The sequence below is a fragment of the Roseibium litorale genome, from assembly GCF_014842915.1.
GTDB lineage: Bacteria > Pseudomonadota > Alphaproteobacteria > Rhizobiales > Stappiaceae > Roseibium > Roseibium litorale.
The window spans coordinates 171811-229481 of the sequence record NZ_JACYXI010000008.1; the positions used below are offsets into that span (position 1 = coordinate 171811).

A 57671-nucleotide genomic window follows, 5' to 3' on the forward strand; every position below is an offset into this window, starting at 1 on the left:
GTGGGTCGCGGACATGGACTTCCGTCCTCCGGCGGTGGTGCAGCTCGCAGTGGAACGTATGGCTCGGCACGGAATCTACGGCTATTTCGGCGACGACCGTGCCTACAAGAATGCCATCTGCTGGTGGATGATGAACAGGCAAGGCTGGGAACTGGATCCGGCATCGATCTTCACCACGCACGGTCTCGTCAACGGAACGGCTCTTTGTATCGATACCTGGACGCAGCCGGGCGACGCCGTCGTGCTGATGACGCCGGTCTACCATGCCTTTGCCCGAGTGGTGCGTGCTGCCGGGCGGGAAATCCGCGAGCTTCCGCTGGCGCAGGAAGACGGCCGCTATCGGATGGATTTCGACAACTGGCATGATCGCATGACCGGCCGGGAGAAGTTGCTGCTTCTGTGCTCACCGCATAATCCGGGCGGGCGGGTGTGGACAGCCGAAGAACTGCGCGGCGTGGCCGATTTCGCCGAGCGTCACGGTCTGATTGTCGTGTCGGACGAAATCCACGCGGATCTGGTCTTTCCCGGCTACCGGCACATTCCCATGGCCATCGCTGCCCCCGATATCAGCACTCGTCTTGTCATGATGACCGCTGCAACCAAGACCTTCAACATTGCGGGTGCGCATGTCGGCAATGTCATCATTCCTGACCAAAAACTGCGGGAGGACTTCGCCAAGCGTCACGCCGCCATGGGCACGTCGCCCAATTCATTCGGGATCGAGATGGTGACCGCAGCCTATTCGCCAGAAGGCGCGGAATGGGTCGACGCGCTTATGCAATATCTCGATGGCAACCGGAAGGCATTCGACGCCGGTATTGCCCGCATTCCAGGGCTTCTCTCCATGCCGCTCGAAGCGACCTATCTGGCATGGGTGGATGGGTCGGATGCCTGCTCGAGCGGTGAGGAGTTTGTCCGCCGGGTACAACAGAATGCCCGCATCGCCGTAAACCACGGGCCGACGTTTGGAACGGGCGGCGAAAACTTCCTACGCTTCAATTTCGCCTGCCCCCGGCCGATGGTCGAGGAGGCGGTCAAACGCCTGCGCGCGGCATTTGCCGATCTTCAGTAACTGCCTAGAGCGTTTCATGTTTTGACGGCCACCACGCGGAAAGAGCTATCGCGGCAATTTACCGCCGCGATAGCGGTGTTCCAACTCTCACCAAGTTAGCATTGCCTCAGTTTACTGCCGTCGGGCTGATCTCGCCGGTGTTAATGAGAAGCTCCTGTGACATGGCGCTATCGAGGCCAGCCGCTTCCACCTCCATCGACACTCGCAGTCCAATTGTCTTCTCGATCAACAGCGTCACGAGCAAAGCGAAGATGCCGGTACCCGCCACAATAACGACCACGCCCAGAAGCTGTGTCGAAAGGGAAACTGACGCGTGCTGGAAAGCGTACGCACATTCCTTGATGCCGGAAAAACCATCTTGCGGCACGCCGCGCCCGACGATGCCGACTGCCATAACGCTGAAGATCGAAGAACTGAGTGCGAGAGGTGCGACCTTTGGCTCGTCGATTTTCAGCATATCCATCAGGGATTCACCGCCCTTGAGGGCAAATGGTCCAAACAGCGACAACAGGAAAGCCTGCCAAGGCATCACGACATTGAACAGTGCCGACCATGCACTAACATTCCAAACGGATCACCCCATGGGGGCAGGCCAGGGAAGCGCGTATCGTTGAACGCGCTTTGGTATCGGCCCGGGCGCGTTGACAGAAGCCATGGAACTGCCCGCCCGGAATCTACAAGGTCAGACCGCTTGACAGTAGAGAACGAGGGGCTTTCCTTGCCAGCTGGTTTTTTTTGCAAAAGAGCCTTTTCCGGGCCGCTAGAAGTGGATTTCGCGCATATGCTCGGGCATCCAGGTTGCTATATCCGGGAAGAAGATCAGCACGAAGACCATCAGCACCATGATAAGGAACATGGGAAACGCGGCGCGCGCGATGAAGCTCATCTGATGGCCCGTCATCCCCTGCATGACGAAGAGGTTGAAGCCCACCGGCGGCGTAATTTGTGCCATTTCAACAACCACCACAATGAAGATGCCAAACCAGAGCACGTCGATGCCGGCCTGCCGGATCATCGGCTCCACCACGCCCATGGTCAGAACAACAGAGGATATCCCATCGAGGAAACAGCCAAGAACCACGTAGAACACCAGCAAGGCCATCAGAAGTTCAAACCGGGTCAGACCGAAGGAATTGATCCATTCCGCCAAAATGCGGGGCAACCCGGTAAAGCCCATCGACAAGGACAGGAAGGCCGCGCCCGCAAGGATGAGGCCGATCATGGCTGAAGTGCGGGTGGCTCCCAGCAGACTTTCCCTAAACGAAACCCAGGTCAGCGAGCCCTGCAGGACGGCGAGCAGCAGAGATCCCACCACCCCGAAGGCCGCGGCCTCGGTGGCTGTTGCCAATCCCAGATACATCGAGCCGATCACAACCAGGATGAGACTGACCACCGGGATCAGAAATCGTGAATTCTTGAGCTTTTCGACGAAGGACATCTCGGGCTCTGCGTCAGGTGCGTAGGTCTTGGAGACCTTCGACATGACCGCGATGTAGATCATGAAAAAAGACGCGAGGATGATACCTGGCACAATGCCGGCCATGAAAAGCTTGGTGATGGATTCGTTGATCGTCACGCCATAGACGATCAACGTCAGCGACGGTGGGATCATCAAACCCAAGGTGGCCGCGCCCGCCAGGGTACCGATTACCAGTTCCTCCGGGTAATTGCGGCGGCGCAGTTCCGGCACAGACATCTTTCCGACTGTCATCAGGGTCGCGGCCGATGAACCGGAGACGGCAGCGAAGACGGTGCAGCCGACGACATTCGTGTGAAGAAGCCTGCCCGGCAGCTTTGCCATCCACGGAGAGAGGCCCTTGAACATGTCTTCGGAGAGACGCGTTCGAAACAGGATTTCACCCATCCAGATAAAAAGGGGCAGCGCTGTCAGCGTCCAGGACGAAGACGAACGCCATATGGTCGTCATCATCGCATCGCCAACGGGCCTGCTGGTAAAAAGTTCCATGCCCACCCAGGCGACGCCGAGCAGGGAAAGCCCGACCCAGACGCCGGAACCCAGGAGCAGAAACAGGATGAAAAGAAAAATTATGATGGGAGCGAGTTCAGCAGTCATTGTTCTATTCCGTGAGTCCCGCTTCGCCACCTTCATCGATATTGTCCCGTCCCGTGAACAGCATGGTCAGGAGGTTGTCGATAAAGCAAACGGCGAGGATGATGGCGCCTGCGGCGACCGGAATTTGCACATACCAAAGGGGTGTGGCGTCGAGACCCTGGCTGAGGTCATTGAATTTTCTGGACCAGTAAACCAGCTTGAAGGAGTACCAGGCGACGTATGAAGAGGCGATCGCACCAATCACAAGGCACCAGATTTCTCCAAGAAACCGTTGTTTACCCAATACTGCGAGAAAAATGCCGACGCGGATATGCGCCCCGCTGTTCAGCGTATAGGCAAAGGCCAGGAATGTTGATGCCGCCATGAGATAGCCGGCGTATTGCGTGCCGCCCGGAAACGTCAGCCCGGTCCAGCGCGCCACCATCTGCGCCACGATGACCAGCAGGAGACAAAACAGGCAGACAGCGGCCAGATATCCGGCAGAAAGATAAAGACGGTCCAGCGCATTGCCGACCGGATGCTTGCGAAATGATGCGCTCATAATGATCCTCAGACAAAATGAAAATCATCCCGGCACCCTTCAAGGCACCGGGATGCATCTATTGCGGGATCACTGGGCTTGCTTGTAAGCCTCGACGATCTTCTTACCCTGATCGCCAGCCTTTTCCAGCCAATCGGCGGTCATCTTTTCACCGAGACCTTCCAGATCCGACTTGAGCTGGTCAGACGGCGGCGCAACCTTCATGCCGTTGTCGGCCAGTGTCTTGAGATATTTGGCGGTCAGGTTCTTGGCCATGTTTTCGCCGTTCACCGATGCTTGCTCGCCGCAATCCATGATCGCCTTCTTCGTGTCATCGTTCAGGGCGTCATAGGCGTCCTTGTTGATGAAGACCACGTCACGCGGCAGCCATGCCTGCACGTCGTAAAAATTGGTCAGGCTTTCCCAGACCTTGGAGTCGACGCCCGTTGAGCCGGAAGAAATGAAACTCTCCACCACGCCCGTTGCCAATGCCTGGCTGAGGTCGGCCGCTTCAATCTGCACCGGCTGCATGCCAGCCAGCGATGCGATCCGCGCGGTTGCGGCATTGTAGGCGCGGAATTTCAGCCCCTTGAGGTCAGCAACGGAGTTCAGTTCCTTGTTGGCGTAAATTCCCTGGGGCGGCCAGGCGACTGAATAGACATAGACGAGGTTCTGATCTTCGAGGGCAGTCTTGATATCCGGAAGAGCCGTGCTCCAGAGTTTGTCGGATGCGTCGAAAGAGGTTGCCAGGAAAGGAATAGAGTCGACACCGAAGAGCGGGTTTTCATTCGCGTGAGCGGACATGAGGCGTTCTCCAATTGCCACAAGGCCCTTCTGAACCGCGCCCTTGATGTCGTTGCCTGCGAAGAGCGAGCCGCCCGGATGGGTCGTTATCGTCAGGCTGCCTTTGGTCGCTTCGCCAACGCACTTGGCGAAATTGGCGCCGTTCTCTGAATGATAGTTGCTGGCAGGATACGCCATCGGCATGTCCCAGCTTTCCGCATGCGCCTGAACAGCCGCCAGTGCGAAGAATGAAACTCCGAGAAGTCCTGTTTTCTTGATCATGTTACTGTTCCCACTAGCTTTGTTGGTATTGTTTTCGCAGGCTAGAGCTTAGCCATTTTTTTATAAACGGGTATCGGCGTTTTTGCCGGGATTCCGGCAAAAACCGTCAAAGTGACGGCGTCAGCCATCAAACTGAAATTTCTTCCTCAATTGGCCGTCAATTTCCAGCTGTTTGCGGCGCACCGATACTGCTACCCGTCAATATGTAACCAAGCACAGCAAATGCCAGCAAGAGACCTCGACCCCAATGATGACTGCGCGTTTGGAACCATTTATCGGAATTCTGGCACTGGATACGACGTTCCCCAGGATCAAGGGCGACGTGGGCTGTCCGGACAGCTACCCCTTTGCCTCAAAAGTCGTGATCATTGATGGCGCTGACAGCCCGGCAATCGTCCGCGACGGTGAGCCGGATGGCGCACTGCTCGAGCGCTTCATTGAGGCAGCGGTTGATCTAGAAAAGAGTGGTGCAAGCGCGATTGTCTCCACTTGCGGCTTTCTGGTGAGTTCACAAAAGAAAATTGCAGCCGCCGTGAAAATTCCGGTCATGCTTTCAAGCCTGACACTCTATCCAGTCATCGCCGCCACTTGTCCGGGAAAGATCGGCATTCTCACAGCCTCACGGCAGGCCCTCGGGCCGAATGCGCTTGCTGCTGCAGGAATCGCGCCGGAACGGGTGGCGATCGCCGGCATGGATGGCGAACCGGTCTTCACCCAGACATTCCTGGCGACCAAGGAAAAGCAGAACCGGACCTTTGAGCGCGAGGCCATGGAGGCGGCTGTCTGCAACACCGCCCGCGCACTGTGCAAAAGCGAGCCTAGTCTTTCCGCCATTCTTCTCGAATGCGGCAATCTGCCTCCCTACGCGGACGCAATCCGCAAGGCGACCGGGCTTCCCGTCTTTCATCTGCTGGATGCGGCAGCACTTATGCTGGCGGCAAACAACATAGATTGAGGATGAGGCCGGCCGCTCGCCTCCGGTTTGATAATGGATCCGGGCAGGTCAAAGCTCTTGTGCCGGCGGCGCGCGCCGCTGGATCCGGCCATTTTCACGATGCCGCGAAGGAAGTAAGCGCTCCAGCAAACCGGCACCCTCCAACGCCGTTTCAAGGCGTTGGAGGGTGTGATCCTTGGCCCCAGCGGGCCCGCTGCCTTCGCTCAGGCAGCTTCGTCGAGGCTTGCCAGATGTGCCTGCCCGAGCGCCGTCAGCGCCGCCACCAGGCTGCCGGTTTGTGTTTTCGAGTATAGGCCGGTTTCACTCGCGACCTTTGCACCAAGCGCCTCTTCAAAAGCCGTCTGGTTGGCTTTTCCCGAATAGTTGGACTGCGCGTCAGAACCGAGGTTCGACTGGAAGATGCCCGCGGCGGAAACCGGCAGGAAGTCTTCATAAACCTGCGGATCAGCGATGAGCGCACCTGACTTGATGAGCTCTTCCAGGTTCGCCGACGTCCCGTCAAAGGTTGCCCCCGGAGCTGCACGGTAGCGGAAGAACGCCAGTTTTTCGCGGCGAAGCGTATCGAAGCTGTCCGGGAATGCTTCGAACTGCTTTTTGAGTTCTTCCTCGTAGGAAGAAGCGCCATCCCCCTTGCTGCCGACAGCAACGGCCTGACGGGTTTTGCCAAGCAGTTCGTCGTAAAGAGCCCGGCCCTTTGGCGTCAAAGCGATCCCGCGTTGTTCGATTTCACCGAAACGCGCGGTATGCGTGCCTTCGCTGCTGCCAGCTTCTCCGGTAAAATTGATCTTTTCTTCCAGAGCCTTGAACGACGTCTGGCGCAGCAGGATCTCAGCCTGGCGGCAAGGAGGACCTTCAATCACCGCCTTGGGCGTAATGCCGCGCTCCGGCATGCCCTTTTGAACCGCGTCGATATCAAGCGTGCGCGGCGTCAGGTGGTTGATATGCGGGCCGCGGAAGCTCACGACATCGGCAATCAACCGGTGCGCGTCATGCAGCTTCTTGTAAGTTCCGGCTGAAACAGTTGCTTCTGAGTGCCAGCGGAATGTCTCCAGCGCCTCGGTAACGAACTCTTTTGCTTCGGCTTCGGTCAAGCCGCCGTTTTTCTCTGCGGTTGCGATCAACTCAAGCGCACGATCCGTCACGATCTTGCGCCGGGCAAGAATACGACCGGCTTCTTCGGCCAGCCCGCGGTCCTCCAGCAGCTCGAGACGGATCAGAGAGGTGAAGACCCGGAAGGGATTGCGCGACAGCGCCGCCTCGTCCACCGGGCGGAAGGCCGTCGAATGAACAGGCAGTCCGGCAACTGAAAGATCATAATAGCCAACCGGGAACATGCCCATCACGGCAAACATGCGGCGGATATCGAACAGTTCTTGTGCGGTGCCAAGCCGGATTGCGCCGTGGCGTTCAACGTCGAGGCGCTCGAGTTCGCCTGCAGCTTCCAGCCGGGCCTTCAACGCCGGGTCGGCTGCAAGAACCGCTTCGTTGACGTCGCGAACCAGATCGATAAGCGTTCCGTATTGCGGCACTTCCGTCCGGTACATTTCCGACATGGCGTTGGAAAAGAGCGTGCGGATACTGTCGGAGTGAATTACGTCTGACATGGTTTTCGTCTCGGTGATGTTTCTCAGAAGTCGAACTTCACGCCCTGAGCAAGCGGCAGCTCAGAAGAATAGTTGACGGTAGAGGTCTGGCGGCGCATGTAGCCCTTCCAGGCATCCGAGCCGCTTTCGCGTCCGCCGCCGGTTTCCTTTTCGCCGCCGAATGCGCCGCCGATTTCAGCACCGGACGGACCGATGTTGACGTTGGCGATGCCACAATCGGAGCCGGTGGCCGACAGGAAGGTTTCCGCCTCACGCACGTTCAGTGTGAAGATGCAGGAGGAGAGCCCCTGCGGAACGCCGTTCTGGACGCCGATGGCCTCTTCCAGCGTGTCATAGCCGAGCACATAGAGGATCGGCGCGAAGGTTTCCTCGCGAACAGTGTCAGTCTGCTCCGGCATTTCGACGAGTGCTGGCTCCACATAGGCGCCGCCCTGCGGGACGTTTGACGTGACAATGTGTCCGCCATGCACCTTACCGCCCTCGGCTTTGGCTTTTCCGATCTGCGCCAGCATGCGCTCACGTGAGCCTTGGTCGATCAGCGGACCGATCAGCGTCGTTGCCTGACGCGGATCACCGATCGGAAGCGAGGCGTAGGCTTTGGTCAGGCGGCTCACAAGCTCTTCGCGGATCGAGTTGTGGGCGATCAGGCGGCGAAGGGTGGTGCAGCGCTGGCCGGCTGTGCCGACAGCGGAGAAGACAATGGCACGGACGGCCATGTCGAGATCGGCAGACGGTGCCACGATCATCGCGTTGTTGCCGCCAAGCTCAAGGATCGGACGGCCCCAGCGGGCCTGAACCTTCGGACCGACAATCGAACCCATGCGGGTGGAACCGGTGGCCGAAATAATCGGAACATCCTTCGAAGCCACCAGCGCTTCGCCGAGGCCGGCGCCGCCGATGACCAGCTGGGCAAGACCCTCCGGAGCGTCAGAACCGAAACGCTCGATTGCCCGCGCCAGGATCTTCATGCTGGCGATTGCCGTCAGCGGCGTCTTTTCGGACGGCTTCCAGATCACGGGATCACCACAAACCAATGCAAGCGCTGTGTTCCAGCACCAGACAGCGACCGGGAAGTTGAACGCGGAGATGATCCCGCAAGGCCCCATGGGATGCCAGGTTTCGGTCATCTTGTGGCCGGGGCGCTCCGATGCGATCGTCAGGCCATAAAGCTGGCGCGACAGACCGACTGCGAAGTCGCAGATGTCGATCATTTCCTGCACTTCGCCGAGGCCTTCAGAGGTGATCTTACCCGCTTCCAGCGTCACGAGCGCGCCGAGTTCGGCCTTGGAAGTGCGCAGCTCCTCGCCAAGAAGACGCACCAGTTCGCCGCGGCGTGGAGCCGGAACCTTGCGCCATGCCTTGAACGCTTCCTGGGACTTGGCAATGATGGCCGGCATATCGGCCGCCGGAGTTTCCATGATCCTGGCAATTTCCGTCCCGTCGATCGGGCTGAAAACGGGAAGCGTGCCGCCACTCAGTTCCTGTCCGGTGAAACCGGCTGCGGTCAGAATGTCGTTATGGCTCATGGTTTGTCTCCTTCGAGATCAGCTGTTGATGCGAGCGGTCACAGCTGCGGACATGCGGGCAAGACCAGCGTCGAGTTCAGGGTCGGAATAGGCGAAGGACAGCCGGGCGTGACCCGGTAATCCAAAGGCGCGGCCTGGCACGATGGCGATACCCGCCTTGTCGAGAAGCCAGCCGCAGAAATCGGCGTCGGAGGCAAAGCCGCCAGCCTTCAGCACGCCTTCCACATTCGGGAAAGCGTAGAACGCGCCGTCGGGAACAGGGCAGTCAATGCCGGGAATGGCGTTGAGCGCGCGGACAACCTTATCCCGCCGGGCGCGCATGGCGCTGCGGCGCTCATCCAGCAGTGCCTGGCCGCCCGTCAGGGCCGCAAGAGTGGCAGCCTGGGCAATCGAGCATGCGCCGGAAGTGATCTGACCCTGGACGGTACCCATTGCCTTGATCAGCTCGGCAGGGCCAACCCCCCAGCCGATGCGCCAGCCCGTCATGGAATAGGCCTTGGAAACGCCGTTGACGATCAAGGTGCGCTCAGCGAGTTCCGGCGCACAGGCCTTGAAGGAATGAAAAGGCACGAAATTCAAATGCTCGTAGATCTCGTCCGCGAGGATCCAGATGTGGGGATGGCGAGCCAGAACGTCTGCCAGGGCGCGGATCTCCTCCGGGCTGTAAATCGCGCCGGAAGGATTGGAGGGGGAATTGAGCATCAGCCAGCGCGTGCGCGGCGTGATATTGGCCTCCAGTGCCGCCGGGGACAGCTTGAAGCCTTCCGCCATCGGACAGGCAACAACGACAGGGGAGCCTTCCGCCATCGAGACGATGTCCGAGTAGCTGGTCCAGTAAGGCGCCGGCATGATCACTTCGTCGCCCGGCTCCAGCGTGGCCAGCATGGCATTCGCCAAGACCTGCTTGGCACCAGTCGAGACAATCACCTCCTTGGCGGTGACATCGTTGATGGCAGCGATAGCAGCGCGGAGTTCGGCGGTTCCGAGCGTTGCCGGATACCGCGTTTTCCCGGCCAGCGCTGCCGCATGAGCAGCTTCAACGACATGGAGCGGCGTTGGGAAATCCGGCTCCCCGGTCGCGAATGAAATCACATCGCGGCCTTCCGCACGCAGCACCGCGGCCCGTTCTGCGAGCTGAACGATTTCCGATATTTCAAGCGATGCGATGCGGGACGCGCGCTTGAAACCGGCCGTTCCCGCCCCGGCTTCAGTTCGAAGCATAGCGCGCTCCGTTTTCCGTCTTGAGGAACGCATCCAGCGGAATGTCTTCCTGCTTCAGGAAGCCCTTGCCCGGCAGTGCTCCATCGCGAACCATTTCGATCACAGCAGCAACAGACGAAGCCGTCGTCCAGGCAATGGCCGTTCTGTGCTTGCCACCGATTACTATCGGCTTGAGGCCGCGCACGAATTCACGGCGTTGAAGACGTCCGTCTACACGCCCCTCCGCAGCCACGTGGATATAGACGATGTCATCGCTTACGGGCGGCTTGGCGTTGACCAGAATTTCACCCGCTTCCTTGCGGCGCTCGCGCATGAGCAGTTCATGGAAGAAGAAGTTCATCAGTTTGACGTGACCTGGATAGCGCATGGTCTTGTAGTCCATGTCCGGCACGCGGCCCTTGTAGGTTTCGCACATGGTGCCGAGGCCGCCAGAGGTGGTGAAGGCCTCCAGTTCAATGCCGCCAATGACGATCCTCTCGACCCACTCCATAGGCGAAACCCACTTGATTTCGCCGTTCTCGAGCACTTCGCAGTCGTTGAGATATTCATTCACCACGCCTTCCGGCGACCAGTTGAAGGAATAGCCCATCAGTCCGCTGGGATGCTGCGGCAGGGCACCGACCCGCATGCGGCAGGATCGGCAGTCATCGAATTGTTCAATCAGGTTCGCACCAACGATGCCGACGAAGCCGGGGGCCAGACCGCATTGCGGCGCCATCAGCCCTTTTGAGGTCTTGGCCATCTCCATGATCGCCTTGGTGGTGGGCACGTCCTCGGTCAGGTCGAAATAGTGAAGCCCGAGAGAGTGCGCGACTTTGGCGACATCGGTGTTCAGGAAATACGGCAGGCAGGACAGAACCGCATCAAAGCCGGTAAGCGCCTTTTCCAGCTCGACTTTGTCGCTGACATCAAGCTGGCCGGTGCCGAAGGGCAGACCGGCCTTGGCCGGTGCCGCATCAAAACCCATCACCTCAAATCCGCTTTCCATCAGAAGCTCGGCGGCAAGTGCGCCGACCTTTCCAAGACCAAGTACAGCAACCTTTTTCATAATCACCTCGAAACCTTGACTGAGCTTATGGTAGCCACTTCACACATGAATAAAATGCCATGTTTAGGCATTTTTGAATGATGAAAAGTAATGAATTAGACACCGGCTGGTGGCCCTTTCACAGCTTCCGCTGCTCCGCTGCTCCGCTGTTTCGAGGCCGCGGCCAAGTACGGGAGCTTTGCGGCTGCAGCCGATGAGCTTGGTCTTATTCAGGAGCGGTCAGCCGGCAGCCGAAGGAGCTGGAAGAGCAGATTGGCATCGCGCTCTTCCGCAGGGAGGGCCGGACCATCGTCCATGCGGTTGCGGCGGGCAGTTCCACGCAGTTGCTGTCAATCGCGGTCCTGCCGGCCTATCTGATCGAGCAAGAACTGCAGTCCGGCGCCCTGATCCAGGTGCCGGCGCTGGCAGAGCCTCTGGCAGTTCAGTTTTCCGCCTGGATCCGCAAACAGGTCAGCCGCCCGGCAAGGCACCAACCGCATCCGGTTTCACGAGACAAGTTGAAGCCTTGGCGCCATGCGCGTGGCTGAAATCATGGCATTTCTGGCGAACTTGCTGGCCAGTACAATCATTGTATCAACCGTCATGATGCCCGGAATCACAGCGACTTCCTCAACCAGCGCATCGAGATCTTCCGAGCACGGGGTGCGCACTGTGCACATCAGATTGTAATTGCCGCTGACGGTTACGCATTCTTGAATTTCGGGGTAAGATTCGAGCGCTGAAACGATCCGGCTGCAATGCGCGCGATTGCACGTGATAAACAGCAAGGTGCGCGTTTCCTGGATATCCAGCTCGGGCCTGACGATCGCCGAATACCCCATAATCACGCCTTCGCGCTCCAGCCGGGCGATCCGCTCATTCACGGTTGACCTCGCCACGCCCAGCTTGCGGGCAAGTTCGGAGGTCGAAATTCTGGCATCTTCCTCAAGAGCTGCGATCAGGTTGCGGTCTATCGCGTCCCGTTTACGAGTATACATGGTCTGAACCCCTCATGATTTTTATCGTTTACACTGCCAAGGAGTTATCCTGACAAAAACCATGGATTTTGCATTCTATCATGAATAATACTCATACTCATGAGACGCTTTCTTCCTTCTCTCACTGCCCTGACCGCGTTTGAGGCGGCTGCAACCTACCTGAATTTCACCCGCGCCGGTGAAGATATCGGACTGACGCAAAGCGGCGTCAGCCGTCAGGTCAGCAATCTGGAAAACATGCTTGGCGTGCGCCTTTTTGAACGTATTGGCCCACGTCTCCTGCTGACGGATGCCGGGCGTAACTATCTGGAGTCGATATCGAAACTTCTCGATGGCCTGGAGGAGGCCTCCATTGATACGGTACGCGGCTCCAAATTGCAGGACGCGACACGGATCGGCGTGCAGGACAGCTTTGCCAGCCAATGGCTGGTACCCCGCATGGCCGGGTTCATGAAGCGTTTTCCTGACACGCAGTTCAACATGGTGCCAACCACGGACAATCCGAATTTCTCAGAAAACCATATCGATGTTGCCGTATTGCGTGGCCGCGGTGCCTGGACGGACGCGCATGCCTACAAGCTTTTTGAAGAATTGATGGTGGTTGTCGCGGCCCCCTCGCTGATACCGGCGACAGAAAGGCTGGAACCGCAAGCCTACAACAGGTTCCAGAAAATTCAGAATGCCCGACGGCCGGACAGTTGGCTGCGCTGGCTGGAAGCGATGGAGTTGCCACATGAAGGACCGATATTCGGACCGCGCTTTGCCCAGACAACGATGGTCATCAAGGCTGCCGTTTCCGGTCTGGGTGTGGCAATCGTTCCCATGGTCATGGTGGAGGATCTGTTGCGGGACGGCCAATTGCATTGCCCGTTCGGCGACCCGGTCCCAAGCGGTTACAGCTATTTCGTCGTCTATCCGATGAACAAAGGCATTTCGAAACGCGTTATGGATTTCCGCGACTGGATGATCGCCGAAACCAAACGCTTGCGTCCGAAACCGGCATCCTAAGTCCGGATTAGCCCGCTATGCGGGAGATGAAACGTTCGGGTTTGAACGGAGCTGCATCGATAGGCGGCGTATTGCCTTCCATGAGGTCAGCGAGCACAAGCGCTGTACCGGGACCGGTCGCAAAACCGATATGCTGGTGGCCGAAGGCAAAATAGGTATTCCGGCTGGATGGGGCCAAGCCGATGACCGGGCGGCTGTCCGGAAAGGTCGGGCGGCGGCCTAACCACGCCTCATCCTCAACCTGTTCGCCAAGGTAAATGGCTTCACGCGCCGCCTTTTCCGCCTGCTTCAACTGCCTGTCGGACCTGGGGGCGTCGCAGTCTGCAAGCTCAACCCCTGTTGTCAGGCGCAGACCTTGCGTCATTGGCGCAAGAACGTACCCCCCGCCCGTGTCGTAGACCGGCCGCGTCAGGCGTTTCTCGTTGGAACGGGTATCGCCCGAAAAATGCATGTGATAGCCGCGCTCATAGGCCATCATGACATCGTAGCCTGATTTTTTCAGGAAATTGCGTGCCCACGGTCCCAGGCAAACCACCAGCTTGTCTGCCTGCAGTCTTTCGCCCGAATTCAAGAGGACTTCAGCGCCAGTGCCGTCTTCGAATAGTCTCTCGGCGGCCGACTGCAGGAACACACCCCCTAATTCAGCAAATCTGCGGGCATATCCGGTGACGATCGCGCCGGGATCATTTACCGAATAGCTGCCCTTGATCCAAAGCGCATGCTGGAAAATCGGCATCAGCGCGGGTTCCAGCTGGGAAAGCTCCGGCGCGCTTAATTCGCTAACAGACACTTCATGTGCGTCAAGCGTTTGCCGCAAAAGGGCTGTCCGGTCAAAACTCTTCTGGTCCCGGTAGAGAAAGAACCAGCCATGATCGGAAAGGCGCTCGCGCATACCCGTCTCATCGAGAAGCCGCAAATGCCTTTCGATGGAAAGCCTGATCAGGGAATCAAGCGCGCGGGTTGTCTTGCGGAATACGCTTTGTCTTGAGGAAAGAATGAAGCGCATGGCCCAATTCAGATTGGACGCCAGGAACCACGGATCATAACGCAAGCCCGTTCGCTGATTTCCAATCAGGCCGGGAAGTTGCGAAAGCAGCGCCGGGTTGTTGATCGGCATGAGTGACGAACGGGCCAGAACACCGGCATTGCCGTATGACGTCTCCCGGCCGGGCTCGTTTTTATCGAGCAGCGTCACCTTCGCCCCGCGCTTCAAGAGCTCAAGTGCGGTGCTGACACCCACCATGCCAGCGCCCACAACGATGATCGTTTTACCCGTGACGCCCATGGGCTTTCAGTCTTTCTGTTGCTTTCGCCGAGCTGTGTTAAGTCTTGGCGGCGCGTCTTGCGCCGCCAGCCGGATTTCAATTCAGAGATACGTGATCTCGGCCGCCTCGAGGCTCAGGGGATCGCGCCCGCGTTTCGTCAGCCACGAATAGACCGGCGGCACGCGATCGGCAATTGACTCGACATGAACGTCGATCAAGCAAGGGCCCTTTTCATGGGCGAAGGCTTCAGCAAGCGCATGATCGAACTCGTCCGCAGTCTTTGCAGTCCACGCCTTGAGATCGAAAGCCTCTGCGATGGCCTGACCGCGCGGCGGCATGAAATCGACACCGAAGCATTGGTTGTGCCCCTGGAGCCGGTGCAGTCCCTTGATCCAGCCGAAATGACCATTGTTGAAGAGAATCAGGATCGCCGGAATTTTGAGGCGCACCAATGTTTCCAGTTCGCCGACGGTCATTCCAAACGATCCATCGCCGAACATGCCGATTGGGCGCCGCGCCGGGTCAGCCCGCCACGCACCGACCGTTGCCGGAAGCGCTGATCCCAGTCCGCCAAAAGCCCGCGGGATGGTGAAGCGCGTGCGGGGATCGTTAATCTTCAGGAAACGCGTCATGTGTGGCGTAGGCGTACCGGCATCGGAATAGATCAGGGCCGGTTTTCCGGACGCTTCCAGTGCCCGGTTGAAGCAGCGCACCGCCCGCTCGGGGCGCAAAGGCACGGTATTATTGCTCAAGAGACTTTCCGCGTTCTCCCAGAAATTGGAGCGGATTTCGTTGAGATGGTTGATCCACGGCTGATAGCGCTCTCCGGTGAAGCCGGCAGGAACGGCGGCCAGCAGATCGTTCAGCACAAGCTTGGCGTCACCGGCGATCGAAATCACGTTCTCATAGTTGTTCGCCATGATTTCCGGATTTATGTCGATCTGGGCAACGCGCTTGTTCAGCGTGATCTTGGGGAATGTCCAGCCGATGGTGACGACCGATCCCATCTTCGAGCCAACGAAGAGCACGAAATCGCTTTCCTCCATCGCCCGGTTGGCGTGCGGATGATAGCCGTTATCACCAATCACACCGATGGACAGGACGTGGTCATCCGGCATCGTTCCCTGACCGGTCATCGTGGTGCAGACCGGGATGTTCAGCCGCTCGGCAACCGCCAGAATGTTGTCACCAGCGCAGGAGCGGATCACACCGCCGCCGGAAACGATCAACGGGCGTTCGGCCTTCGCCAGCTTCTCCAAAAGGTTTTCAACCAGCCCCGGTGCGGGCCGGGTCGGAAATGCCGGGAATGTCATACATTCTGTTTCGATATGCAGCGATACCCGTGCCGGATCGACTTCTGCTTTCAACATGTCTTCGGGAATTTGCAGATGGACAGCACCTGGCTTGCCCGAGCAGGCCGAACGGAAGGCGCGGCGGATGATTTCCGGCAATTTTTCCGCCGTTTTGACCTGGACCGACATTTTGGTCACCGGCTCGAAGAGTTTGGCGCAATCGAGCTCGGTCAAAACACCGCGCCCTTCACCCGGTAGCGGAATGTCGATCGTCAGCAGAATGACAGGCACGGAAGAGGCGTTCGATTCAGCAATCGGCGGCAGCGAATACATCGCCCCCGCGCCCGAAGGGCATTCCACGATCCCGGGCTTGTTGGTAAAACGCCCATAGGCATCCGCCATGAAACCGGCCGAGCGCTCGTCCCGCGCCATCACGTGGGTGATCTCGTCTTCCCGCATCTGCAGGGCTTCGTAAAGCGGCACATTCGTATCGCCGGGAACCCCGAATATCGTGTCGACGCCATAGCCGATCAGCATTTCAACAAGGATGTCTGCACCGTTCATCATCAATCACCAGTTCCGCATTCGATTGGTATTGCAATCTAAGGGGAGCGGCTGATGCCAACTACAGACAGAATGACGGATAAAGGCAGGTGATCCGGCGATTTGGCGGCATGCCCAATGCGGCTGTCAAAACTCTCTTAGTATAGACGGCGCCCCCACTCCCGCTGCGGCGGAAAGTTGCAAAAAACCTGAGGCAATTGTCTTGGCCCAACCCGTGTGCTCCGCCGCCTCTTCTCTCTTCAGTGTGAGCGATACCTGAGGTGCGGTTTAAACGCCCATGAGCGGACTTTGTCTCAAGTCGCCTTATGAGATTGAGATTCCCACTCAGGGCACTTTAATTCGTAGGAAAAGAACTGCTGATTGGGCTGCTTTAGCACCTTCGACAACAAGCTTCTCATTATGTAGCTCGGCTACTTGAATACCGAGTTTTTCGTGTAGGGCTTTGGCTGCTTGATCTCAGAGAGCATTGGGCATCGTTTGATTACCGCTCGATAACGTTACAACTCCCTCGGAACATCTCTTCCAAATCGCGGCAACTCAGCGGATAGCGCAAGTCCCAGGTAACGGCCTGAACAATGAGTCGTGCCTCAGAGTGCCCGCCCCTTGAAGCCGTCCTTCGATTGGAACTTCAGCTTTCCGGCAATGGCATTGACAATCATCGGCACGCTCCACAACCAGGGAGCGGGAATTTCTCCGCTGATGGTCAATGGGCCGCTAACTACGAAAATTTGCGGCAAGCCCCTCCCGGTTTTCCGCCAGTGAGGCCGCGCGGCGTGAGGCCAGGGGGGCGCTTCTGGGGCGATCTGCCTGGGGTGCGAGTGTGGCCCATAAACGGTAGATCTCAGGTTCCTGCCACCGCTCGCCTGTCTGCCGGATGAGTTTCAATGCCGATGCAAGTGCCTGCAACCCTCTGGAGGGATCTCCGCACAGTCCCGCGGCTTCCGCATAAAGCGTCAGTCCAAAGGGGCGGGTGAGGTTCACATCCATGGCCTCGTACGCATTCAAACCTGCCGTAAGCTGCTCTAACCCCGCCGGGGTGCCAAGAGCCACCTGAGCCCAACCGGCAAGCATGTCGCCAGAGGGCCGCCAGAACGGTATATCGGCAGCGTTGCAAATGCCGATGAGGGCCTGTGCCCGCTCAAGGACGCATTCCGGGTCACCGCGCTTACGGGCGATCAGCGCGCCCGCCCAGAGCATCTGTGCCTGGCCGAATGGCTGGTCCAAAGCCGTGGTGAGGTCCAGGCCCTCGGCGAAATGCCGCTCAGCAAGGCCGTCCTGACCAAGCAACTGATGCACACAGGCGGCGTATTGATGGCACACGACACCCGGATCTTCGCCGAAGAGAACCATTGCCTCGGCCCCAAGACCAGGATCGTAGGCGCCGCACACGGCCTCGATATGCGGCAAGCAAGCAGCAAGATCGCCTCGAAAGAACCGTGTTTGCCCAACGGCATTGTGCGCCACCATGGCATGAAGCGCGGGAGCCCCGTCGATCTGATCATCTAGCCCCTGTGCCAGTTCAGCCGCAACTTTAAGGTCTGCTCTGGTCAAGTGGTGATTCCAAAGGCCTGCGAGCGCTGGAACAATCGTCGCTGGATCATTCGTCTTCCCCGATAGCGCCGCCGCCCGCTCGTAAACATTGCGGAGTTCTGCTGTCGTGAAGTGATCGCTCAAAATCAGTGCGGCCCCCAGACCCAAAAGCGTGCGGCACTCCAACGTGCGCATTTCAGCATCAGTGTCAGACGCTTCAAAGGAAACCAGAGCCTTGCGCAACTGCTCCGCCGCGTCTGCAACCGCTCCGCGTTTCAAAGCCGTAAGGCCTGAAAGTCCACGATAGATGGCAGCCCGCTTCCAGTCGGCCGCGCGCTCGAAGTGATCGGCGAGGGTCGAGCTGATTTCATCGCTTCGTGACTTGTAAGCTGCTTCGAGGCGGCTGCCGATCCGCTCGTGCACCCCCTGCCGGTTTGCCGCAGGAATGCTCTCGTAAAGCGCTTCCTGGTAAAGGGCATGCCTGAAGACGTATCGGGTTGCCTCAGTTCCATCGGGCAAGGTCATGGCGCCGGCCCGTTCAATAAAACGCCTGACATCCGCCAAACGGTCGAGAGCCGCTTCGATTTCTTCGACCTCCCGGCGGTCTTCACTCAACATGGCTGCGGAGAAATGACTTCCGGCGACGCTGGCAATCTCGAGGACTTTTCGCTCTTTGCTGTCCAGCCTGCGGATTTCTCCAGAGATGAAGCTGCGCGTGCCGCGCGTGATGGCCGCGGCAAGCGTTTCAACATGCTCTTTGCCGGACAGTGCGCCAGCCTCGAATTCCATCGCCCCGTCCCGGCGCCAATGATCGACCACCGCATCCACGAGAATGGCATGGCCTTCCGTTCTCTGCCTCAGCTCTTCGCAAAGCACGGAGGGCAGCTTTTTGCCCGGAAAGCGCCGGGAGAGGAAATCGGCGACAGCGGCTTGATCGAGCCCTTCGAGGGTCATCAGTTCCAAGCGAGGCAGCCGCTGCAGGTAGTGCAGGGTTGTTTGAAAGTCTCCGGACTTATCCAGCTCATCAAACCGGTACGTGCCAAGTACAAGCACTTTCGCAGGGCCAGGGCGTTGTGCCCAGGAGAGAAGCCAGGCAAGAGTGCTCTGGTCGGCCCAGTGCAGATCCTCCAGAACCAGGAGGCAAGGCTGCCGCTGTGAAAGCCGTTCCAAAAATGCTGTGAACTCCCGCAGCATGGAGTCGGGCCGGGCATCGATCAGGCTCCCAGATTGGGCAGGCGGCTGGCCAGCTGCACGCAATGCCGGGATCATGTCCCGCCAGGAGGGAGCAACGTCCTCAAGCAACCTTAGAAACGGCCCTCGTGAGGAACCGTCCGCAAGCTGGGTCACGATTTCGATCAGGGGGCCATAGGGTTCCCTGGCTCCGGGATGAGGAATGCACTGTCCGCGCGCCATCTGGAAGGCGAGGGTTCGAGGCAACCTTGCACAAAAGGCTTCTATGAGCCGTGTCTTTCCGGATCCGGCTTCCCCAGCCACAATGGCTATCGTCCGTTTGCCGCGTCTTGCAGCCTCCGCGCAGGCGTCAAGCTTGTGAAGCTCCCTTTCCCGGCCCACGCATAATTGTGCATCGTCGCGGGCATTACCGCCGGCATTCAAAAGTGTGAGTTCACCGACGAGACGATATCCCTGCCGGCCCACCGTCTCGATGAACTTGGATCTTTCGGCTGTGTCATCAAGAAGACGTCTCAGTTCCCGGATGCACTGCTTCGGGCCGGTTTCACGCCCATGCTGTTGTTCCCATACGGCGTGCCTCAGGTCGTTCTGGCTGACGACATCACCCTGCCGCGCATGAAGCTCCAGCAGCACCGCGAGTGTCTTGGGACGCAACCGAACGGCCTTCCCGTCAAGTAACAGTTCGCCACGGGAAATATCGAGTTCGATCTTTGACACAGAAACGCAAATTCCAATGTTCAGGCAAGGCTGGATGTATGTGCCTTGAAGATAAATTTCACTGATTCAAAAGCAACATATACCAATTTTGCACCGTTGCCGACTGTGCTTGACCCTGTGTTTTTCCTACGCCTGTCCTCTCGAAACACGCAACTGCGGTGCTTTGCGGTCACACGCTTGCCCCCTTTGCTGCCAGGAAGAGGACTGTGCGGGTTGAAGACGATCGTCAAAACAAGCCCTCTGGCCGCCAGAACCATGCGATTGGCCGCATTCGTTCTGGTGTCAGCCTGCGGCATATCTACTGCCTTGTCCGCCGGGACATGTGTTGGGGACCTCGACAAGATCGTGATCGGGGCGGCACACAAACCGCTTCAGGACAAGCCGCTATCCGGCACGCTTGCCTCCAAACTGGACGAAGCCGTGAAGTCCGCACTTCCTCTTGCCGCGGCACCGGGTTTCATTGTCGGGGTCCAGACGCCCGGTGGAAGCTGGAAAAAGGGCTATGGCGTCTCCAATCCCGCAACGGGCGCCCCGATGGTGCCGGGCATGCACACCCGTATCGGGTCCGTCACCAAGACCTTCACGGGGACGATAATCCTGCAGCTAGCAGAAGCAGGCCGTCTTTCTCTGGACGACACGATCAGCATGTATGTTGAGGGAATTCCGGAGGGGGACAGGATCACCCTGCGCCAGCTTGCAAACATGACAAGCGGTGTGGCGAGCTACACGGCGTCCGGGCCGTTCGTCGAGATGTATCTTGGTCAGCCCGGCAAGGTTTTCACGCCGGAAGAGCTCCTGCCGTTCGCCATTGAGCTTTCGCCGCTTTTCGAGCCGGGAGCGCAATACGACTACTCCAACACGAACACGATCCTTCTCGGAATGGTCATCGAGAAAGTCACCAGTGAGCCGTTCGAGACGGTGTTGCGGTCCGGAATTCTTGAACCGCTTGGGCTGAAGGACACCGTCTGGCCGGGAAGCCAGACGGATTTTCCGGCCCCCTATGCAGAAGGCGTCACCTTTCAGGGGAACGATTCCGAGACGGATCCAGCCCGTGTCGCCACCCACTGGAACCCGGCCTCACTTTGGACCGCAGGGGAGCTGATCTCCAGCATTGATGACCTGCTTGTCTATGCCCGCGCACTTGCCACAGGGCGGGACCTCCTCGGGCCCAAGATGCAAGGTGAGAGGCTGCGTTCATTCGGCGGACCGGCAGGCTATGGGCTGGCGCTTCGCTGTACCGGGGCATGGATTGGCCATACTGGCGAAGTGCCCGGCTATACCACCGTCATCTATTACAATGGCCTGACTGATACGACCGTGGCCATTCAGGCAAACAGCGACATGCCCTCCGGCAATTGCGCCGATGCGGAAGAGGGTGGGGAGACGGCCGGCAACGGGTCTGTCAGCTGCTCTCTGCCTGCCATGCGGATCTTCAACGCTGTTGCTCCACTTCTGAGCGAAACGGCTTCCGGGAAAACTGAACAATGAAAATGGACCTGTCCGTGACAAAACATGTGATCGCGCCCGTGCTCGTTTCTCACCGGCTCTCCGCTAAAGACGCTTTTGGGGCTGCAGCACAGAGGCGCGCCATAGCCGCCATGTTGACTGCTGGCCTTGTTTGCGCGATTGCATCCCCTGCGGCCGCTCAGAGCGTTGAAAATGCCGTCGCCGGGCAAACAACCATCATAGACCGGTTTACCCCGCCCTCGCGGCCGGGCACGGTTGACATCACCGTTGAAGACCAGCGCAAGCGCGTGCCGGATAACAAAGCTGAAGCCATGCGTTTCAGGCTGCGCTCGATTTCGGTCGAAGGCGCGCAGGCCGTTCCCAACGGAACTCTGGAGGCCGTCTGGCAGGACAGGATCGGCGAGCAAATCAGCCTTGCCGAGCTCTACCGGATCGCCGAGGCCGTGGATGCGGCCTATCTGAGGGCAGGGTACCTTTCGATGACCGTGGTTCCGGTACAGAATTTCAAGTCGGGTGAGGTCACGCTTCGCGTCTACGAAGGCTATTTGGAAACGGTCGAAATAACCAGTTCGATCCCCAACATCCGCGAGCGGCTGGCGCCCTACATCAGGCGGCTGACATCCATGCGCCCAATCCGCATCAAGGAGGCAGAGCGCATTCTGCTCCTCATGAGCGATCTTGGGGGGCTGCAGATCGAAGGCACACTGGTGCGGCCACAGACACCTTCTGGCGGAGGCACACTCAAGCTTGCCGTGGACTTTAACCGGTACAGCGCGGGCATCGGTCTCGACAATCTGGGTACGGACGAAGTCGGTCCGGTTGAACTCTCCGGCAACATCTCGGTCAACGATATCTTCGGCCTCTTCGAGACCACCAGCCTGGTGGGTGTGACCATACCGGATTCTCCGGAGGAAATGATCCTTCTGCAGGCGTCTCAATCTGTCCCCATCGGCTTCAATGGCCTCAGCGCGGGTTACGACCTGACATATGTCACCCAGAAGCCCGGCGGGGATCTCAAGAACGACGATATTGATATCGAGACCGTAATCGGCACTGCCAATCTGCAATATCCGTTCCTGCGCACGATTGATCAAAGCCTTTATGGCAAGGTGGAGATCAACCTGCGGAACGACCGGATAGACGTGATGGGTATGCGCGCCGCACGGGAACGAACCCGCTGGGCGACGATGGGGCTTAGATACGATCTCAGCTTCGGTGAAACGTCTTTTTCCGCCGGCACCGAACTCGGGCAGAGCCTGAGCCATGACGTCGAAGATGCGAGCGTTCCGGACGATTACCGTTTCGGCAGGGCCGATTTCGACATCTCTCACAGTCTCGGATCTATCGCCCAGTTGCATTTGCGCACCACAGGCCAGTATTCGCCAACGCCGCTTCCGGGCTCTGTCCGGTTCTCGCTCGGCGGCGACCCCTATGGCTGGGCCTTCGACGGTGGCAGCCTGTCTGGGGACAGCGGTGTGGCCTCTGCCTTTGAAGTCAGCCACGACTTCGAAACCGGCTGGTCTACGCTGCCGGGCGTAACCCTCACAGCCTTCGCCGACTATGGCATTGTCTGGAGGGCGGATGCGGCCGCCGAGTATTCACGCGACTCGCTTGGCTCGGCCGGCATCGGTGTCAGCGGCATGGTGGCGGAGCGCGTTAATTTTCAGCTGCTTACAGCCACGCCTTGGCATAAGCCGGAAAACGCCGACGATCCGGGCACACGGGTTTTCTTCAGACTGGGCTTGGCCCTTTGACGGAGCCTTCAGCCGTTGCTTCGCAGATGCCGGCGGTCCTGGCCGGCAGAGTGTTGCAGATTTGAATTCAAAAAAAGATTGAGAGGTTTCGCATGTCGTTCTTCCAGTTCACACGGCGCCGTTTTCTGGCAGCCGCCTCCCTGTCGGTTCTGACGATCCCGGTCCTTGCTCAAGACTTGCCACCCTCCAGAACCCCAGGTACGGACGTTCCTCAAGGTCAGATCGGCAACGCGCTGCGCGCGCTCGATGGAATTGTCGAGGATATCAAATCGCGCAGTAAGGTTCCCGGTCTCGCGGTCGTCGTCGTTCATCAGGGTGAAACCGTCTACGCGAAAGGCTTCGGAAAGCGGGGCGGAGATGGCGAGCGAGTCATCAACGCCGATACTGTGTTCCAGTTGGCATCCGTTTCAAAATCCATCGGGGCAACGGTGGTTGCACGGCAGGTCGGCCGCGGTGTGGTGTCCTGGGACAGCCGCATGCGCGACCTGCTTCCCTGGTTCAATCTGGCTGATCCCGCAGTAACTGAACGGCTGACGATAGGTGACCTCTATAGCCACCGGTCCGGCCTTCCGGTTCATGCGGGAGATGACTTGGAAGATATCGGCTTTGGGCGGCAGACGATCCTGGAGCGTCTGCGGCTGCAGCCCCTGAGTGCCTTCCGCACAAGCTATGCCTACACGAATTTTGGCCTGACAGCCGCGGCAGAGGCGGTGGCCCAGGCCTCAGGTGCCGACTGGGCGGATCTTTCTGAGGAGGCGCTGTTTCAGCCGCTCGGCATGACCAGGACGAGCGCTCGTTTCAGTGACTTCATGGCGCGGGACAATCGCGCTGTGCCCCATGCCAAGCGGGGAGACAGTTTTGAGCAACTCTATCAGAGACAACCGGATGCCCAGTCTCCAGCTGGCGGGGTCAGTTCTTCCATCAATGACGTCGCCTCGTGGATGAAGATGGTTCTGGCCGGCGGCGGTGATCTGATCCCGCCCGAGGCCCTGCAGCCTGCAATCAGTCCGCAGAGTTTCTCTAGCCGGCCGCACAGTCCTGACGAGCGTGCAGGGTTCTATGGTTATGGCTTCAATGTTGGGACAGATCCTTCTGGCCGTGTGATCCTCAGCCATTCGGGAGCCTTTGAGCTCGGGACGGCGACCTATTTTTCTCTCATCCCGTCACTGGACATCGGAATTGCCGTTTTGTCCAACGCGTCTCCCGTCGGTGCCGTCGAAGCGATCGGCGTGTCCTTTAATGACATGGTTCAGTACGGGCGGATAACTCGTGATTGGTACACAGGATACGAAGGCCTGTTCGCTCATTACGCCGATCCGGTCGGCTTTACTGCGGGGGAGCAGGCTCCGTCCGCCGCCGCGCCCTCTCCCTCGGCCGGGTATTGCACCGGCCGGTACGCTCATCCCTATTTTGGCACTGTTGAAGTGCGTGAAGAGGAAGGCAAGCTGGTGCTGCTCGCCGGGCCAGAACCGTTGACGTTCCCGTTGCAGCCCTGGGACGGTTCGACGATGGTGTTCGGCATAACCAACGAGAATGCCCCTGCAGGGTCGCGCTCGGCCATAACGTTCTCCGGAGCTGGCAATAAAGCCGATGAGCTGGAAATAGAGCTTTTTGTGCTGAATGGCCCCGCCCGTTTCCAGAGGCTGACGCAATAGGTGGAATTTTCTGATCGATACGTGAACTGCGGCCTCTACTTGGATGAAGGTATGAGCGGGCTGATCACCTGACCATCATTTTCTCTCTGAAGACTTCGGCGGACATCTTCCAGCCCAGGCATTTTCTGGACGTGGCATTGAGCTTGCCGCTGATGCTCTTGAGGTCCAGTTTGCGGGGTAACCATCTTCGTGCACGCCGACTGGTGTTCTGAGCGGTCCCTTTCTGCCAAGGGGAAGACGGATCGCAGAACCATGCTGCGTGCCTGTTCCGGCCTGAATATGCGGCCAGGCGGCAAACTCGGCACCGCGATCAAATGTGATCGACTTGCGCACCTTGAGCGGCAAATGTGCGATTCCATCGATCACTTTAGACCTTCCAATCACAAGCACTTACGCTGCCTAAAACTTTCACAATACAGCATCAAACGTCCACTTTGCATTTTTTCTGAGCCTTCGATCAATCCGGTGCGGACAACTAACGCCCAAACAACGCTTCTAATGTACAGAAGGCTGTCGATTGCGGACGCTTGACGGCTTGTGAGACTGCGAGGGTCAAGCTAAAAAAGGGAAGCACCTGAAACTTATCAAAGAAAATACCGATTTTCTTTTAGAGAAACTGCCGTTAATCAATTTCAATAATTACAGCCCGAATAGAGTTTGTTTGAGAAGATAAGATTCTCACTCGGCTAACAAAGCTCGCGCGTCCTGAATAGGAAGAAAGAGACGATGCGAGAGGTCATCCAGATTTGTGAAACCGTATCCCCTGTACAAAGCCAACCGCCGTTTGGTTGCCTCCTCGTTTCCACAGTCCAGGACATCCATGAGCACCACAGCAATGCCAAGTGTCTCGGAGGCACGGGCGAATTTCTTCAAAGCATCAACGAGCAAAATGCCGCCTAGCCCGTTCCCTTGGAACTTCTGATCCACACCAATCATCGAAATAAAAGCAGCTGGGATTGAACCATGGCTAGGCCGCGTTCTAGCATACCTTTTTGGAAGCTCGGAATAATCGACTGAGTGGGCGTTGATAGCGTAGAAGCCCAGCAATTGTTCGTCCGCACCGAGCAAGACAGACACTCGAACATTTCCAGCCTTCTGGAGCTTGTTTGCTGTTCTCCTGAAATAATTGTCGACTTGGTCGACACCGCATGAAAAAGCCGCTCGATCGTGCTTATCCGGATCGAACGGCTCGAATTTGAGTGGCCGCGATATGTTACTCACTGTCGGCAACCATCTCCTTATGCAGCTTTGCAGCGGCCAACAGCTTTTCTGTCGGTGCAGCCGGACGTTCAAGAGCATCAAAGAACGCTGCATGATCGACCGGCGCCAGCACCGTCCGTTCATGGGCTGCAATAACATCCTGTGCACGCAGCAATGCCGCACTGGTTGTGAACGTACTAAGGTCCATACCAGAAAGTTCAGCGGCCTTTTCTATGGCCGCCTTTATTGAGGCTTTCGTGCGGATGTTTAGCCTGGCATCGCTCTTCTCTGGCAGAGAAGACGCGAGATCCGTTGCTCCCAATATAGTCGCCTCCTTTGTTTGAGTGGCTGGAAGGGTAAGTTCACGTACAATGTACGCCAAACAGACGTACAATTCAATAACAATAGGACTTGACCAATATCCCATCGCACGACCCACGCGCGAACAACGATTTGATAATTTCAAACTGAGACACTAACGGTCAAGGCACTCCGAGAAGTCGGCCGCATCGAGCGGACCTTCATCATGACCGAATGGTATTCGAGCCAATCGCTATGCCGGCGGTGCCAGGCCGGTCTCAACAAGGGCGAGGCGGTCCACAAACTCAAACGGGCCGTATTTTTCCACGAACGCGGCGAGATCCGAGATCGTTCGTATGACAGCCAGGCCTTCCGGGCCTCCGGGCTCAATCTGGTCGTCAGCGCAATCGTCCACTGAAACACCGTCTATCATAGCCGGGCTGTCGCTCATTTGCGCCAGCAGGGCCGAAACATACCCAACGATGTGCTGAAACACATCTCGCCGCTCTGTTGGGAGCACATCAATCTGACCGGCATCTATTCCTGGGACACAGAGAAACAGATACCGGAGGGGTTCAGATCCTTACGGCTACCCGGAAATACCCTCCGGGCCGCTTGATGTTCACATTCCGTTCGAGCTTAGCGCAGGATTTTATGCAGATCTTGTTCTGACCCCTGCTCAACGCAAACCGATGATAGGCCCAAGCCGCATAGGAAATGATCGACCTGAGAAAACGGAAGCCCTTGAGGCGCGGAAAATCGAGACAATCAAACATCACTGCGATCTACCAACCAGAAACGTGACCAACAAGTTGGCAATGCCAAAGAGACCTCAGGTCGATCACAAAATCCCCCAAGCCCTATACCGCCCCCTGCCCGTCACTTCCCGAACACCGAGTTGGCCAATCAGGTTCAAGGCCCCGCGCGGCGTGATGCTCGCTCTCTTTGCAAGCATCTGCGCAGAAACGACCGGCCGTGACAGCAGAAGATCGATGGCAGCCGGAAGGCTGCTCGTCGACCGCTTGCCGGCCGCGCGCCGTTCAAGCTGCTGCCTGGCGAGCGTTAGCCGGCCAATGTCCTTCATCCCCGCCGAGGCGGCCTCGCTCATCGCATCGAGATAAGCGGCAAGCCGCACGGTCCGATCGCGGTCCCGGCGCTGCTCGCGGGGGATCTTCCGCAGGCCGGCCGCATATGCCAGGAGGTGTGACCGGACCTTTCCGCGCGATCTGAGGTAATCGGAAACGAGCACCTGCCCGAGCCAGTGCTGCCGCTGCAGCGGTTCAAGACGCTCCCATGCGTCCCACAGAAGCGCAGCGGCCAAGGCCGCTGGCAGCGTTTCAACCTTTCTGACCAAATCGAGCCATTCAGAGATCCGTTCGGTTTCGTCCCAGCCAGGATCCCGGATGACCAGCCCGCCCACAATGAGCTCAGGTTGCCGGGGTCTGCTAGACCCGGGGCGATCGGCTGCCACCAGCCAGCTGGTTTCCGCAAGAACCTTATCGAACTCTGCCAATCCGGGAGGAAGCGCATCGTGCTCGTCTGTTTCGAGGCCCCTCCCCTCTCCACCCCCCTCGAGTGTTCCGGGAAGCTCATTCTCCTGCTCAGCAATCCCCGCAAAGGCCATGATCCCAGCCCGCGACACCGCCCAACCCGGATCGCTTCTCATGACCCGCCGTCTTGCCCGGACAATCCGGTGCGCAATGACGAGTTCATGGCTCGGTGCGCGAACATCCATCCTGGCATCGTGCAGAACCAGGTCTTCCAAATGGACGAGCTCACCGGCAACCCACATGCTGGAGACGGCCTCGAAGAAATCGGCCCGCTGCGCAAAGCCCTGCCCGGCCTCGGATCGGGCAACACGCTCATCGAGCCGCGCAAGCGCGTCCTCCGCCGCCGAAATTGGCCCCAACAGGGCCTCGAGGTTCAATTTCCAGATTTCATAAGGCATTGTTTTTTCGCAATTTCCGCTTCTATACGGAAATTATCACATAATTAATTTCCGTCATAGGTTACCTCTTCAACGTAAACTCACCCATATTCAGTCTGACGCCTTCTGAACTGAACAAAGGCCCGGCAATCCGGGCTCAGATCGGCGAAAGAGCCCGGTTTTCCTGGGGTTTTGACGGTTCGGGTTGTGTAAAAGGCACTTAGGAGACGTTTACAAACGATCGGTTATCTGCATCTTCTATATTTGAAAACCGCCCTTCTATCAGCTCTCCGGCGTTCCAAATGGCCAAATCAGCGCTCAATCACTCTTCCCGTCGGCCTGAGGGACGACTGATCGGCTATGCGCGTGTCTCCACAGATGAACAGGCGACTGAAGCGCAGGAGATGGAACTGCGGTCGGCCGGCTGTGAAACAATCGTAGAAGAATACGGATCCGGGGCTTCGCGCGCGCGGCCTGCCCTTGCAAGGCTCGTTCGGGAGATTGGAGCGGGTGAAACTTTGGTTGTCGTCCGGCTCGACCGTCTCGCCCGCTCAGTGAACCATCTTTTGGAAGTGATCGAGGATCTGAACGCCAAGGGCGCCCATTTCCGCTCGCTCAGCGATCCGATCGACACAACAACACCACAGGGCATGTTCTCCCTTCAGGTTCTGGGCGCTGTTGCGCAGCTCGAACGCGCCTTGATATCCGAGCGCACCAAGGCCGGCATCAAAGCGGCGAAGGCGAAGGGAAAGTTGCCTGGCAATCCAGGGATTCGTGAACGCAGACCTGAAGCCCTGGCCAAGATGACGGCTGCGCAGAAAGCGGCCTATGGCGCACGCATCCAGGCAAATGCCAGTCAATGGCTTCCAACTGTCCGGCGCATGCGCCCAGACCACACCTGGGACGATATCGCACGGTTTCTGAAAAGCCGCGGATTGGACTGGACGCCCGAACGGCTACGGCGAGCGGTGAAATGGCTGGTCGCTGAGGGAATGGCGGACAAGGACCTCCTCAGAAAGTCGCCGCCGCGTCTACCGGAAGACCGGCTGATGACGCTGGCCGCCGGTATCCATTCGTCCAATCCGGACCTGACATTGCGTGAAATCGCCAATCAGCTTGAACGGCTGCACGAACGAACGCCCCGCGGCGGAACAAAATGGTCGCCGTCCTCGGTAAAGAACCTCATCGACCGGGCAAAGCGGACTGGTCTTCTGACTGTCTTGGATGAGTAAGCTAATCGAGTCTCAGACCTTCAGCCTGGCGCGATGCCTTAATCACCGAATTAAAACTCCCAGGGAGAAATAAGTTCAAGGCCAGTCGTCTGAAAGTCGTTCAGATTTCGCGTGGCCAGGCGGCCACCGTTGATACGTGCGATTGCGGCAATCATTCCGTCCGGTGCTGACATGCCGCTGCCCTCACGGGAGGCCTCGCCCATGACGTCGCCATATGCTAGTGCCGCTGCTTCCGTCAGTCCAAAGATCCGATCGGCAAATCTGCGCCGCCAGTCCGAAAGCCCTTGTTCGAGACGATCAGCGCGCTCATCGGGACGGATTTTCTGTATGCCGAACGCTATCTCGGCGATGACAACCGTCGACAACACCAATTCAGCATCATGTCGTACGAGCCACGCGATCACTCCTGGTTCAGGAGCCTTTTTCAGCGTTTCCGAGATCACATTGGTGTCCAGGAAAATCAAAGCTCCGGCCCCAGATGGACCGTACGGTTCTCGCGGATCACCTCCTCAAGATCGATATCGGTGCCAAAGTTTTCTGAAACTCGGGCGTAAAAGTCCGCAGCGGGTTCCCTGCCGGCCTCCCTAACCTCGTATGCCTCAAGTGCCCGCTCGACGATATCAGCGATCGAACGGTGTTCCCGGCGAGCAAGGCGATGAGCCAAGTCCCGCGCCTTGGCACTGCGTACGGAAAGTTGAGGTTCTGCCACGAGGGATCTCCTTTGTTCCAAATATAGCGAGCTGCAGTTCTGCCATCAAGATGGCAGCTGACGGCAAGCCATCACTTTCGCCTGACTGAGCTTATTTCGCGGCCAGTCCGAACAGTGACTTCGCCAGCGCCAGCTTTCCTTCCGCAGCCCGATCACAGCACGCCCGGAAATATCCGCCCGGCGAACTGATTTTTTCTGGATCTCGCAGGGCCTTCTCGGCAACCACTGCCAGAATTGCCGCAGCAGCCTGCTTTCCTAGCCTGCTACAGGCGTTTGCGTAGGCGGATTCACTGAGGCCAATCCCCACCCTCATGACTTCAGCCGCCGACATTAATTCCGGCCAGCTGCTGAGTGACAACCCAAAATCGCTTTGAACGGCCGTACAGGCGCTTTCCAGTAAGGATATCGAAACCGCATCCAGGGATGCTGTTCTCTGGAAATCTGCTCCACTTGGGTGGTTCTGCGGGCTTTTGGCCGTAGTTTGGGCCCTACCCGGCTCCGCTTGCTCCTTTTCAGGAGCTATTTCGGAGCCGGAGGCGACGTCAGTTAATATTTGAATTTCATCCGCGTGAGCGGATGTCCGATTATTAAAATAAGAGTCTGGTGAGTTTGTATTAAATAATTGGGTGACGCCAATGTCATGCTCGCCTGTCATATCATTGTTTTCAGGTGCTTTTTCGTCTGTCTGAGCCTCCGCAACCGCTTCAATCAGAAGATCGTACAGATCCAACAAGGATGTGGCCTTTTCCTGAACATCCCGGTGACTTGCCAGGATTGCTTCCACCTGACCCGGAAACTCCGCCAGAGACGGATCTGAATTGATGTCAAGGATATCGACAATTGCCCGGGAAACCCGAGTAACCGTGCGTTTGGCTTCCCGTCTGGCATTGAGTTCGGCTTGCCATTCGTCCGCCAGCCGCTTGATTTCGTGATAGCGAATGCGCGCCGGCGTGAAATCCAGGCCATAGGCGAAGGTAATGTCTCCGCGGCCATTCCGGTGCACCCAGCGGCGCCCCGTCGAACTGTCCCTGTAGGCCAGGACCTGTGCTTCGACCAGTTGTTTGATGGCGCGGATAACCGTGCGCTCACTTCGTCCGACATAGGACGCCAGCTTTTCGTTGGAGATCGCGACAACCGGCCGGGCTGCACCTTTCCAGTCCTCCGGCTTCGACAGTCCGAGCAGAATGTCGAGCACATGATAGGCCGTGGACGTGAGCCCCAGCGGTTGAGCAGCTCTCTTAAGAGCGATTGCGACTTCCGGCTTTCCGATGTCCGGGATGTCGTTCGACATCGCCAAACGTTGAGACGCAAGAATACCTGGCGTCATCTTTCGGAAGGAAGAGACGTTCGAAACAGTAGGCATAACAACCTCCGTTCGCCGTGGCCATGCTTGGTACGGCGTCGATCAATTCGGGAGGTTCAACGATGGGAAATCGGCATAAACCCGCTGTTCACACAAGATGGATCTTGCGCGTGATTCGGAATTCACCTAAAACAGAGAAGTGTTGAGGTTCCTGTTTGGGCTTTCCCTGCTGAACCGTGATTAGAGAGATCGATCGGTTGCCGCCGTTCGGTCTCTTTTCTTTTTGATCCTATTTCTTCTGCAGTTCCTCCTTCTTCCTCTTTCGGCATTTCACCTAGCGGCTGTAGAGCAATTATGGCGCCAGCCTTGATCGCCTTCCCCAGTAAATTGCCGTTCCGGTAAGAGTGTCTTGGACACCGTAAGGCGTCGTTTAGTTGTCCGGACCCTCTCCACTGTTCCGCTGTTGCTGGAAGCTCTGGTAAAGCTCCGGCAGGTTTTCACCGAGCCAATGGCTGAAGTCCGACTCCGATCGCGGGATGAAAATCGTCGTCGAAGACGCCGATGATTTCATCTTGGCGAACACTGTTCCATTTGAAGCGATTTCAACGACAGAGGGTTCAGAGGCCGCCGCTTTCTTGTCCCGGCCCTTTGCTGCGCGCGCAGCCATTGAAACTCTCTCCTGAGCCGAAGCAACTTTGAAATCATCACCTTCCAGAAGCTTCCGGACGCGCTTCTCTGCCCCCGGATTTTCGAAGTGTTTCGCAAGGTCAAGCCAGGCGGGCCGGCCTACGTTTTTTGCACGGCCAATCGCACGGATAATGTCATGCGGGATGCTGTCGGCAATCTTCCGCATATTTGAAATAACGGTCTGAACCTGACCGAGTACCGGCTGCATTTCGCGTTGCTTGAGACCAGCCTGGCGGAGCTGTTCAGCCCACAGAACCATTTCGGCAAAGGTTAGGTTTTCGCGTACGCCGTTTTCTAGGGACTGCTCCTTGATCAACTCTGCATCGCTCAACTTGCGGACATAGGCTTTGACCTTGAATGTCTCGGGTCGAGCGGATTCGGCCATCAGTGCCTGAATGGCCAACAAACGCCGATGCCCGTAAGCCAGCTGGTAGCGGTCTCTTTCGCTTGGATGTGGTCGCACAAGGACAGGGATCTTCTGGCCTTCGTCCTGAAGCGAGAGCTTCAACTCCTCGAGAGCTTCGCCCGCTTCCTCATCGGTCTCGAACCGGTCCGAGAAAGGGCTCGGATCGATTTTGGAAGGATCGAGCGAGACGATGCTATCCTCACGCATATGCGACAGCGCGCGCCCCATTGAATTCACCACGGGAGCCGTCGTCGCCTTTTGGCTTGGCACCGGCGCCGGGGCACCGCTCTTTTCATCGGCTGCGGCAGCAGCGGCATCGGACATCATTTTGACGATTGATTTCTTCACCATCAAACCTCCCTGCCCCAGACCTTCTTGATCAGGTCGAGAATTTCCGCGTTCACTCGGTCTGCACTTTCAAGCGCCCGCTTCAGGGTTTCGCGGCCAACTTCACCAGGTTCGATTTCGTAGAGGCTCTTCTTGGCAACACCGGCCGATGCAATCGCAGTGGACTCAATCGCTTCGGCGACAAGGACATCGGTGCCAAACAGATCCCGCATCGTGCCAGACATGATTTTCTGCGGACCGTCGTTGGGGTTTACGCGAGTTAGCAGGAACTTTGTGAAGTCATGTTCGAAGACAGCACCGCCATCGGAAAGGGTATGCGTCACATCGGCAATCATTTTGAGGAATTGCGAACAGGATGAGACGTCGAGCATCGCCGGATGCACCGTAATGATAAGGCCAGTTGCTGCATAAAGCGCCGCCATCGTGGTGTAGCCAAGCGAAGGCGGCGTATCGAGAACCACGATGTCGTAATAATCTTCGACTGACCGGATGACTGCGTCGAGACGCTGGAAGAAGAGCCCCAGTTCATCGGTCCGCCGCTCAGCCAAAGCCGTCGGCGTATCATATTCGAAGTCCATGAGGCGCAGGTTGCCGCAGGCAAGATGTATCCCCGGGAAGTAGGTCTCGCGGATGACCTCGGCAAACGGGATGCGATAATTGTCATAGCGCAGGGCATCATAGGTGGTGTCCGTGCGCTCGTCTTCCCCCTCCCCCGACCTAAGGTCACGGTCCGGCTGGATGCCAAACGTTGTCGTCATAGAGGCCTGGGGATCCAGGTCGACGCAAAGCACCCTATAGCCTTGCAAGGCGAGATAATGAGCCAGATGGACGGAAGTTGTCGTCTTGGAGCTACCGCCCTTAAAATTCGCCGCGGCGATCACCTGGAGCTTCTCGCCCGGCCGCCGATGCGGAACCAGGCGCAAGGCATCGTCGGGGCGCAGGTCCGCAAGGAAACTCCGCAGCTCCCAGACCTGATCCACCGAATAGATCCTCCGGTTGTTGTCAGCACGATGCGGCTGCGGTCCCCTCCCCTCCAGTGTCAGGGTTCGAAGCGTACTTTCGGGCACACCAAGAAGACGCACGAGATCAGTCGTTGAAAACGTCCGGCCGAAAACCTTGCGCGCTTCCGGCGGATAGGTCATCTCGCGCATAGTCTGCAAACGGTCTGACAGCCTGTGCGTGAAATTCTCGATCTTTGCGGTCGTATTACGTCCGCCGGAAATTTGTTCGGTAACGGCCATTGATGCCCTCTGACGGTTTATGACCCGTTCCTACAGATCACTCCGTCATGGATGCCGGATTCCAACCAAACCTGCAAGGCATTTTAAGTTAACGAATTCCTAACGGTATATCTCAACGGTGGGGAATTGCCCGGCAGCACAAAAAAGTTTCTGCGAGCAAACACTATTGAAAGACCTACTGAATTTACTCACATTCTTTATAAAAGTGGAATCTTCAAGTTCTTTCATAGCATTAGGGAAAACTCGCACCAACATTAGAGAGTCGGCCAGGAAACTTTGGAAACGCGAACCAAAGTCATCCATATCTGTTGCCCAGCCTGTAAGTTCTTTCAAGGAAACCGGCGAACTCTCGGGGTTTCCCGAGCCATTGCCATCGCGCAGGTGAGAATCAGCACATCGGCCGTTATTCGTGTCTTTCGTGTCGTTCGAGCCAGAAGGGCACAACACAAACTCAGCTTGAGCTTTGGCGGGGGCGACAAATCCCTGCTATAAGCGAAGTCAATCTTCGTCAGACAGTCGGTCCAGCGTCGCCTTCATGACGCACATTCCGGCCTCCATCGCGGCATTTTGCTCCGCCGATGTGTCGTCGGGGAGAAAATCCGCGATCCAAACGACAACGGTTGCGGCCGATTGTTCGAAAATCTGAACCGCGGCGTTGTAATGACTGAACTGCAGTCCTTCGACCGACCATACGAGGCGTCTGGCTTCGTCGTCGAGCGTGATAATCGGTTCGCGGACGGTCACATCATTTGCAAATGTAACAATGCGTGCACCCGGCTCGAGATGGGTGTCAGTGACAAAGCCGGGCACGAGACGGGTGTGTAATGCGCCGATATCCCGGATCGCATCCCAGACTTTTTCGGGCGGAGCCGAGGTCTGAATTTCTTTCCGAATGGTGGCCATTTCTTGCTCCTGGTATCTGTCTTTACAAAGGCGGCTGCACGGTTACAGAGTGGATCCGCAATATGCCTCGATCCGATAGCCATCAGGATCGCGTACGAAGGCTGCATAATAGTTGGCGTCATAGTCTTTCCGAAGGCCTGGTACGCCATTGTCGCGTCCCCCATGCTCAAGCGCTGCGGCATGGAACGCGTCGACACTCTTTTGCGAAGGAGAAGCAAAGCAAATGTGAAGCCCTGAGGCATCATTTGCGGGAACCGGAACATCAGCCGCTAGCACCCAGAAGGAAACGGTCTCGGCTCCGTATCCGAGCGAAGCATCGTTCTGGGCAATGCAACGGTACCCAAGTGGTGTCAGGGCTGCGTCGTAAAATACCTTGGCCCGCACAAGATCGCGAACGCCGATTGAGATATGATCAATCATGGGAAACTCCTCAAAAACGGGGTATCCGGGCAATAGAAGCTATTCGCTCTGGCGACTTGGGAAAAATTGCTATTCTTCGCTCGAAAGGCGAGCCAATGACGATGAATTCGAAACTGCTGGCCGTTGGAGCGGGATGGAGCGTGCAAGATCTGATTTGCACAGCCGGACCCCAGGACACCCCTTTCGAAGAACAACATGGGACTGTGGCAATCGCTCCGGTGATGAGCGGCACCTTCGTTTATCGTTCGGCCCAGGGCTCAGCGCTGCTTGCGCCGGGAGCCTTTCTGCTCGGCAACCATGGGCGCTGTTTCGAATGTGGCCACGAGCATGGAACTGGGGATCGCTGCCTCTCCTTTCACTTCACACCGGACTACTGGGAAGACGTGGTGGCCTCTGTACCTGGTGTGAGAAAGGCCGTTTTCGACGTGCCTTCGCTACCACCGAATGCCTCCCTTCTCCCTCTCGCCACTGCTGTGGAGACAGCCTGCGAGGTGGGGAAGCCAGCACTTGAAGAGGTTGCAGTCGAGCTTGCAGGCTCGGTCTTGCGAACGGCTGCTGGGTTTGACGGTCCAAAAAGCTCGTTCAGTGCGCGCGATGAGCGCCGGATATCAGAAACCGTGCGCAGAATAGAGAAATCGGCCTACGAATTGGAGGGTGACGAATTGTCGTTGAGCACGCTTTCACAAGAGGCAGGGATGAGCCGCTATCATTTTGTGCGCACGTTCCGCAATCTCATGGGCATGCCACCATACCAGTATATCCTGAGGACCCGACTGAACCGCGCTGCGGTTCGCCTCCGTACTTCCAATGACTCCATTTCCTCGATCGCTCTGGAGGCCGGTTTCAATGACCTGTCGACCTTCAACCGCAGATTCCGGAAACTTATGGGTGTGGCACCAGGCATCTTTCGAGATGATATCCGTCGCTAACCCGCATTTCATTCTATCTCTTCTGAACCTCCGCGAGCGGTTCGGCTTACGTCCTTTAAGCAATTACCCCTCTTTGCCAACCCAGAGGTTATCCAGTCCCGATGACAAACGGAATTGATTGCCGCTTCCGGGTCTCACAACAGTCGCTCACGATACAATCAAGAAACGACGGCTCGGGGCCGAAAGCTATCGCAGATTCATATTAGACAAATGTCGGCTTGGGCGCTCTGAGGTCTGCGGGCCGACTACCTATTCCCGCCCCTTCCCGATCACCTCAATAACCCAGCCACTTGCTTTTTCCTGGCCAAAGGTTCTGGTTTTGCGCCGGGACTGGCGCTGGATCTCATTTCAACCCGACGCATTCTTCAATATAGCAATTGCTATATTGCCCGTTTTGGGCATGGTTGCCTGAACGCGCGTGAATATTCAAGAAGACATAGCAGTTGCTATATTCGCATCAGAAACGCTGGAGCCACCCAATCTTGGTATTCTAGCATGCGCTTCGAAGAACCGTGCTCAGGGGGAATACCACCTCTCCGTATCGGCGGCGCCCCACCTAGCGAAGTGCCGGGTGCGCGACCCAAGCTGCTTAACTATCACCTGCAACGCAGAACGGCCGCAAACGAACAGCAGCAAATTGATGTTCGGAAATACCTCCGCCTTGATGCGGCTGGCGGTACCGTTCCGATGTTGCATCCAACAAAGCCAAAGAGGGGAGGGGAGGGGTATCCGAACCGGAACAGCCAGAGCAGAGTTCGCCTTCGGCCGATCTGGAAAAGTGCCCGGTGCGCCACATCGCTGGTAACGAGGCTGTTGGCGATGTCACGTTATTCAGTGCCTTAGCAGCTTGGGTATGGCCGGTGCTGCATGAACAGGTCTGCCTGCGGCCACAAACATCACCGTTTCCACGCGAGGTCATCGCTCGTGCAGTGTGGCTCTAGTACCGGTTTCCACTGAACCTGCGACTTGTTGAGGAAATGTTGCAGGAGCGCGGGATTATCGTTTCCTACGAAACATCCGCCGGCGGGGACGAAAGTTCGGACCGGCATATTCCACGCGGCTCCGCGGCAAGAGGCCGGGCATCAAGCCGAAGCGCATGATCACGGGCAAACTGGGTTCCTATGGTGCGGCAAAACGGCAGGTCATGCCCGGAATTGAGCATCGTTCTCACAAAGGTCTCTACAGCCGGGCAAAAAACCGCGTATTCCCTTACGGAAGCGGGAACAGGGCATGCAAAGCTTCCGGTCATCCGGACAGGCGCAGCATTTCAATCCACCACGCCACAATAAATCAGCAATGCCCATTCTCATCCATCGCCTCAAAGCCATGGTAGAGTGGAAAGCTGTAACCCAAATGGAGGGATGAAATTATCCGGGACGCTCCCCTGTGCGCTTACGCAAAATTAGGTAGACATCGCTTCCCGTATGGTCCCGCCATGCGCCGCACAGGCCCATGGAGATGCTGTTCGAGCTTCAATCTCCCGCCCGGACGATGCCTGTCCTGAGGCATCTGCACCTTGATAAGGCCGATATATGCGCGGTTATTGAAGGAAACGGACATATTTTTGCGGAGTTGAACGCAAAGATACCGGCGTTGCTGAAGGCGCGCACACACGCGCAAACCTCGAGTTGACTGGCAAATCCACCTCGATCCAGAACCTGTCCAGACACTTTCGGGCGCTTGGCGGCAATCGCGCACGGGGCCATGTCAAGCCATATTGGGCGCCTGGGAAGGCGGGTTTGGATTAGGTTGCATGCCAATTCCGTTCAGAAAGACGTTCACCAAATGAACGATGCGGGGCCGCGGTGAGCTGTCCTGCTCCGTCGCGAGCGAGATTGCGGTGGCGACGCATATCAGGTCATCGAAGATGACATCAGGTCGAACAGCCCCGGCCTTCTGCGCAATATCCAGAAGGCGCGCACCTTCCCCGAGGGTCGCGCGGCATCCAGGCGTGCCAATCTGCAGAACCGTCCCGAGCGATGCTGCAAAGCCCCGGTAGAGATTCGAATATTGAATGAGTTCTTCGAGGTAGCAGCGCAAGGCGTCCGAGGGGTCGAGATGAGGCGACCTGGTACGGCTCGTCTCGGCAAAGGCTACGAACCTGGCGCTGTATGTCGCGGCCAAGAGGTCTTCGCGCGTCGGAAACCGTCGATAGAGCGTCCCGATCCCCACGCCGGCGCGCTTGGCGACTTCGTCCAACGAGACGCGCGCACCACGCTCGCGAAAGACATCCTCGGCTGCGGCGAGGATTTGAACCCGTTTACGCTGAGCGTCGGCTCGCAATGGGGTCTCACCGGTCAATGAAAATTCCTCTCCGTGACTTGCTAAGTGGAGAATACCTCCATATAGAAAATGGAGCAATCCTCCACTTTCTAAAAGCGAGCAACGGACATGACAAAACGATTTCAAAACAAGGTCGTGGTGATAACGGGCGGAACGGATGGAATTGGTTTAATGGCGGCCAAGTCATTCGCAGCAGAGGGTGCCCATGTTTATATCACGGGCCGCCGGCAAGAACGCCTCGAAGAGGCGGTCGAGGAAATCGGTAGCGGTGCCGTTGGAGTTCAAGGCGATGTCAGCGATCTGGCCGACCTCGACAGGCTATATGCGCAGATCAAGCGCGATCACGGTCGCGTGGACGTGGTGTTCGCCAATGCCGGGGTGTCCGAATCCGCCCCCATCGGCGGCATCGAAGAGGACCATTTTGACCGCGTCTTTAGCATCAACGTCAAGGGCATGGTCTTCACAGTCCAAAAGGCTCTGCCGCTGATGTCCTCGGGCGGCGCTATCGTACTGACCGGATCGGGGGCGGGCAGCAAGGGCTTTGCCAGCCTGTCCATCTATAGCGCGACAAAGGCCGCGATCCGCTCGTTTGCACGCACCTGGACGACCGATCTGAAAAGCCGGGGCATTCGTGTGAACGTCGTTTCACCCGGCATGGTGCTGACACCGGCAATGCAGACATATTTTGAGAACAACGCCGGCGCTGAGGAATGGATGCAGCAAGCCATTCCATTCGGCAGGCTCGCCCAAACCGAAGAGATTGCCAAGGCCGTGCTGTTTCTGGCGTCGGAAGAAAGCAGCTTCGTGGGTGGCGAGGAGTTACTGGTCGACGGCGGTTTCGTGGCCGTGTGACACCCTTGCGCTATCACGAGAGGCTCGCGAAACGCTGAAGCGCCCGCCAAGTCACCGGCCGGTGAAGCCCCAGGCTTGCCAGACTAGATGTTCGCCTGTGCAACCGAACGTGAATAGGTGCGCGGCGAGCATCCGACGGAGCGCTTGAAAGCCGCACCGAAAGCACTCTCGGATTCATATCCGAGAGTGCTCGATATCGTTGTGATCGATGCGCTCCGGCAGGCAAGATAATCCTTCGCAAGGCTCATCCGCCAGCGCAGAAGATAGTCGATGGCCGAGACACCGACTTTTTCCTTGAAGCGAACCGCAAACGATGTTCGCGACATGCCGACGGCTTTGGCGAGATCCTGCAGGGTCCATTTTCGCGCCGGTTCGGCATGCATCAGATTGATCGCCTTGCCGATCTTCCGGTCCGCCAGAGCCGGCAGCCAGCCTTCCGCGTGATGCGCATCACGGAAATAGAGCCTTAAGGCCTGTATCAGCATCATGTGGGCGAGATGCTCCGTTGCCAGGATGCTTCCCGGCTCCTCTTCCAGAAGCTCGTCCCTGATCGTCTGCAACAGAAAGACGAGTTTTGACCGATCGCGCTCGCCCGTCAGGAAAGCGATCGCCGGCAAGGCCGACAGCAGAACGTCCGCATTCGGCCCCTCGCAGACGAAGCGGCTGCCGAAAAGGCTGAATCCGGTTTCATCATTGATCCGTGCAATGCCTTCACCCGTCGCGGCGCCATACACCTTGGCGGCGTCCTGTGGTTCCGCATCGGGGCAGCTCCACATCCTGAACGGCGTGCCGCGCGACATCAGAAAGCAACTGCCAGGCCCGCATCGTATCGGCTCGTCCTGGCCGTCGAGCTGAACCCAGCACGCGCCCTCGACGACCGCATTGAACTTGAGGCCGGTATAGGCCGGAAAGTCCAGGCGCCATGCGCCACCGCCAACCAACTGGCGTGAAACCGGGTTTCCAACCCTGACCAGCGAGAGAATGTCAGAAAGAGCATCCATGACCATATTGAACGATCGCAATAGTTTTCGGAACCATATTCTCTGTTTTGTACGTCTGCTTCCCATTACGGTCAATCCAACACCACGATTTAAGAGGATGAACCATGATTGTCGTGACAGCACCAACCGGCGATATCGGAAGCCAGGTCTTGCATGGCCTGCTGGATGCCGGCGAAGCCATTCGCGTCATTGCCCGTGACCGTAGCCGCCTTCCGGCGGATGTTCAGGGCAGGATAGAGATTGTCGAAGGTTCTCACAGCGACGGCACTGTGTTGAACCGGGCCTTTGATGGCGCGGATCGCCTCTTCTGGCTCGTTCCGGCCGATCCGCGCGCCGCTTCGGCGGATGCCGCTTATGTCGATTTCGCACGCCCTGCCTGCGAAGCCTTGAAGCAAAGCCGCATCACCCATGTCGTCAGCATCTCCGCCCTGGGGCGCGGCTGGCTGAAAAATGCCGGGCACGTGACAGCGACGCTGAAGATGGACGACATGCTCGCGGCGACCGGCGTCAGCTATCGTGCGCTCGCGTGTGCCTCCCTGATGGAAAATGTCAAAAGACAGGCCGGTCTGATCAAAAGTCAGCAGGCATTCTACTGGCCGTTTCCGCAGGACCAGGCCGAACCGACCTGCGCGACCCGCGATGTCGCGGCGGTTGCGGTCGACTTGCTCAAGAATCCCACATGGGACGGGTTTGCGGAAATCCCGATGCTCGGGCCGGAAGACCTGTCTTTCCGGGAGATGATGGCAATTGCCTCGGAGGTGCTCGGCCAGCCGGTCACCTATCACGAGATGTCCGATGAAGACCTCAGGGGCATGATGCTGAAGCGGGGCGCTTCGGAAGGCATGGCCAGTGCCATGGTCAACATGATGGTGGCGAAGAAAGAGGGGATGGATCATCTGGTTCCGGCGGAGGATCGAAGCAACAATCCGACGACGTTCCGGACGTGGTGCGAAGAGGTCTTGCGACCGGCGGTGCTTGCCGCCTGAGGGTCGGTATTCCTGTCGGCGGTGACGCCAGAACCGCGAGCCGCCGTCCCGGCAAGACCGGCCGGGCCGTGCCAGAGCGGCAATTGCGCGATCGATCACATATGATCCCAAAACATCGGAGATGACATTGAACCAGATTTCGCGACAGCAGGCTGCGGCCCCTTCGAACGCGCCGTCGCAAGACGACATCCGCAACAGGTTGAAGACCATGGCGAAGGGGTTCGGTTATTCGTTCCGCGCCCCGCTTCTGAAAACGCCGGCGGACTACGGACTGGACTTCGAGGATGTGACGTTTGCCTCCGAGGACGGCGTGCCGCTGGAGGCATGGTACATTCCGTGTCCCGGTTCGGCGAAGCTGATCATCGCCAACCACCCCCGCTGGTTCAATCGCTACGGATGCCCGACGCATATCGAACCCTGGCGCTCGCTGGGGGCCTGGGCCGATCCCGGGAACACGATCGAGGTCAATTATGTGCCGGACTACAGGATCTTGCATGATGCCGGCTATAACGTGCTGACCTATGACGAGCGCAATTTCGGCCAGAGCGGCGACGCCAATGGCGGTGTCACAAGTGCGGGGCGATTTGAAGCGCGCGACGTGATCGGCTCGCTGCTCTATGCGCGCAAGCGGGCGAAGAATATGACCATCGGCCTGTTTTCCCGTTGCAACGGCGCCAATGCGACCTTCTACGCCATGCATACCCAACCGGAGCAGTTCGCGGACGTCCGGTGCCTGGTCGCCGCCCAGCCGCTTTCCGTCCGCTCGGTGGTGACGCGTTCGCTCACTCTGGCAGGGCTCATCGAGCGGATCGACGATTTCGAGCAGGAATGCAAGCTGATCACGACGGTCGGCTTTGACGACATGTCGCCGATCGGCTGGGTCGACAAAGTTCAGACGCCGACATTCATCTACCAGGTGCGCGACGATGCCATGACGACGCCCGACGATGTCCAGGCGATTTTCGATGGCATCGCGACGGCGGAAAAGAAACTTCACTGGATCGAGGGCACGTCTGCCCGGTGGGACGGATATCTGGAGTTTCAGCGTCGCCCGGAGCCGATGCTAGAGTGGTTCGCCAGATATATGACCTGACCCGCTGTTGTTGTTTGCCAAGGGCTTCTGGTTAAGTGCAACTGCTACGAGAACGAATGATGAGGGCTTCAGCACTATTGGTGGGCTTGCAGCGAGGGTTTCCAGTATTCAGAAATCATCTGGTCCCTTCGCACCAGAAGTGCTCCGCCCTCGCCACCCACCTTGATCCGATGGCCAGAGGAAGGTTGCGGGCGGCCCAGCAGCCTGAGCCAAATGAAAGCGCTTAGTCGGCCTCAGTGAAACACCGTGACAGCGCCTAAATGGCGTGTCATTACCAACGCACTCCTTCGACCAAAGCGGTCGTAAACGCCGTACAAAACTTGGAAATCAGCGAAGCGGCGTCCGTTGGCAACGGGGAATTGGATGGACTGGGCTACCGGCATTTTCTCGAAATAGACAACGCTTCATACCGTCTGGAGGGGAGGGGCGCGAAGCTGGTGATTGAGGCGTTGAGGCGTTGAGGCGTTGAGGCGTTGAGGCGTTGAGGCGTTGAGGCGTTGAGGCGAAGTACACCCTGCGTTTAAGCTCTGTTACCTTTTTGTAGTCCGAAGAGCCGCATGAGCAGATCATTCTGATCTTTGACGTTCCAATCGCTGGTGAAGCCGAAACCCTTCCGCAACCGCAACATCGCCTCGAAGCAGACAATCATTCGTCGCGCCGTTTTGAATGATTGAAAGCCACCGACACCGATCTCCGGCATGTTCTTCTTCACTCTAAAATAACCGCTCTCGATCCTTCGATGTAGATGCTTGGTGACATGGTGTACCGAGCCTTTCGCTTTTGGCCGATAGCAGATACTCAATCGCTGCTTTAGACCGCCTCCGGTTTGTTCCGGCTCTTGAGCCATGGTGACAGATAGGGCCAAACGATACTGATCAGCGCCACCAGAAGGAGCAAGGCCGAGATCGGACGGGTGAAGAACGGCAGGATGCCCTCGTCCGTATAGGTGATGCCGCGGCGAAGATTCAATTCCAGCATAGGACCGAGAATGAAGGCGAGAATGAATGGCCCGATCGGCAGTTTCACCCGGTCCATCACGATCCCCAGAACGGCGAAACCGAGGAGCAGTATGTAGTTGAATGCCGTCGACGAACCGACAAACACGCCAATAAAACCAAGAACCACAATGACCGGATAGAGATAGTGGTACGGGATCTTCAGAATTGCCGGAAACAGGCGCATGCCGAAATACTGAATGATAAGAACAAGCACGGCCGCCATCAAAGCGGTTAGGAACAGCGAATAGACAATATCGGGATTGTTGGCGAAGAGAAGCGGGCCAGCCTGAATGCCGTGGATCATCAATCCCCCGAGCAGAATGGCTGTTGTGCCATCCCCCGGTATGCCCAAAGCAACCATCGGGATCAGAGCACCGCCCACCGAAGCATTGTTTGAAGTTTCCGACGCGAATACCCCATCCACACAACCCTTGCCGAATTTTTCAGGATGCCTGGAGGCGGATTTGGCCTGGGCATAGGCGACCATATTGGACAGCGCCGCCCCCATGCCGGGCAGAAAGCCGATCCACAGTCCGATCATGAAGGACCGGGTGATGTTCCAGGCGTTGTCAGTAAATTCGCGCAAACTGACACCAAAGCCCCTGATATCCTTGACGTCGACTTCCGGTATCTGCTGTTCGCCACGGGCGTGATCCTGCACGATCTGTTTCAGGGCAAAAAGGCCGAGCATGAGCGCCACCAGATCGATGCCTCCGGAAAGATAAATCGAACCGAAGGTGAAACGGGCATTGCCGTCGATCGGGGCGAAGCCCACGCAGGATAGAAGCAGCCCCAGCGCAGCAGCAGCCATTCCTTGGTAAATCGAGCCCCGCGACAGCGCGGCCACCAGTGCGATCGCACAGAAACCCAAAGAGAAATACTCCCAGGGGCCAAGCCGCAGGGCGAGCCGCGCCATGACGGGTGATAGAGCCATGGCAATCAGGATCGAGAACGCGGTGCCGATGAAGCTCGCGATGATTGCCGCGCCGAGGGCTTTCACCGCCTGTCCATTGCGGGTCATCGGATAGCCGTCAAAAGTGGTCGCGATCGATGAGGGCGAACCAGGAATGCCCAGCAGAATCGACCCGATCATACCGCCCGACACACCGCCGACCCAGATCGATACCAGCATGGCCAAACCAACATGCGGGTCCAGGCCGAAAGTGACGGGCAAGAGCAGCGCCACTCCAAGCCCACCGGAGAGACCCGGAATGGCGCCAAGGATGATACCCAGCAGAGTCGACAGCAGGATCACCAGAAAGGTGATCGGCTCGAACAGGGCAATAAGCGAATCCATCATTGCGGAAACCTCAGAAGAGAATGCCACGAGGCAGGAAGGCACCCAAGGCGGTGGCAAAAAGAAGATGAACACCCAGCGTGACACCCGCCGCATAGATCACACCACACCACCAGACCCGGCGTTCAGGCCCCGCGATGATCCAGTAGAGCCCGAATGTCGCCAGCAAGCTGGCGAGGTGAAAGCCCACCAGCCACAGTGCCACCGCGAAGAAGCACAAAAGCGCCGCCATGCCGGTACCGCGCCAGAACTCCTCTCTGCGCAGGGGAGAATGATGATCGTCACGCGCGGGTTGCAGAAGCAGGCCCAGTCCGCAGATCACTAGAATTGCGCAGGCGAAGATCGGAAACAGTTTGGGGCCGGGGTCGTTATTGAACGTACGCACGCTCAGCTGCAATGCCAGCGCGATTCCGCCCGCACCCAGCGCCAGGAGTGTCGCTCCGAGAGGACGATCGGTATTCATGGCTTATCTCCCAAGGATGAATGGGTGCGCGTGCGCACCCGCAGGTCATTTGGCAAGACCGAGATGTTTAGCGAGAGATGCTATTTTCTCATCTTCGTTCTTCACGAGCTGATCGGCCTCTTGAAGCGAATAGGGCTTGAAACTGCTGTCGGCGGCTGTCAGAGCCTTCGTGACCTGCTCGTCCTCACCCATTCCTTGAACCGCCTCATTAATCTCCATCGAGATCTCGGGATCGATCCCCGTCGGCCCCAGCACCAAAAGTGGAGCGATCCACGAAATATTCACGCCCTGATCGATGCAGGTCTTGAAATCGGGATAGTCAGGATCTGGACTCGGATCGACCATGCACAGCACACGCATGTCGCCGGCCGTCTCAAATTGCCTGGCGGAGGCCGCGCCCAGATTGCCCAGAGTGATGTGCCCGCCTTGTATACCTGCTACCTTGTCAACCTCGGCCGAGGCCTCGACAAGCCGCAATTCCACGTTTTCATTCATCATTATGGTGCCGGCGATGAAATGCGTGGTCTGGCCCATCGAAACTCCGACGGTGTATTTGCCCGGATGGGCGCGCGCGTCTTCAATGAATTCCCGCATGTTCTTCCATGGCGCGTCCGGAGCTACGGCAAAGACCTGCGGCGGATAAGACTGCGCGATCCCGAGTACGCTGAATTCGTCGAGGGCGTGATTGTAACGGCCGGTCTGGATGCCGACCAGGATGCCGGTGTGCTGAAAAAGCAAGGTTTGGCCATTCGGCTCCGCCATGCGAACCGTTTCCTGCGCCACGACGCCGCCACCTTCGGGCTGGTTGATTACCGCAACGGCCGCACCGGTCTTGCGCTGAAGATAGTCGGCAAAGATGCGGCCCATGACATCGGTACCGCCACCCGGGCGGGACGGGATGATCAGTTGAATAGGGCCATTCGGCCAGTCGGCAGCCTGCGCACCGGAGACGGTGACGAGGGTCACCGCCAGGGCGGCGGCGAGGGTTTTTATAGCGGTCATTGGTTCTCCTCCTCCTTGCTGAACAATAACGGGTCAGCTGCCGTAGAGCGCGCTCAGCCAGCGGACAATCTCCGTGCGGGCTTCCGAAAAACGGGACTGGCAGGCGATGAGAAAGCCGTGATCGGCGTCGGCGTATTGTCGAACGGTCACGTCGTTGCCCTGTGCGATCAGGCGGGAGGCGTATTTTTGCGCCTCAAAGCGTAGAGGGTCGAGGCCCGCGGTAATGATCAGAGCGGGCGGCAAACCTCTCAGCGCTTCATCCGACGCCAGCAATGGCGACAGAAGCGGGTTCGACAGGTTTTCCTCGACCCCCGCGTAGCAGACGTTGAATGAGCGCAGCCGCGAAGCTGGGAAGATCGAGTGTGGCTCAAGTTTGTCTTCGGCTGGCGTGACGCCGTCGAGAAACGGATAGCTCATGAGTTGGCCCAGCGGGCGCAACTCGCTGCTTTCACGTGCCATAAGACAGATCGCTGCCGTCAAATTACCGCCCGCTGAATGTCCACCAACGACGAACCGAGCCGGATCGGCCCCCAGCGAGGCGGCATTCTCCACGGCCCAGCGGGCGATATCGTAGCTTTCGTGCAAGGCGGTAGGAAAGGGGTGCTCCGGCGCGAGCCGGTAGTCGAGATCGACGACGACCGCATTGAGACGGGTAGCGAGATAGGCGCAGAAAACCGTGTCGCGATGCTGATAGCCACGGACAAAACCTCCCCCATGGATGTTGAGAAATAGGGGGCGTGGACTGAAGGCCGGCGTCTTGGGTGTGACGATAACCACGCGCGTGTCACCGACACGGGTGGGGATAAAGCGTTCTTCCGCGACACAGAGATCGAGATCTGCTTCCAGCTCCGGCGTGAGGCGGGTCTCTACGAGATTCGTTCCGCGCAGCTGGGTGGCCAGCTCCAGCCGTTCCTCGGGTGAGAGCGTGAACTCGGGCAGGGCGGTGCTCATGCTGATTTGTCCAGTAGCTTTCGAATACCCGCGATGCGCTCATCCATGAGGCGGGGCCAGACAGCTGGATCAACGAATGGGTTGTGATCCTCCGTGATAGCATTGACACGGTCCATCATGCCGACTTGGGCGGGATGTGAACCGAGGGTGATGTCTACCTTCATGTGCCTCAGCCGCATGAGGGAATCGTGGAAGTCCTGTTGAAGCGAAAACGGCAGATTGTGCTCCGACAGCCACTCGTCGGTGACCGTTATGAGACCGATGCCGCCATGCATGCCCACTTGAAGGCTCGTCCCGTCTTGCTCGACCTCAAAGAAAAAGCTCGTGGTGCCCGGCGTGTGGCCCGGCGTCAGCACGGTACGGATCACCCGGTCGCCGAAGATGACGGGCTGGTTGTCGGAATAGAATGCGTCCGGTTCGAACGATCCCCATGGATAGCCGTCGTTCAAAAGCTGGTCGGGCCGGTCGCAAAGGAATTGCCAATCCTCACGGCTCATCATCACCTTCGCGCCTGAAGCCTCGACGAGCGGACGCACGCCGCCCAGATGATCATAGTGCATATGAGAAATCAGGATCAGCTTCAGATCGCTGATATCGAAGCCAAGTTTGCGGATCGACTCGAACACGAGATAGACTTGGGGCTGCATCGTGGTGTCGATCAGGATCAACCCCTCGGTCGATTGCAGCAGATAGGCTCCGACCCAGTTGTTGCCGACATACCACGTGCGTGGGGCAACCGGGAAAGGATCGACTGCAACTTCCCAGGGGCGCTCGCAGCCTTGCTTCAGGCAATCCTGTGGGTCCTTGGGAAGGGGTGGCAAGGGACGATGGGTCATTGGCATTATTCCGGGGCTTTGGCTACGGGCCGGCTGTCAGGCGGCATGCCACCCGACAGCGCGTTTTCGTGGAAGGCGGTGATCAGTTCGTCAGGCCGAGCAGTTTCGCGGTCGTGGCCACGCGTGTGTCAGCGGCCTCCAGTCTCGAGCGTGTTTGGTCGGCAGGCACGATGCTGAGCGGCATGTGCATGGTTTCAAGCTGTGTCTTTATATCCGGCTCGGCCATAATGGAGGCAAAGGCGTCGTAAATCGCCTGCGTCTTGTCCGCATCCATGCCGACCGGGCCCATGATCAGGAAATCGAGGCCGTACAACACATTCTCATAACCATGCTCGGCAATGGACGGGACATCCGGTGTTGATGGATCGCGCGCGGGCTCGCCGCCGATGGTGCCGAGAATACGCAGCGCACCTGATTGCACGTATTGCAGTGTGCCTGCGGTATTGATCAACGCCGCGTCGATCTGATGACCCTGCAGCTGAACCAATTTGTCAGCGTCTCCTCCAGCATCGACGACCCGAAACTCCGCCCCGGAATCCATCATCAGAAGCCCGGCCATGAAATGCGTGGTGCCGCCGGTCTGTATGCCCAGCGAGATCGAATTCGGCTTTTCCTTCGCCGCGGCGACGAGGTCGGCGACATTCTTCCACGGGGAGTCCGCTGCCACCGCCAGGGCATATGTGCTGCCGACGGCCAGGGCCGCGGCCGTCGTGAAGTCCTTGAGTGGATTAGCTTCAAGTGCGCCGGTATGGTGCATCGCGAGGATACCGGAATGGAAAAACAGCAGGGTTTGACCGTCGGGAGCGGCGGTGCGCACGGTTTCCGCAGCGACCACGCCGCCGCCGCCGGGGTTGTTGACCACGACGAAGGGCTGGCCCAGCTTTTTCTGCAGCGCCGCGGCGATGATCCGCGCCGCCGCATCCGTGCCGCCGCCGGACCGGGCCGGGACGACCAGCTGCACGGCTCCATCTGGCCAGCCATTCGCGAAAGCGGGCACCGCGGCCATCATCGCCGCGCCAGTGCCAAGCGCCAGAAGCGCGCGACGTGACAGAATAGGATAATTAGTCATTTTTGTTCCTCCCAGAACTCTCCTCTGCCGCCAAGAGTATTGACACATGCCGTTTTTCGGAAATTGGTAATCGATGGCAGATATAAGGGATACTTATAGTGGCTCCTAACGCGCAGACCCTTTTGACACGCCTGACCACACGGTCGCGGTTGCGCCATATGCAGGCGCTGGTGATGTTGGACGATCTCCGGTCGATGACCCGTGCTGCGCAGGCAATGGGCATGACACAGCCCGCCATGACGCAACTTGTGGCGGAACTCGAGCAACTCCTTGAAGTCACTTTGTTTCTGCGTCATTCGCGTGGCGTCGATCCCACGCCGGTGGCGCAAGAGTTGTTACCGGTGGCGCGGCGTGTTCTGGTGGCCATGGAAGAAGGAGCGGCGGCGGTAGCGACGCGCATGCGCCGCGACTCGGGCCCAGTCCGTATCGCGGCCACTATTGCGGGTGTAGGCGCCTTGTTGGACCGCGCGCTGCCAACCTTGTTGAGGATCCACCCGAACTTGCGATTGCAGGTCGAGAGCGTGGTCGGGCAAGCGCTTCATGCGTCCTTCAACGAAGACGAAAGCGATATCATCCTGTGCCGGAGGCAGCGCGTGGTGACGGAAGGATGGGTGTTCGTGGAATGCTGCCCCGATGCAGCTGTAATTGTCGCCGGTCCAGGTCATCCGCTGGCGGGCAAGAGCAGCATCAACGCCGAGGAGTTGCGGCGCTGCGTCTGGCTTCAGAACCATGTTGCCAGCATCGCCCGTCATGCTTTGGACGATTTGCGCGAACGCCTCGGTTGGGACGACATCCGCGAAACGCACGTGATTTCCAGAATTCCGGAGCTTATCTGGGCGATGCTGCGGGAGGGGACGATGGTAGCGCTCGTCCCGCGCAGCGCGGTGCTGCCGCGGCTGACCGATGGCAATCTGGTGGAGCTGCCCTTCGATGTGAACTGGCCGCTGGAACCTGTTGGATTCTATTGGCGGGCCGACACGGCGACATCGTCCGTGCGGCTTCTGGCGAAGGCGTTCGAAGCTTTGCGCCAGGATTGAAGGTAACGCGGATCCATGCTGTCCTGCCGGGTGGGGCGAAGGCCTCTTCGCGCAAATCGTAATTCTTGGGCCAGTCTTCGCCAAAGATGTCGAAGAGGTGGGCACCGCAGCTTGCAGGTCGATCCAGAGACCTCCCAAACGCCCCGCAAATTGCGCAGCCGGTCGCGGCGGCAGCGATAAGCAACCGCTATACCGTCGGTTAAGATGAGCTATTAATCGTGGGTCGCCAATGCAGCTTCCGCGACGGCGATGTCCTGGGTCGCGGAGCCGTCAAGAACCGTGGCGAGACTCGCGTCCGAGGCCCGCGCCATCGCCTCTGGCAGGACGAGGACCGGGTGACGGCTCACCGACCGGTTCTTTCGCGTCACGCTTTGTATTTGGTGACGTTCTCCTCTTTGGTAGCAGGGTAATGGCTGATCCCGTCCGCGCCGCTGGTCACATCCCCCAGCACGAAAGCCTCGAAGCTTTTCATGCCGGTGCCCAGACTTCGGCTAGTCCGCCGACCCAGGTATTGGAGGGGTCGCAGGCAGCCTTCGCCTCTGCGAGTTTCATCGGATTGGGTGTGGCCCACTTCACGCCCTTGACGCTGGGAAGGGCGCATAGGCTGGCGATGGCCTCCTTGCCTATGCTGTCATTGCGCAAGTATAGCATCGTTGGCAAACCGCCCGCAGCCAACACGCCGCGCTTAACGTCCTGCGGGCGTTCGCGGAAGTGCGCGTGGCAGGAGTTCAACTCGGACCAAGTATTCAGGATGCCGATCACGGGCTTGCGCCGGGAAGCGGCCTTGGAATAGCCCAATAGCATCATCCGCGAGCGATGTCCGAAGCTGCTCAGATCGTTGGGCGCAAACCATCGGGACGAGCGCAACTGCGAAGGCGGCTTGCAGGCTTTTGGTGTCATTTGGATACTCCTCGCTCGCAACTATGTATGCGCATACATAAAAACCTGTCAACTTGCCCTAGGCGCTGTTATCTTAGATTTTTAGCCAGAAAATCATAAATTTGAGGCGAATTCTCTTATTCCTTCACGCCGATTTTGGTGGGAAGAAGAAATTTATGGATGCGCATCCATAACGTCGGGGTTGCATTCCTCGGCGCTTAGGCTAACGAATGAATGCATGACCCAGAGCGACGATCCCAGCGGAGCCGGCCGTAAGCGCAACCAGCGCGGCGTAACCATGGAAGCGGTTGGCCGGATTGCCGGTGTCAGCCAGGTTACCGTCTCCCGCGCGCTATCCGACCCATCGAAGGTCTCGCCGCAAACCATGGCGCGTATCCGTGATGCCATCGCCGTCACGGGCTTCGTTCCGAACGCGCTGGCAGGCGCGCTCGTCTCACGCAAGAGCATGATGGTGTCGGCGCTCGTGCCGTCGATCACGAATATTATATATGCCAGCATGCTGGCGCCTTTCAGCAGCGAACTGAAGAGCCGCGGCTATCAGATCCTGCTTTCTGAAACCGGCCTCGACCCCGATGAAGAGGCGGCCGTCGTTGAGGCTCACCTTTCGCGCCGTCCCGATGCCATTTGGCTGACGGGCGTGCATCATGCTGCTCGCACACGGCGGATGCTCATCGGTGCATCGATACCCGTCGTCGAGACCTGGGACATGACCGAGACGCCGATCGACCTTTGCGTTGGCTTTTCTCATGCGGCGTCAGGCCGCGCCGTTGCGGAATTCGCGCGGGAGGCCGGCTACACGAAAGGAGCCGGGATAAGCGCGGGCGATGAACGCGCCCAGCGTCGCCTCGGCGCCTTTGCCAGCAGGTTTCGAGAGTTGAGCGGCTGCAACATTCCGGTCGTCACCGCCAGCTATGGGAGCATTGCGGCCGGCCGGGCCATGCTCGCTGAACTATTGGACCGGCGCGGGTTTTCGGGAGGGCTTGTGGCCTGCAGTTCGGATGTCCTTGCGCAGGGGGTGCTGATAGAGGCGGCGGCGCGAGGTATTGCCGTGCCAACCGATCTAGCGGTTGTCGGCTTCGGTGACCAGGAGCTGGCCGAAACGGTGGAGCCCGGTTTGACCACGATCCGCGTCAATCGCGATGCCATGGGGCGCATAGCGGCGCAAGCCCTCCTAGCCCGGATCGGCGGAGAGACGCCGCCCCGCGATGTAATCGATGTGGGTTTCACCCTGATCCGCCGAGCTTCGGCCTAAGGCGGACGCTGTTTGGGAACGAGAAAGTGCATAACCTGGACATCCTGAATGATTTCCCTGCCGGAACACTGGAAACGTCGCTGTTGTGGGAGGCTCTGGTCGACATTGGCGAGAGACGGGATCTGGGAACGGGCCCGTTCGGCGCCCGGGGCATTGTACCCATTTTGGGCGGGGCCTTTCGCGGCGGAGTGGGAATGGGCGCGGCTCGCGAGGATTTCCACGGTTCGATCGAGCCGGGCGGGGCGGACAGGCAGACACTGCGCGCGGACGGTGCCAAGGAGCTCGATGCACTTTACGAGATGCGTGTGGCCGACCAGACCGTCCTGACTATTCGGAACTGTGTTGTCGTTGACGAGCAGGTGGCGGGGCCACGCTACGCGATCTCCCGGATTCACGTGACCGCACCGGAAGGGCGATGGTCCTGGCTCAATCGCCGTCTGATAATCGGAACATTGCAAAGCACGCGCCCGACGCGCCCAGCCGTCATCATCCGGGGATGGCTCGCCTGTCAAACGCCGGTGGACACTTGAGCGGGGAGCCCCTGCTCTTGGGGCAATTTGACCCGTTTATTTGCCGCGAAACAGCACGTTGGACCACCGATGCGAATGACGAGCGCCTGTTGCGCTTCTATGACAGCACTAGCGGACAGCAAAATCCCGGCAAGCTTTTCTACCGTCTGGATGGCGATGCCCTGAAGCCTCTCGCCAGCTGATGCCGGGATGGTACCGATTTAATCTTTCGTCGAATGGGCCCCATCATGCAGCCACTGTTTAAAAAGTCGCATCGACTGGCTTGCGGGAATGTTGACCGTCTTGGTGAACCAGTATCCATGGTTACTCCGGTGGCCCGGTCCCCCCGGGGATTGACGAGCCCGTCGGCAGTAAGTTCATAGGCAATCAGGCCATATGGGATCAGCGCCATGCCTTGACCCGCCTAGGCCGCGCAAATGACCAATGAGCGATAGCTGAGGCGCGACTTCTGCGGTTTGCAAGGGCAGGGGGCGTCCTCTCATTTCGCTGGCATCTTCTGCCTGAACACTTCGGCCGGCGTCTTCCATACGAGGCATTTCCATTGCGCCGCATTGAACCGGGTCACAGATCCCTTTCAACTCAGGACCGGTGACCCGGCTCATATTGAGTTTCCGGGGAAGTCATCGCCGGGCGCGCCGGCTGGTGTTTTCGACGGTGCCTTTTTGGCCAGTTCGCAGAGGGATCACAGAACCAGGTCTGGTCCCAATCTCTGCCTGAGGATGCGGCCAAGCTGTAAACTCGGCTCCACGGTCGAACGGGATAGATTTTCGCGGCCGGATTGCCCGGTGGCGCATCGCTTCGATGACCCTGCCGGGCACCAAATGCGTTTTCCTGTTGCCGTTCTTCAAAAGCACGGTGAACCGGGTGACGGGTTCTACCTGGGACGTGACGTTGCCAGCACTAAAGTGCTGTTTGAACAACATTAAATCGCCTTGCCGTTGGTCCAAGCATGCTGATGTCACGATGGAATTTGGGGGGCAGGCGCTTTCTCGCCCGTCTGGGCTTGCGAGACTTTCGATAGGCCGGCTGATACCACCACAGCAAAATAACCAAGGACCCGGCAGCTGGTCATCTTGAAAATGGTTGCGTTTCAATTCCCGGAAAGTCTCCGAGCGGCGGCGTCCGAAGATCTTCGCCATTGTCGCGGGAGACACTTTTGCCTGGCGCCAGCGCTCGATCTTGCGTCGCTCTTCACGCGAGAAATGGCTGTAACTCAAGCCCATGATGACTTGCTCCTGTCTGATAACGTATTGAATTCAAACAGAAGCCGCATTTGGAAATAGCGCGCACCTCAGGTGTTTTTTGAGCTGAGTTTTAAAGACTCGCGCCTTGGGAAACGCTTAACTTTACAATGCCTAGGCCTAGAAGCTCGCTGAAATCACCGTGCGGTCGTCGCAAGTCTCGATCGATGTCGATCCCTTGACTGCCGGGAAAAGGCGCGTCTTGTGAAAGTCAACCTGCTCGACACGGGCAAACTCGGCTTCCCAGTCAGCGCAGGTCGCACCTGTGCTGGGAATGGAAACATATCCGTCGGAGAAGATCTCGATGGTTTCGATTTCATCAGCGGCAAGACGGATGTCCGTCACTCCCTCGCTCAGGACACAGCTTCCGTTCAAGGAGGCATAGCCCAGCTCGTGCCGTGCATTGGCATAGTGGAACTGGGTGCGGATGCCTCCCATCAGGAAGCCGGCAATAAGTCCAAGGTCCAGCCCCGAGGCGCGTGCCGCCGCTTCCATGGCTTCGGAGGCTTCCTCCTGGCTCAGCCGGCCCTCATCAATCGAAGCTGCAAGCCCCAGAAAGATCGTGCGCCGGGTCGCATATTCGGCTTCATCCGTAACACCCATCCGGGACGTCAGGGTTTTGAAAACGGCAACGCGCGCGGCAGTGCTTACCGTGTCGATGATCTTGTGATGCTGATAGACCGACTTGCCATTGATCCGCACACCCGTGTCACCGAGCGCCAGAATGCGGACACTGTCCTTGCCCTTCACGGCAATGGCGGCAGTCGTTGAGGGAGGATGCGCGATCCGGCAATCCTCCGCCGCAGCTTTAACGGCATCGCTGACGGCCTGGAAGATCGAACCCGCGCTTCCGGTGTCGAGGGCGTTCTTTGCCCGCAAGTCCGAAATGCAGCGGGCAGCGGCGCGAGCAGCAATCCGGCCGGAACTCTCCCCCTGATAATCCGCGCCAGTCGGATCCGTGGCGCCATCAAAGACGGCCAGCACCTGATCCGGCTCAATCAAGATCAAATCGTCGCCCGGCCGATTGCCGGTCTTGTATTTTGAACGCGAGATCGCCTCGATGTTCATGGGCATTCCTTCAAGACGCGTTGCCCCGCCCGGCGCGCTGCACCAGAGAACCAGACGGGGAGACTGAGAGGCCTTCGCGATCAGACGAAAGCAGATTCCTTGCTTTCCGACATACGGAAGACAGCGAAGACACAAAGGCCCGTGCTGAGCAACAGCACTGTCGAAAGCGCTGCGGCCGTTCCGAATTCGCCGTCGATCACCTGAATGTAGATCAGCACCGGCATGGTGATGGTCTTCGAGGTGTAGAGGATCAGGGTCGAGGACAGTTCATTGATCGCGGTGATGAAGCTCATCAACGAGCCGATGATCAGACCCGGCATCATCAGCGGAACCGTCACGGAGGTGAAGGTCTTCGCGGGAGAAGCCCCCAGATTAACGGCCGCTTCTTCGATCGAAGGCTTGATCTGGCGCAGGATCGATGTCGTCGAACGAACCCCATAGGGAAGACGCCGGATGAAGACGATCAGCACGATGATCAACGCCGTTCCCGTGATATCGAAGGGCGGATGGCGGAAAGTCGCAACATATCCGATCGCCATCACGATGCCCGGGATAAGGTAAGGAACCATAAGCAGGAGATCGAGCGAGCCGGCGACCAGATTGTCCCGCCGCACCACGATGAAAGACAGGAGACCCGAGACGATCGCAATCAGCACCACTGCCGCCAGGGCAAAGAGGAAGCTGTTGGTGATTGCAGCAGGGGAATCCCGCAGGATGCGTGCATAGCTGTCGAGACCAAAGCCGCCCGTGAAGACCGGACCATTGGTGGCCAGGAACGAGGTGTAGACCACGGTGAAGGACGGCAGCATGGCGATGAAAACCACGAAGTAGCAGAACCCGTGCACCAGCAGCGACTTCGAAGGCGGCATCGACTTCTTGACAGGCCGGTTGGTCATGGCGCCCGCATAGCGGCGCTTCGCCAGGATGCGGCGCTGAAGCAGCAGGGCTCCCATGGAAATCGCGATCATGACCATGGAAATGGTGACCGCCATCGTCGGGGTTCCGGCCATTTCGGAAGTGTATTGCGAATAGGCAATGGTCGAGAGTGTCCGCACGCCCTGTCCCAGGATGGCCGGCGTGCCGAAATCCGCGATCGACAGGACGAAGCAGATGATTGCACCGGTGCTGACCGCCGGGAAAACCAGCGGCAGGGTCACCTTCATGAACCGCTCGAAAGCGGTGCAGCCAAGGTTTTCCGCCGCATCCTCAAACGACTTGTTGATCGTGTTCAGCGCATTTTCAGTCATCAGATAGATGTAGGGGAAGAACTTCAGGCTGAAGACCAGAACGATGCCGGGAATGCCGTAGATCGTGGGAACGCTGATGCCGAACTGCTCCAGGAAATTGGTCACGGCACCGTTCGAGCCGAACAGCATGATCCAGGCATAGGCACCGATGAAGGGAGGGGCGCACAGCACAAGCACGGCAAAGGTCGCAATCACGGCCCGGCCGCGAATGCGATACCGCGAAGTGCAGAAGGCAAGCGGCACGCCGATCAGACAAGCTCCAAGCATGCCCAGAACACCGATCATCAGCGTGTTCCAGAGTGCCGTGGTGTAGTACCTGCGCGAGAAGACCTGAATGTAGTTGGATATGCCGAGTTCGCCGGATTTCGCATCGAAGAAGCTGATTGCGAAAACGTTGAGGATCGGCAGGATCAGGAAAACGGCAAGCAACAGCACGGCCAGAACGGTCACGACCGTCCAGAAACCCGGCATGCGCAGTTTTCCCGCCAGGGGGGACATGGCGAGGCTCGTCATGACAGCCGTGCTCCCGTGACACCATCTGCAAAGAGCTGAACCTTGCTGGCCGGGAAGGCGAGGGTGACCTCGTCATCCGTGTGAAGGGCCAGCACACCTTCGGACGGCGCGGTGATCGCTTCGATTTCTTCCCCGGAGGGCAGGACGGCAGCAACCGTGAGCTCGCGGCCCGTGAAGCTGACTTGCCGGATCCGTGCCTTCAAGGTCACCATGTCCGGTGCGATGCTGCCCGGATTGATGGAGATGAACTCCGGCCTGATGGCCGCGACAACGGTCCCGCCAGCAGTCAGCGCCGCCGCCTGCGGCAGGTTCACAGCCAGGCCAGCAATGCTGGCACCGGCACCAGACAGGGAAAGGCCGAGAAAGTTGTTCGCGCCGACAAAGGACGCCACGAAGCGGTTGGACGGATTGTTGTAGACCTCCCAGGGCGCGGCTGCCTGCTGGATGATACCGCCGAACATGACGCAGACAATGTCGGACATCGCCAGCGCCTCTTCCTGATCGTGTGTCACGTAGACCGTGGTCATATTCATCGACTGCTGGATGGAGCGGATTTCCCGGCGCAGGTCCACGCGCAGCTTCGCATCCAGGTTCGAGAGAGGCTCATCCATGAGGAGAACCTTGGGATTGATGACGAGCGCCCGGGCCAGACCCACGCGCTGCTGCTGGCCACCGGAGAGTTCGTGCGGCATGCGCGCTGCGTAGGGGGTGAGCTGAACCACATCCAGGATCTTGCCAACCCGAGCGGCGATCTCGCTCTTGGCGATCTTGCGCTGCTTCAGGCCGAAGGCAATGTTGTCATAGACGCTGATATGCGGGAAGACGGCATAGTCCTGAAACACCATGCCGACATCACGCTTGTGAGCGGGCATGTGCTCGATGGCCTGATCTTCAACGCTGATGCCGCCACTGTCCTGCTGATGAAAGCCCGCAATCGTGCGC

The 57671-nt window shown here is 58.3% G+C and carries 49 protein-coding genes and 8 pseudogenes (2 of these 57 only partly in view); 17 read left to right on the top strand and 40 right to left on the bottom strand.

Annotation, left to right across the window (positions count from 1 at the left end):
- A protein-coding gene (locus IG616_RS13790) for a MalY/PatB family protein (protein ID WP_192148745.1) crosses the window boundary here: on the top strand, positions 1-1072 show its 3' portion. It extends 101 nt beyond the left edge of the window; only the last 1072 of its 1173 coding nucleotides appear in the window; its start codon lies beyond the left edge, outside the window; the stop codon is at positions 1070-1072.
- Between the two features lie 106 nt (positions 1073-1178).
- Here IG616_RS13790 and IG616_RS13795 read toward each other — a convergent pair whose 3' ends face one another.
- From IG616_RS13795 to IG616_RS13810, 4 genes are all read right to left on the bottom strand, one after another.
- A complete protein-coding gene (locus IG616_RS13795; protein ID WP_281393098.1) occupies positions 1179-1616 on the bottom strand; it encodes an ammonium transporter family protein in 438 nt (145 codons plus the stop codon).
- A 216-nt stretch (positions 1617-1832) separates the two neighbouring features.
- Positions 1833-3146 (bottom strand): TRAP transporter large permease, encoded by a 1314-nt coding sequence (locus IG616_RS13800; protein WP_192148747.1) that lies wholly within the window; start codon positions 3144-3146, stop codon positions 1833-1835.
- Positions 3147-3150: 4 nt separating this feature from the next.
- A complete protein-coding gene (locus tag IG616_RS13805; RefSeq protein ID WP_192148748.1) occupies positions 3151-3687 on the bottom strand; it encodes a TRAP transporter small permease in 537 nt (178 codons plus the stop codon).
- A 69-nt stretch (positions 3688-3756) separates the two neighbouring features.
- Positions 3757-4731: a TRAP transporter substrate-binding protein gene (locus IG616_RS13810; protein ID WP_192148749.1), complete on the bottom strand. Its 975-nt coding sequence runs from the start codon at positions 4729-4731 to the stop codon at positions 3757-3759.
- A 247-nt stretch (positions 4732-4978) separates the two neighbouring features.
- Between IG616_RS13810 and IG616_RS13815 the strand changes: the two genes are divergently transcribed.
- Entirely contained in the window at positions 4979-5686 is a 708-nt protein-coding gene (locus tag IG616_RS13815) for an aspartate/glutamate racemase family protein (protein WP_192148750.1), read from the top strand.
- Positions 5687-5889: 203 nt separating this feature from the next.
- On the opposite strand, the gene hglS is transcribed toward IG616_RS13815, so the two are convergent.
- The 5 genes from hglS to IG616_RS13840 form a co-directional block, all read right to left on the bottom strand.
- Positions 5890-7290: a 2-oxoadipate dioxygenase/decarboxylase HglS gene (gene hglS / locus IG616_RS13820; protein WP_192148751.1), complete on the bottom strand. Its 1401-nt coding sequence runs from the start codon at positions 7288-7290 to the stop codon at positions 5890-5892.
- A 23-nt stretch (positions 7291-7313) separates the two neighbouring features.
- Complete coding sequence (gene amaB / locus IG616_RS13825) at positions 7314-8816, bottom strand: L-piperidine-6-carboxylate dehydrogenase (protein ID WP_192148752.1); 1503 nt, start codon at positions 8814-8816, stop codon at positions 7314-7316.
- Between the two features lie 18 nt (positions 8817-8834).
- Positions 8835-10037 (bottom strand): pyridoxal phosphate-dependent aminotransferase, encoded by a 1203-nt coding sequence (locus tag IG616_RS13830; protein WP_192148753.1) that lies wholly within the window; start codon positions 10035-10037, stop codon positions 8835-8837.
- Entirely contained in the window at positions 10024-11085 is a 1062-nt protein-coding gene (locus IG616_RS13835) for a saccharopine dehydrogenase family protein (RefSeq protein ID WP_209007501.1), read from the bottom strand. The genes IG616_RS13830 and IG616_RS13835 overlap by 14 nt, the downstream gene beginning before the upstream one ends.
- A gap of 485 nt (positions 11086-11570) precedes the next feature.
- Complete coding sequence (locus tag IG616_RS13840) at positions 11571-12062, bottom strand: Lrp/AsnC family transcriptional regulator (protein ID WP_192148755.1); 492 nt, start codon at positions 12060-12062, stop codon at positions 11571-11573.
- A gap of 99 nt (positions 12063-12161) precedes the next feature.
- Here IG616_RS13840 and IG616_RS13845 point away from each other — a divergent pair, with 99 nt between their 5' ends.
- Positions 12162-13070 carry a LysR substrate-binding domain-containing protein gene (locus IG616_RS13845; RefSeq protein ID WP_192148756.1) on the top strand — a complete coding sequence of 303 codons (909 nt, stop codon included), beginning with the start codon at positions 12162-12164 and terminating at the stop codon, positions 13068-13070.
- Between the two features lie 7 nt (positions 13071-13077).
- Here IG616_RS13845 and IG616_RS13850 read toward each other — a convergent pair whose 3' ends face one another.
- From IG616_RS13850 to IG616_RS13865, 4 genes and pseudogenes are all read right to left on the bottom strand, one after another.
- On the bottom strand, positions 13078-14355 hold the full coding sequence (locus IG616_RS13850; protein WP_192148757.1) for an NAD(P)/FAD-dependent oxidoreductase: 1278 nt from the start codon (positions 14353-14355) through the stop codon (positions 13078-13080).
- An 81-nt stretch (positions 14356-14436) separates the two neighbouring features.
- Positions 14437-16194 (bottom strand): thiamine pyrophosphate-binding protein, encoded by a 1758-nt coding sequence (locus IG616_RS13855; RefSeq protein WP_246476230.1) that lies wholly within the window; start codon positions 16192-16194, stop codon positions 14437-14439.
- Between the two features lie 505 nt (positions 16195-16699).
- Positions 16700-16850 (bottom strand): annotated as a pseudogene (locus IG616_RS13860) (IS6 family transposase); the annotation flags it as partial.
- 55 nt (positions 16851-16905) lie between these two features.
- Entirely contained in the window at positions 16906-19629 is a 2724-nt protein-coding gene (locus IG616_RS13865; RefSeq protein ID WP_192148758.1) for an AAA family ATPase, read from the bottom strand.
- A gap of 213 nt (positions 19630-19842) precedes the next feature.
- Between IG616_RS13865 and IG616_RS13870 the strand changes: the two genes are divergently transcribed.
- From IG616_RS13870 to IG616_RS13880, 3 genes are all read left to right on the top strand, one after another.
- Positions 19843-21117: a serine hydrolase domain-containing protein gene (locus tag IG616_RS13870; RefSeq protein ID WP_209007502.1), complete on the top strand. Its 1275-nt coding sequence runs from the start codon at positions 19843-19845 to the stop codon at positions 21115-21117.
- Positions 21114-22850 (top strand): ShlB/FhaC/HecB family hemolysin secretion/activation protein, encoded by a 1737-nt coding sequence (locus IG616_RS13875; protein ID WP_192148759.1) that lies wholly within the window; start codon positions 21114-21116, stop codon positions 22848-22850. Before IG616_RS13870 ends, IG616_RS13875 begins: the two co-directional genes overlap by 4 nt.
- 92 nt (positions 22851-22942) lie before the next feature.
- The gene (locus IG616_RS13880; RefSeq protein WP_192148760.1) at positions 22943-24505 is read left to right on the top strand and encodes a serine hydrolase; all 1563 of its coding nucleotides are present in this window, start codon (positions 22943-22945) and stop codon (positions 24503-24505) included.
- A gap of 64 nt (positions 24506-24569) precedes the next feature.
- Here IG616_RS13880 and IG616_RS23435 read toward each other — a convergent pair.
- The 3 genes and pseudogenes from IG616_RS23435 to IG616_RS13890 all read right to left on the bottom strand — a co-directional run.
- Positions 24570-24874, bottom strand: a pseudogene (locus tag IG616_RS23435) (transposase); the annotation flags it as partial.
- Positions 24875-25183: 309 nt separating this feature from the next.
- Positions 25184-25726 (bottom strand): GNAT family N-acetyltransferase, encoded by a 543-nt coding sequence (locus IG616_RS13885; protein WP_192148761.1) that lies wholly within the window; start codon positions 25724-25726, stop codon positions 25184-25186.
- Positions 25719-26027, bottom strand: coding sequence for a type II toxin-antitoxin system TacA family antitoxin (locus tag IG616_RS13890; protein ID WP_246476231.1), 309 nt, complete (start codon positions 26025-26027; stop codon positions 25719-25721). Before IG616_RS13890 ends, IG616_RS13885 begins: the two co-directional genes overlap by 8 nt.
- Positions 26028-26189: 162 nt before the next feature.
- On the opposite strand from IG616_RS13890, the pseudogene IG616_RS13895 reads away from it, so the two are divergent.
- Positions 26190-26624: pseudogene (locus IG616_RS13895) on the top strand (Tn3 family transposase); the annotation flags it as partial.
- A 58-nt stretch (positions 26625-26682) separates the two neighbouring features.
- On the opposite strand, the pseudogene IG616_RS22915 reads toward IG616_RS13895, so the two are convergent.
- Positions 26683-26781: pseudogene (locus tag IG616_RS22915) on the bottom strand (IS6 family transposase); the annotation flags it as partial.
- Positions 26782-26846: 65 nt separating this feature from the next.
- Positions 26847-27953 (bottom strand): RHE_PE00001 family protein, encoded by a 1107-nt coding sequence (locus IG616_RS13905; RefSeq protein ID WP_192148763.1) that lies wholly within the window; start codon positions 27951-27953, stop codon positions 26847-26849.
- Positions 27954-28234: 281 nt separating this feature from the next.
- On the opposite strand from IG616_RS13905, the gene IG616_RS13910 reads away from it, so the two are divergent.
- Entirely contained in the window at positions 28235-29164 is a 930-nt protein-coding gene (locus tag IG616_RS13910) for a recombinase family protein (RefSeq protein WP_192148764.1), read from the top strand.
- A gap of 50 nt (positions 29165-29214) precedes the next feature.
- On the opposite strand, the gene IG616_RS13915 is transcribed toward IG616_RS13910, so the two are convergent.
- From IG616_RS13915 to IG616_RS13945, 7 genes are all read right to left on the bottom strand, one after another.
- Complete coding sequence (locus IG616_RS13915) at positions 29215-29628, bottom strand: type II toxin-antitoxin system VapC family toxin (protein WP_192148765.1); 414 nt, start codon at positions 29626-29628, stop codon at positions 29215-29217.
- A complete protein-coding gene (locus IG616_RS13920) occupies positions 29625-29873 on the bottom strand; it encodes a type II toxin-antitoxin system VapB family antitoxin (protein ID WP_192148766.1) in 249 nt (82 codons plus the stop codon). The genes IG616_RS13915 and IG616_RS13920 overlap by 4 nt, the downstream gene beginning before the upstream one ends.
- A gap of 91 nt (positions 29874-29964) precedes the next feature.
- Entirely contained in the window at positions 29965-31236 is a 1272-nt protein-coding gene (gene repC, locus IG616_RS13925) for a plasmid replication protein RepC (protein ID WP_192148767.1), read from the bottom strand.
- Between the two features lie 370 nt (positions 31237-31606).
- Positions 31607-32620 (bottom strand): plasmid partitioning protein RepB, encoded by a 1014-nt coding sequence (repB, locus tag IG616_RS13930; protein WP_216863326.1) that lies wholly within the window; start codon positions 32618-32620, stop codon positions 31607-31609.
- On the bottom strand, positions 32620-33858 hold the full coding sequence (repA, locus tag IG616_RS13935; RefSeq protein ID WP_192148768.1) for a plasmid partitioning protein RepA: 1239 nt from the start codon (positions 33856-33858) through the stop codon (positions 32620-32622). The genes repB and repA overlap by 1 nt, the downstream gene beginning before the upstream one ends.
- 498 nt (positions 33859-34356) lie before the next feature.
- Positions 34357-34761, bottom strand: coding sequence for an SRPBCC family protein (locus IG616_RS13940; protein ID WP_192148769.1), 405 nt, complete (start codon positions 34759-34761; stop codon positions 34357-34359).
- 42 nt (positions 34762-34803) lie between these two features.
- Entirely contained in the window at positions 34804-35181 is a 378-nt protein-coding gene (locus IG616_RS13945; RefSeq protein WP_192148770.1) for a VOC family protein, read from the bottom strand.
- A gap of 95 nt (positions 35182-35276) precedes the next feature.
- On the opposite strand from IG616_RS13945, the gene IG616_RS13950 reads away from it, so the two are divergent.
- A complete protein-coding gene (locus IG616_RS13950) occupies positions 35277-36110 on the top strand; it encodes a helix-turn-helix transcriptional regulator (RefSeq protein WP_192148771.1) in 834 nt (277 codons plus the stop codon).
- Positions 36111-36973: 863 nt separating this feature from the next.
- Positions 36974-37188: pseudogene (locus tag IG616_RS23440) on the top strand (IS6 family transposase); the annotation flags it as partial.
- A gap of 629 nt (positions 37189-37817) precedes the next feature.
- Here IG616_RS23440 and IG616_RS13955 read toward each other — a convergent pair.
- Positions 37818-38411 carry a TetR/AcrR family transcriptional regulator gene (locus IG616_RS13955; protein ID WP_192148772.1) on the bottom strand — a complete coding sequence of 198 codons (594 nt, stop codon included), beginning with the start codon at positions 38409-38411 and terminating at the stop codon, positions 37818-37820.
- Between the two features lie 90 nt (positions 38412-38501).
- On the opposite strand from IG616_RS13955, the gene IG616_RS13960 reads away from it, so the two are divergent.
- Positions 38502-39245, top strand: a complete 744-nt coding sequence (locus tag IG616_RS13960; protein WP_192148773.1) for an SDR family NAD(P)-dependent oxidoreductase — start codon at positions 38502-38504, stop codon at positions 39243-39245.
- Positions 39246-39328: 83 nt separating this feature from the next.
- On the opposite strand, the gene IG616_RS13965 is transcribed toward IG616_RS13960, so the two are convergent.
- Positions 39329-40246 carry an AraC family transcriptional regulator gene (locus IG616_RS13965; RefSeq protein ID WP_192148774.1) on the bottom strand — a complete coding sequence of 306 codons (918 nt, stop codon included), beginning with the start codon at positions 40244-40246 and terminating at the stop codon, positions 39329-39331.
- Between the two features lie 104 nt (positions 40247-40350).
- Between IG616_RS13965 and IG616_RS13970 the strand changes: the two genes are divergently transcribed.
- Together IG616_RS13970 and IG616_RS23130 are read left to right on the top strand one after the other, a co-directional pair.
- Positions 40351-41232, top strand: coding sequence for an NAD(P)H-binding protein (locus tag IG616_RS13970; RefSeq protein WP_192148775.1), 882 nt, complete (start codon positions 40351-40353; stop codon positions 41230-41232).
- A 127-nt stretch (positions 41233-41359) separates the two neighbouring features.
- A complete protein-coding gene (locus IG616_RS23130; protein WP_246476232.1) occupies positions 41360-42325 on the top strand; it encodes an alpha/beta hydrolase family protein in 966 nt (321 codons plus the stop codon).
- Between the two features lie 520 nt (positions 42326-42845).
- Here the strand turns inward: IG616_RS23130 and IG616_RS13980 are convergent.
- From IG616_RS13980 to IG616_RS14010, 7 genes and pseudogenes are all read right to left on the bottom strand, one after another.
- Positions 42846-43091, bottom strand: a pseudogene (locus tag IG616_RS13980) (DDE-type integrase/transposase/recombinase); the annotation flags it as partial.
- A 44-nt stretch (positions 43092-43135) separates the two neighbouring features.
- Positions 43136-44623: a tripartite tricarboxylate transporter permease gene (locus tag IG616_RS13985; protein ID WP_192148776.1), complete on the bottom strand. Its 1488-nt coding sequence runs from the start codon at positions 44621-44623 to the stop codon at positions 43136-43138.
- 10 nt (positions 44624-44633) lie between these two features.
- A complete protein-coding gene (locus IG616_RS13990; protein ID WP_192148777.1) occupies positions 44634-45083 on the bottom strand; it encodes a tripartite tricarboxylate transporter TctB family protein in 450 nt (149 codons plus the stop codon).
- 45 nt (positions 45084-45128) lie between these two features.
- Positions 45129-46085 (bottom strand): Bug family tripartite tricarboxylate transporter substrate binding protein, encoded by a 957-nt coding sequence (locus tag IG616_RS13995; RefSeq protein WP_192148778.1) that lies wholly within the window; start codon positions 46083-46085, stop codon positions 45129-45131.
- 33 nt (positions 46086-46118) lie between these two features.
- On the bottom strand, positions 46119-47036 hold the full coding sequence (locus tag IG616_RS14000) for an alpha/beta hydrolase (protein ID WP_192148779.1): 918 nt from the start codon (positions 47034-47036) through the stop codon (positions 46119-46121).
- The gene (locus tag IG616_RS14005; protein WP_192148780.1) at positions 47033-47872 is read right to left on the bottom strand and encodes an MBL fold metallo-hydrolase; all 840 of its coding nucleotides are present in this window, start codon (positions 47870-47872) and stop codon (positions 47033-47035) included. Before IG616_RS14005 ends, IG616_RS14000 begins: the two co-directional genes overlap by 4 nt.
- Positions 47873-47954: 82 nt before the next feature.
- On the bottom strand, positions 47955-48941 hold the full coding sequence (locus IG616_RS14010; RefSeq protein WP_192148781.1) for a Bug family tripartite tricarboxylate transporter substrate binding protein: 987 nt from the start codon (positions 48939-48941) through the stop codon (positions 47955-47957).
- Between the two features lie 122 nt (positions 48942-49063).
- Between IG616_RS14010 and IG616_RS14015 the strand changes: the two genes are divergently transcribed.
- Complete coding sequence (locus IG616_RS14015) at positions 49064-49978, top strand: LysR family transcriptional regulator (protein WP_192148782.1); 915 nt, start codon at positions 49064-49066, stop codon at positions 49976-49978.
- Between the two features lie 212 nt (positions 49979-50190).
- Here the strand turns inward: IG616_RS14015 and IG616_RS23285 are convergent, their stop codons facing one another.
- Both IG616_RS23285 and IG616_RS23135 read right to left on the bottom strand, forming a co-directional pair.
- A complete protein-coding gene (locus tag IG616_RS23285) occupies positions 50191-50325 on the bottom strand; it encodes a hypothetical protein (RefSeq protein ID WP_281393090.1) in 135 nt (44 codons plus the stop codon).
- 307 nt (positions 50326-50632) lie between these two features.
- A pseudogene (locus IG616_RS23135) lies at positions 50633-50878 on the bottom strand (dihydroxy-acid dehydratase domain-containing protein); the annotation flags it as partial.
- Between the two features lie 217 nt (positions 50879-51095).
- Here IG616_RS23135 and IG616_RS14025 point away from each other — a divergent pair.
- From IG616_RS14025 to IG616_RS14035, 3 genes are read left to right on the top strand one after another with little or no spacing between them, the layout of a single operon-like run.
- Positions 51096-52130: a LacI family DNA-binding transcriptional regulator gene (locus IG616_RS14025; RefSeq protein ID WP_192148784.1), complete on the top strand. Its 1035-nt coding sequence runs from the start codon at positions 51096-51098 to the stop codon at positions 52128-52130.
- Between the two features lie 26 nt (positions 52131-52156).
- Entirely contained in the window at positions 52157-52660 is a 504-nt protein-coding gene (locus IG616_RS14030; RefSeq protein ID WP_192148785.1) for a DUF3237 family protein, read from the top strand.
- Positions 52661-52677: 17 nt separating this feature from the next.
- The gene (locus IG616_RS14035) at positions 52678-52842 is read left to right on the top strand and encodes a hypothetical protein (RefSeq protein WP_192148786.1); all 165 of its coding nucleotides are present in this window, start codon (positions 52678-52680) and stop codon (positions 52840-52842) included.
- 296 nt (positions 52843-53138) lie between these two features.
- Here the strand turns inward: IG616_RS14035 and IG616_RS14040 are convergent.
- From IG616_RS14040 to IG616_RS14055, 4 genes and pseudogenes are all read right to left on the bottom strand, one after another.
- Positions 53139-53883, bottom strand: a pseudogene (locus IG616_RS14040) (IS30 family transposase).
- Positions 53884-54021: 138 nt separating this feature from the next.
- Positions 54022-54969: a protein phosphatase 2C domain-containing protein gene (locus tag IG616_RS14045; RefSeq protein WP_192148788.1), complete on the bottom strand. Its 948-nt coding sequence runs from the start codon at positions 54967-54969 to the stop codon at positions 54022-54024.
- Positions 54970-55049: 80 nt separating this feature from the next.
- The gene (locus IG616_RS14050) at positions 55050-56729 is read right to left on the bottom strand and encodes an ABC transporter permease (protein ID WP_192148789.1); all 1680 of its coding nucleotides are present in this window, start codon (positions 56727-56729) and stop codon (positions 55050-55052) included.
- Positions 56726-57671, bottom strand: the 3' portion of a protein-coding gene (locus IG616_RS14055) for an ABC transporter ATP-binding protein (protein ID WP_192148790.1). The gene runs 137 nt beyond the window's last position; only the last 946 of its 1083 coding nucleotides appear in the window; the start codon falls outside the window, past its right edge; it ends in the stop codon at positions 56726-56728. Before IG616_RS14055 ends, IG616_RS14050 begins: the two co-directional genes overlap by 4 nt.

Bases quoted from the DNA above. Each gene is read 5' to 3' on its own strand.
- IG616_RS13855 (WP_246476230.1), bottom strand. From the start codon at position 16,194: ATGATGAACGGTGCAGACATCCTTGTTGAAATGCTGATCGGCTATGGC.
- IG616_RS13845 (WP_192148756.1), top strand. From the start codon at position 12,162: ATGAGACGCTTTCTTCCTTCTCTCACTGCCCTGACCGCGTTTGAGGCG.
- IG616_RS13910 (WP_192148764.1), top strand. From the start codon at position 28,235: ATGGCCAAATCAGCGCTCAATCACTCTTCCCGTCGGCCTGAGGGACGA.
- IG616_RS13905 (WP_192148763.1), bottom strand. From the start codon at position 27,953: ATGCCTTATGAAATCTGGAAATTGAACCTCGAGGCCCTGTTGGGGCCA.
- IG616_RS14005 (WP_192148780.1), bottom strand. From the start codon at position 47,872: ATGACCCATCGTCCCTTGCCACCCCTTCCCAAGGACCCACAGGATTGC.
- IG616_RS14045 (WP_192148788.1), bottom strand. From the start codon at position 54,969: ATGAACATCGAGGCGATCTCGCGTTCAAAATACAAGACCGGCAATCGG.
- IG616_RS13995 (WP_192148778.1), bottom strand. From the start codon at position 46,085: ATGACCGCTATAAAAACCCTCGCCGCCGCCCTGGCGGTGACCCTCGTC.
- IG616_RS14000 (WP_192148779.1), bottom strand. From the start codon at position 47,036: ATGAGCACCGCCCTGCCCGAGTTCACGCTCTCACCCGAGGAACGGCTG.
- IG616_RS13970 (WP_192148775.1), top strand. From the start codon at position 40,351: ATGATTGTCGTGACAGCACCAACCGGCGATATCGGAAGCCAGGTCTTG.
- hglS (WP_192148751.1), bottom strand. From the start codon at position 7,290: ATGTCAGACGTAATTCACTCCGACAGTATCCGCACGCTCTTTTCCAAC.
- IG616_RS13945 (WP_192148770.1), bottom strand. From the start codon at position 35,181: ATGATTGATCATATCTCAATCGGCGTTCGCGATCTTGTGCGGGCCAAG.
- IG616_RS13805 (WP_192148748.1), bottom strand. From the start codon at position 3,687: ATGAGCGCATCATTTCGCAAGCATCCGGTCGGCAATGCGCTGGACCGT.
- IG616_RS13950 (WP_192148771.1), top strand. From the start codon at position 35,277: ATGACGATGAATTCGAAACTGCTGGCCGTTGGAGCGGGATGGAGCGTG.
- IG616_RS13880 (WP_192148760.1), top strand. From the start codon at position 22,943: ATGTCGTTCTTCCAGTTCACACGGCGCCGTTTTCTGGCAGCCGCCTCC.
- IG616_RS14050 (WP_192148789.1), bottom strand. From the start codon at position 56,729: ATGACGAGCCTCGCCATGTCCCCCCTGGCGGGAAAACTGCGCATGCCG.
- IG616_RS13875 (WP_192148759.1), top strand. From the start codon at position 21,114: ATGAAAATGGACCTGTCCGTGACAAAACATGTGATCGCGCCCGTGCTC.
- IG616_RS13815 (WP_192148750.1), top strand. From the start codon at position 4,979: ATGATGACTGCGCGTTTGGAACCATTTATCGGAATTCTGGCACTGGAT.
- IG616_RS13840 (WP_192148755.1), bottom strand. From the start codon at position 12,062: ATGTATACTCGTAAACGGGACGCGATAGACCGCAACCTGATCGCAGCT.
- IG616_RS14025 (WP_192148784.1), top strand. From the start codon at position 51,096: ATGACCCAGAGCGACGATCCCAGCGGAGCCGGCCGTAAGCGCAACCAG.
- IG616_RS13850 (WP_192148757.1), bottom strand. From the start codon at position 14,355: ATGGGCGTCACGGGTAAAACGATCATCGTTGTGGGCGCTGGCATGGTG.
- repC (WP_192148767.1), bottom strand. From the start codon at position 31,236: ATGCCTACTGTTTCGAACGTCTCTTCCTTCCGAAAGATGACGCCAGGT.
- IG616_RS13800 (WP_192148747.1), bottom strand. From the start codon at position 3,146: ATGACTGCTGAACTCGCTCCCATCATAATTTTTCTTTTCATCCTGTTT.
- IG616_RS13965 (WP_192148774.1), bottom strand. From the start codon at position 40,246: ATGGATGCTCTTTCTGACATTCTCTCGCTGGTCAGGGTTGGAAACCCG.
- repB (WP_216863326.1), bottom strand. From the start codon at position 32,620: ATGGTGAAGAAATCAATCGTCAAAATGATGTCCGATGCCGCTGCTGCC.
- amaB (WP_192148752.1), bottom strand. From the start codon at position 8,816: ATGAGCCATAACGACATTCTGACCGCAGCCGGTTTCACCGGACAGGAA.
- IG616_RS13830 (WP_192148753.1), bottom strand. From the start codon at position 10,037: ATGCTTCGAACTGAAGCCGGGGCGGGAACGGCCGGTTTCAAGCGCGCG.
- IG616_RS13835 (WP_209007501.1), bottom strand. From the start codon at position 11,085: ATGAAAAAGGTTGCTGTACTTGGTCTTGGAAAGGTCGGCGCACTTGCC.
- IG616_RS13985 (WP_192148776.1), bottom strand. From the start codon at position 44,623: ATGATGGATTCGCTTATTGCCCTGTTCGAGCCGATCACCTTTCTGGTG.
- IG616_RS13940 (WP_192148769.1), bottom strand. From the start codon at position 34,761: ATGGCCACCATTCGGAAAGAAATTCAGACCTCGGCTCCGCCCGAAAAA.
- repA (WP_192148768.1), bottom strand. From the start codon at position 33,858: ATGGCCGTTACCGAACAAATTTCCGGCGGACGTAATACGACCGCAAAG.
- IG616_RS13990 (WP_192148777.1), bottom strand. From the start codon at position 45,083: ATGAATACCGATCGTCCTCTCGGAGCGACACTCCTGGCGCTGGGTGCG.
- IG616_RS14010 (WP_192148781.1), bottom strand. From the start codon at position 48,941: ATGACTAATTATCCTATTCTGTCACGTCGCGCGCTTCTGGCGCTTGGC.
- IG616_RS13810 (WP_192148749.1), bottom strand. From the start codon at position 4,731: ATGATCAAGAAAACAGGACTTCTCGGAGTTTCATTCTTCGCACTGGCG.
- IG616_RS13960 (WP_192148773.1), top strand. From the start codon at position 38,502: ATGACAAAACGATTTCAAAACAAGGTCGTGGTGATAACGGGCGGAACG.